A 56,833-nucleotide genomic window follows, 5' to 3' on the forward strand; every position below is an offset into this window, starting at 1 on the left:
ATCGGTGGGAAAACGGCAGGATTGCCGCTGGGCGGCCCTTGCAGTCTGCTTGAGCCGGATGCGATGAAAGTCGCCCGTCCGGTTCTGAGGGGGCCGGGGCGCAGCAATGCGCTCCGGCTACCCGACAATGTCCCGTGCCATGGTGCGGGCACACCAAGCGGGCCAACCGGCCCGGCCGGGACACCTTCTGTTGTCGCCGGTGTGGGTTCGCTGGCCCCGCCGACGTCATCGCCGCCACCAACATCCGCAAACGCGCGTGCGTGGCGTGGGCATTCGTCAGCATGCCCGTCCCCAACCCCGACAGGGGGAAGGGAGATGCGACCCCGGCACGACAGCCGGCCGCGACGGGGAGCGCAACAAGGCGTGAACACCCGAGCCGCAAGCTCGACCGTTCACGGCCGAGAAGCTGACGTCGTTCATCTGCAAGGTCGCCTCGCGGTGCAACCTCGGCTGCGACTACTGCTACGTCTACCACCACGCCGACCAGAGCTGGCGGAGCCAGCCGAAGCGCATGTCACTGTCGACTGCCGCCCAGCTGGGTCGCCGGATCAACGAGCACGCCGTCGTGCACGGGCTGCCGGAGGTCGACTTCATCCTGCACGGCGGCGAGCCTCTTCTGCTCGGCGTCGACTACCTGCGCCGTCTGTGCGAGACGGTGACCCGCGGCGGGTCCGGGAGCGGCTGGCGGCGGAGGCACCCGGCCGTTTGGAGGAATCCGGGTTCACCGCGGCGTACGAGGCGGTCTGCTCCGCCCCCGGCGACACGCAGCAGCGGGTGCTCGGCCACCCGAGCGCCGCCTTCTGGACGGAGGGGGCCTGGGATCTGCTCCGGCGCCACGCGCATGAACGGTTCCCCGAGGTGCACCTGATCCCGCACCTGCGGGAGTCGGGCGGTTCGCCGTCTCGGTCCTGCGCCTGGCGGGCCGGAACGGTCTCGTGGCGACCGTGCGCAGCGATCCGTACGGGCGCGTGGCCCTGCCGGGCGCCGGCGTCAGCCTTCGCGGCGGACTGAGGAGGCCCGGCGCCGCACCCGAATGGTCGCCGCGGTGGCCTGAGGCGGCCCGGGGCCGCACCGGAATGGTCGTCGACGCGGTGGCCTGAGGCGGGGCGGCGCCTCACCGGAACGGTCGTCGTGGTTCCGCGCGCGGTGCGGAAGGGCCGCCCGGCGCCGCTCCACGGCGACCGTGGCCCTCAGGCCGGCGCCGCGCCGGTGCCGCCGGCCGGCGCGTCCTGCTCGTCACCGGCCGGCGCCGTCCGATCGCCGCCGTCGAGGAGAACCCGCTCCAGCTTGGCCAGGGCCAGCACCAGGACCAGCGCAGCGATTGGGATCAGCACAGGTGCCACCAATGCCGCGATGAGCATCCGGCACGCCCCCTCGGCGCCGATAAGTACGCACCAAAGGCCTTGCCCGCCCAGAAGGAGAAGTTTTTCCGTTTTGGGTAGATATCGCGTCAGATGGGCAAAACTTGCGGGTCGGCGGTCGGCTGGGCACTCGCCGGGATCCGGTCCACGGTGACATCGGCCGGTGGGGGGATCAGGCGGCCGCCGGGGGGCGGGGCAGGCGCGCGGTCCGGGTGAAGAAGCCGTTGATCTGCTGGACGGCGCTGGTGAAGGCGTCGAAGTCGACGGGTTTCGTGACGTACGCGTTGGCGTGCCGCAGGTAGGTCCCGGTGACGTCGTCGGTACTGGCGGAGGTGGTGAAGATGACCACCGGGATGGCACGCAGATCCCCGTCGCTCTTGATCTGCTCCAGCACCGCCCGCCCGTCGTACTTGGGCAGGTTCAGATCCAGCAGCACCAGATCCGGCCGTGACGCGCCGGTGTGCGCTCCCCGGCGGTGGAGGAAGTCGAGGGCCTCCTGCCCGTCCTCGACGATGGCGAGCCGGGGCGCCGGACCGCCCTCGGGGTCGGTGAAGGCCTCCTGGATCAGCATCTGATCGCCCGGGTCGTCCTCGACCACGAGGATGCTCATGGGCCGCCGCTGGTACGTCATTCCGCGGCTCCCCGCTCGTCGGGGCCCGGTGGCCGGTCGTCGTCATGGCGGGTGAACACGGTGAGGAGTCCTTCGATGCGATGGTCGGCGTCGGCGGGGTGGCGGAAGGGACGGGTCGGGTCGACGCTGTACTGGTTGCGGCGCCCGACCCGGGTACGCGTGATGTATCCCGCCTCTTCCAGGTCGGTCACGATCGTCTGGGCGGCGCGCTCGGTGATGCCGATGACGGCGGCGATGTCACGCAGCCGCGTGCTCGGGTCGCGGGTGATCTCGACCAGCACGCGGGCATGGTTGGTCAGGAACGTCCAGGTCTTGCTGTGAGGTGTGCTGCCGGCCTGACCCACAGGTGCCTTCTCCTCGCATGCAGGCGCCGCTCAGCCGACGACCTCCGATGTGGTTTTACAGAATATTCTTTCCTGAACCTTGACGGGGGGCTGACGGCGGGGGCACATGCTCGGGGCCTGCGCATCGCCCTGTTCGGTCACATCGACCGGGGCGGAACCACGGTGGTCATCGACATCACCGCGTTGACCTTCATCGACCGCGCCGGGCTCGCCGCGCCGCCGCACGCGTGGGTGCCGGGGGAGGGTCCCTGCGGTTGTGCGGCGCGGCGCGTCCTTCCGTTCACCGGATTCTGGAGCCGACCGGCGCCTCGGCCCTGGGCGGCCAGTGGTCACCCGGCCGAGGTGGATCAGAGAATCAGGGCGTGTCCGCGACGACACCGCGGTCGAGGGGAGCCGCCGCCATGGCCGCCGAGCCCGCGTAGTCGGCCTCGACGGCGGAGCGCTCGGAGGCGTTCGGCGTGGCGTTCGTGCAGGAGACGCCGCCGGTCGAGCCTGACATCAGAGACGAGCACGGGCCGGGCTTGTTGTCGGGCAGGCCGAGGATGTGACCGAGTTCGTGCGCGGCGATACGGGTGGTGTTGTATCCCTCATTCACCGCCTCGCGGCCGAACCACACCGTCCCGTGCCCGCCGGTGCGGACCGGGCCGAGCGTCGACTGGGGCCATCCGTCGAAGGCGACGATCCGGATCTGGGCGCTCGCGCCCGACGCGGCCTCGACCAGGCGGACGTTCTGTACGCTCGAGTTCCAGACCTGAGCGCTGGCGACCACCGCGCTCTTGAACTCCGCGGCCTGGCTGTCGTCGTAGTAGAGGGTGGTCGTGGCGAGCACGGTGCGCTGGTGGGCGCTCGGAGCCGACGCGCCGGCGGCGGGGGCGACGGCGAGGGAGAGTGCGAGCGCGCCGGCACCGATGAGGATGTTCGTGGCTGTGCGGTACGACATGGCGGGGGGCCTTCCTCTGCGGAACAAACGTTGCCGCGTAGTCCCGGTTCAGGTCGGCATGATCCTATTTGCGGAGACCGATCGCAACAAGACTTGTCATGGGCGGAAAATTTATCAGTCGCGCGATTTCCCCCGCCGCCGACGCTCCGTGATCCGGCCGCCGCGGGGCGGCCCCTCCGGCCTCGTCTCCTGGGGGTCGTCCGAACGCCGCTGCCGCGGCGCGTCTCGCGCGTCGCGGCAGCGGTCTCGTGCCCGGTCCGGTGGCGGGCCGGCCGGCCCGCCACCGGACCGCCGGTCAGCAGCCCGCGCCGTATATCCAGACGTACGGCGACCATCCGTGGATCCGGATCGTCTGGCCGTAGCGGTACCGCTTGCCCTGGTAGGTGAGGTCACAGCCGTACGGCACGTCGAGTTCGTCGACGTCCTTCATCTCCGGATGTGCCTTGTCGGACCAGGTGTGCGGCGGAACCCAGCGCTGGCCGACGTTGCCGCGCATCCAGATGCCCTTGCTGGTGCCGTTGTAGACCGACACGCAGAAACCGGTGCAGTGGTCGGCCATCGTCGTGGCCCCCGTGACGGCGGTCCGCGCGTTCATCGGCCGCGCGGACGCGGTTCCCGCCGTGAGCAGGAAACCGCCGATGATCGCCGCGATCACGACGGCGAAAGCCGGCATGCGTCTCATCCATTCCTCCTGATGCCCCGTCGAGGCGGCCTCCTGCCGCCCCGTGAGCGCTCTCCCCGGAGCGCGATCAAAGTGTGGGCACGGCCGGATCACGGGTTCAACGGTTCGCGGACGCCGGGACGGCCCACCCGTCATGACCTGCGTCGACCCGTCGAGGTTGGGACGTCGCGGGTGATTCCGGAACGGGCAGGCGACCCCTTGTCGGCGCCGGGCCTTCCTTCGATGAGGATCGGACGCGGGCCCGTCCGTACCGTCGCACCGGGGCGGGTCACGGCGTCCGTGCCGTCGAGCCCGCGCACCGTGGCGGCCCAGGCCGGCGCGACGGTGACCGCCCACCCCGTGACCTTCAGGAGAGGGAGGAAGTCAAGGCAGGATGGAGTCGACGTAGCCGCCGTCGGCGCGGACGGCGCCGCCGGTCGTGACCGAGGCGAACTCCGAGCTGAGGTAGACGACCATGGCGCCGACCTCGGCCGGCTCGATCAGCCGCTGGATGAGGGAGTTCGGGCGATGCTCGCGCATGAACCGCCGCTGCGCCTCGTCCCAGGGCAGGTCGTCGCCGACGAGCTCCCCGACGAACGTTTCGACGCCCGGCGTGTGCGTGGGTCCGACGATGACGGAGTTGACGGTGACGCCGGTTCCGGTGGCGGCCTTGGCGAATCCCCGCGTGACCGCCAGCAGCGCCGTCTTGGTCATGCCGTAGTGAACCATCTCCACCGGGATGACCACCGCCGAGTCGCTGGCGATGTTGAGCACCCTGCCCCAGCCACGATCCATCATCCCGGGCAGGTAGATACGCGTCAGGCGGACGGCGGACAGGACGTTGACCTCGAAGTAACGGCGCCACTCGTCGTCGTCGATCTCCAGGACCGGACGGGCACCGAAGATGCCGAGATTGTTGACGAGGATGTCCACGTCGGGCACCCGGTCGCGGAGCTCCGCCGCGCCGTCTGCCGTCGCCAGGTCGGCGGCCACGGCGGTCACGTTCGCGTCCGGCAACTGCTCGGTGATCTCGGCGGCGGCACGCTCGGTCCTGTCCTCGCCGCGCCCGTTCACGACGACGGCGGCGCCGGCACGCGCGAGCTCCGTGGCGATGGCCAGGCCGATGCCCTGGCTGGATCCGGAGACCAGCGCGCGGCGGCCAGACAGATCGATGTTCATCGCCCATCCCCTTCCCCCGAGCGCTGGAGGCCACACCGCCGGTGAGACTCCGGGTGAGGCGGACGCTGATGCCACTGGCGTCCGGGTAGCTGGAGGTCCAGCCACTGGTCCGGTGGGCGCAGGACGGTGGAGGAGACCGGCTCCCGGCTGATGACCGCGGTGCGGTGCCGGTCTTCCGGCGGATTCACTCGATGACGCACTCGATCCAGTAGCGGCCGTCGTCGTCGCGGTGGGCCCCGTGGATGTCCGTCGCCATGGACGGGAAGGCGCGGTCGAAGTCCTCCAGGGCGCGGAGGTAGTCCATCAGCGGTCCGTCGTCGGGGCCGGTGGACTCGCCGGGCATCAACATCGGGATGCCGGGCGGGGTGACGACGACGATCGTGGCGGAGATCCGGCCGGCCAGCTCGCTCAGCGGAACGCGCTCGGTCCTCGAACGGATCAGGGCCTGGTAGCAGTCGGCCGGGGTCACGACGGGCGCGGGCAGGTCGGTGAAGACCTCGTCGAGCAGAACGCCGAGCTTGGAATCGCGGAGCCTGCCATGGGACTGTGCGCAGAGCGTGCGCAGGCTCACCCCCGCCGGACCGAAGCCCGGCAGGACCTCCGCCAAGGGCACGTCGTCGTCGTAGGCGTTCTTGAAGTCGATGAGCGCGTCGATCAGGGTGCCCCACTTGCCCTTGGTGATGCCGATCGAGAACAACACCAGCAGGGTGTGGTCGCCGGTCTTCTCCACCACGATGCCGCGCCGTTCGAGGTAGGCGGCCACGATCCGGGCGGGTATCCCCCACTCCGTCGTGCCGCCGGTGGCGTCGGCGCCGGGACAGGTGATCGTCACCTTGATCGGGTCGAGCATGCAGTGGCCGTCGTCCAGACCGTCGAATCCGTGCCAGGCGGCGCCGGGCTCCAGCGACCAGCAGGCGGGCTCGGTGGACAGCAGCTCCGGGTGGGCGTCCTCGAAAGCGACGGTGTCACCGGTGTGGGGATCGGTGACCCGCGGGGGCTGCCAGACGCCGAAGAACCAGTCCGGGCGGGTGCCGTCCTCCCGGATACGGGAGGCGAGCCGCACCATCGCCTGCCGGAAGCGAACCGCCTCGATGATCGCCTCTCCGGTCAGGAAGGGCCCGGACGGGCCGTCCATCATCGCCGCCGCTACGTCCAGTGAGGCGATCATCGGGTAGAGCGGCGAGGTGCTGGCGTGCATCAGGTACGTCTCGTTGAACCGGTCGTGGTCCACCGGCGCCCGGGGCGACGGGCGTAGGTGCAGCATCGACGACTGCGATATCGCCGCCAGCAGCTTGTGCGTGGACTGGGTCGCGAACACGGTGGGGCGTGCCGGGCCGGGCAGCGTTCGTTCGTCGACGGCCATGCCGTACCGGTGCTCGTACAGCGGGTTGAACCGGGCATAGGCGAACCACGCCTCGTCGAAGTGCACACGGGGGACCGACGCGCCCAGCAGCTCCGCGACCCGGACCGCGTCGTAACACAGGCCGTCGTAGGTCGAGTTGGTGATCACCGCGTACGTGGGGTCGGGCGCGGCCGCCCCGGCGGTGAACCGATGGCCCGCCAGCCGGTCGCGTACGGACGCCGCCGACAGGGTCCCGGCCGGGATGGGCCCCGCCAGGCCCAGCCCGTTGCGTTCGGGCACCAGGTAGACCGGGCGCGCGCCGCTGATGGCGAGGGCGTGCTGGATGGACTTGTGGCAGTTGCGGTCGACCAGCGCCAACTCGTCGCGGGCGACCGCGTGATGGCCGACGATGCGGTTGGCGGTCGAGTTGCCGTTCACGACGAAGAACGTCCGCTCGGCGCCGAAGATCCGGGCGGCGTTTCGTTCGGCGTCGCCGATCGGGCCGGTGTGCTCCAGGGGCGAACCCAGCTCGGGAACCGAGATGGACAGGTCGGTGCGCAGCAGCCGCTCGCCGTAGTAGTCGAAGAACGCCCGGCCCACCGGGGACTTCAGGAAGGCCACGCCACCGGCATGGGCGGGAGTGTGCCAGGAGTAACGATGGCGGTCGTCCAGGCGCCGCAGCGCTTCGAAGAACGGGGGCAGTATCCGCTCGGCGTACTCCTCGGCCGCGTGCGCGATGCGTCCGGCGATGAAGTCGGGGGTGTCCTCCAGCGGGAAGACGTAGCCCTGGATCACCTCGTACACCCACAGGGGAATGTCGCGTGGCTCGTGCTCGATGGTCAGCAGGAAGACCGGCAGACGGCGGAACCGCCCGGTGATCGCCTTCATGATCTCGTCGGCGCCGGGGGCGCCCCAATCGGCCAGCACCGCCGTCAGTTTGGCGTCCGAGCGGATCACCGCGAGCGCGTCGGCGCGGCGATGCGTCCAGCGGACCTGCGCTCCGTGCTGCTCTATCGCCGTGCGGAGGCGGCGTAGCTGCTCGGCGATCGCCGAGTCCGCGTCGGGCCGCTCATCGACGGCGAGGAGAATCAGTCGTTCCATGGCAGGACCTCCACGTCGCTGGGGATGCCGGCCGGTGCCACCACCCTCGCCAACGCCCACTTTCCGTAGCCGGGCTAACGCGAAGGGTAACAGGGACGAAGATCAACGTATAGTGGCGACCAAGTCGCTCAAAGTCACCGTCGCGTCGGGATCGCCGCATGCGCCCGGGATGCGCCTCAGGGGCGCCCGTCGACCCGTTCGGAGGCCTCGCCGAAGGCCGTCGGGCCGATGCTCGCCGGCTTGCCGGGGTTGAGAGGGAGGCGTCCACCGTGGGGTTCGAGGAGATCAGGGCTTCGCCCGATGGTTGGATCACTGAGGACGGCCCTGCGGGGCGGTGACGCGAAGGAGGTCCAATGACGTTCGGACTGCGCGATCGGGCGGTCGTGGTGACGGGTGGCAGCAAGGGGTTCGGGCGGATCGTGGCGCGGCGGCTCGCCGCGGAGGGGTGTTCGATCGCGGTGTGCGCCCGGAACGCCGAGACGCTCGCCGCGACGGCGGGCGAGATCGAGGCCGACTATGGCGTCCCGGTGTTCGCGCGGTCATGTGATGTCACCGTCCCGAGTGAGCTGGGGGCGTTCATCGACGCGGCGGCGGAGGCGCTGGGCGGGATCGACGGGCTGGTGGCCAACGCGGGGGACGCGTTCGGCGGCGGGCTGATGGACTCGACGCCGGAGGAGTGGAGCCGGACCTTCGCCCTGAACGTCGGACATTCGGCGCATGCGATCCGTGCGTGTGTGCCGCACATGCGGACGCGCGGACGGGGCGACGTGGTCATCGTGTCGTCGATCTCGGGGTGGAAGCCGTCCCGTAACACCCAGTACGGCGCGGCCAAGGCCGCGGAGATCTACATGGCGGGCACACTCGCCCGCGAACTGGCCGCGGATCGGATCCGGGTCAACGCGGTCAGTCCGGGGTCGATGTTGATTCCCGATGGCGGGTGGGACGAGTTCCGGCGCCGCGATCCCGAGCGTTACGAGCGGTTCCTGGGCGAGTTCCCGTACGGGGAACTGCCCAGTGGTGAGGACGTGGCCGAGGTGGTGGCGTTCCTGCTGTCGGCGCACGCCAGGGCCATCAACGGCGCGAACATCCCGGTCGATGCCGCCCAGAACGCCCCCGCCGCGAGCGGGTACTGACCCGCGTCTTCGGGAAGCGGTGGAGCGGTGAGTCCGCCGACCGGCCGTGTCACCGCATGACGGGGAAGCCAGGACCCATTCTGCCCGGTTCCTGACAACTGTCTCATCCGCCCCATTGACTCCATCTGACTCGATCTCTAACCTACAGGAAACTTTCCTAAGGTTTGCGGTCCCCGCCGCAGCGATCCGAAAGGAGAGAACGTGCAGGCGTTGAAGCGTTTCCGGATGCCGATAGGTGCCCTGGCCGGGGCGGCCATCCTCACGATCCTCGGGAGCGGGACGGCATTCGCCGACATCCCCTTCGGTCAGCCGATCAATGGCAAGGCGACCTGGTACAACGACGCGGGGTACGGGGCGTGTGGCACGCTCATCGACGCGTCGTCGCAGATGCTCGCCGCGGTCTCCTACGCGTACTGGACCACGGCCAATCCCAACAACGACCCGCTGTGCAGTGGCGTCTCGGTCAAGGTGACCTACAACGGCACGACCATCACCGTGCCGGTCAAGGACAAGTGCCCCTCCTGCGACTCCACCCACGTCGACCTGAGCGCGCCGGCGTTCCAACGGCTCGCCGGGCTCGACGTCGGGGTCATCAACCTCACCTGGCAGTTCGTGAGAAGCGGCGCGCCAGAGCGCGCGGCGGCCGTCCACCGGGCGGTCGTGCACGCCGCGCCAGGCCGGACACGGTGAACCGCGCGGCCGGACGGCGAGCGTCGTTGCCTCGCCGTCCGGCCGACGGGCAGGTCCCGCGCCGGGCGGGGCCGGCGGGCACCGGTCGGCCAGGGAGGCGGCGTCCTCCGGTGAGCGACCACGCGTTCCTGATGCGGCCCTGGGTCGCCACGTCCTCGCTCCCGCTCAGGGCTGCGTGCAGGGCGGCGGGTCGGCGGGCGGCTGGAAGTCCGGCGGGAACGCGGGAAGCTCGGCGTGCTCGACCGTGTATCCCCTGCCGGAGGCGTACGTCGTGAACGGTGCGGGGGCCAGGCCCATACGGAGGCACCGGCCGTCGACGGCACCCCAGGAAAAGCCCATCCTGTCGTACCGGTGACCGCGGGGATCGGCATAGACGCTGAACGCCATCCGTGTACCGTCCGGCTCGCCGATGACGCCCTTGCTGGTCCCCGACACGACGGCGACGGGGCCGGCGGTCATCAGGTAGTCGACCTTCACGGTGGCCCAGTGGTGCCGCACGACGCCGTCCGGATCGGACTCGGGATGATCGAACCGTACGGTGCCGCGAGCGTCCCCGACGATCATTTTCCCGCCGGTGAACCTGAACGCGTTGCCGTGGGCGTCGAAGATGAACCGCCGAAGGGGATTCTGAGGGTCGAGAGGGAACCTCACCCAGGCGTCACCGGTGACGTGCCCTTCCTTGGGGGATACGGGGGCGGCCTGCGCCGTGGCGCCGGTCAGCAGGACGATGCTGCCGACCGCGGCCGCCGCGAACCGGGCATGGGGAATCGCCATCGTGAGCTCCTGTCCGAGATACGGGCCGTGGTGCCCGCACCTCGAACCTCGCAGAGGGCGCGATCCCCGACCTCCCTCGGATGACCGAACTCCCTGGCCCGCCGACGGACTCCTCATTCACCCGTCCGGGGGACTCGGGCCGGAGGGTCCGCGGCGGTTCGCCACCAGGGCTCGGTCGGTGCCCGGGGGTTTTCGGCGTCCGGAAACGGGTACTTCGGATGACTGGTACCTGTCCGTCGCGGAGAACCGGGGGATTCTGCGCGACGTTCGACGGCTACCCGCCCAGGGACTGTGGCCGTGTGCACCTGTCCAGCCGGGTCTTTGGAAGGTGGACGCCCGCGTGCAGGCTCTTTGGGGAAGGGGCCGGAGGCCGCGGGCGTCCGCGCGTTCGGCGCTTCACGTCACCGTAGGGGGATACGCGTCGTGGCGACCACGGGCGGGGTGCGGGGGCGCACCCCGCCCGTGGGCGGGGGAAGGCTACGGGCGGGGGGCCCGTGGTGGGGGAGGGGGTCCCGGAGAGGCTCAGCCTGTCGGGGCGCAGGAACCTTCCCGGGTGGGGGGGCTTCGCGCGTCGTGCACGGCTCGGCACCGACGCCGCAGGCCAAGGGGGGTCTCCCCGCGCGGCCTACGGCGACGTTAGGCGGCCTGTAGGGCCAGGTCAACGGCGTGCTGCCGACTATGTCGAACACGGGAAGGCGAGGCGGCGCCCGCTCGAGCAACGATCGCCGGCCGGAGCCGTGACCTCGGGTCCCTGATCCAGGCGGATACCGGAGGCTTCCGGGCCGGCGGACCCACGTGAAAGTTTCAGCTGCGTTCCGAGTCTTCTCCCAGGTGGGCGGATTGCCCGCTTCCGTGCGCCGGGGCGCTCTTGCGACGCGATCAGAGGGCGAGTGATCGTTGCGAGCGTCCCCACACGCCGGAGCAGGGCCGGGTCGGGTGCTGCCTGGTCGCTTCTTTCGATCGGTTTCGCCAGGGAGAACCTCATGCTGATCCACCGGGGCTCATGGTGCAGAGCCTTGATGACCGCGGTCGCCGTACTGCTCGCCGCGTTCGGGCTCGCGGGCGTCCGGACCGCCGCCGACGCCGCCGTGTCGTGTTCGGCCACCTATGCCAAGAGCTGGGACAACGGCAGCGGGTTCGGCGCCACCATCACGGTGACCAACACCGGTGACCCGTTGACCGGCTGGACGCTGAGCTTCGACTTCCCCGACAACCAGGTCATCACCCAGATGTGGGGCGGCGTGCCGACCCCCGCGACTCCCACCCCGGCCGGTGCGGCCATCAGCGTCGGCCCGGTCTCCTACAACGCCTCCCAGGGCACCGGGGCGACCTGGACCGTCGGCTTCAACGGCACTTACACCGGGGGCGTCGACAACAGTCCTCCCAGTGTCTCGTGCACCGGCCCCGGCGGGACGACGCAGCAGGCCCTGGTGGTCTCCGCCACCAGCGTGAGCGTGCCCGAGGGCGGGACCGCCGGCTACACGGTCCGCCTGCAGTCCGCGCCGCCGGCCACCGTGACGGTCACCAGCACCGCGGGCAGCGGCGACGGCGACATCACCGTGGCCGGCGGCGCGTCCCTGACCTTCACCCCGTCCAACTGGAACACTCCGCAGACCGTGACGCTCCGCGCGGCGGAGGACGCCGACGCCGCCAACGGCACCCGGCCGATCACCGTCGCGTCCAGCGGCCTGACGTCCGTCACGGTCAGCGCCACGGAGGCCGACAACGACGGCGGCACCGGGGGAGCGGCACCCGCTCTGCACGTCTCCGGGAACCGGCTGGTCACCGCCGGTGGCGCCACCTACCGCCTGCTGGGCGTCAACCGGTCCAGCGGCGAGTTCGCCTGCGTACAGGGCAAGGGGATGTGGGACAGCGGCCCCGTGGACCAGGCCTCGGTCGACGCGATGAAGGCCTGGAACATCCACGCGGTCCGGATCCCGTTGAACGAGGAGTGCTGGAACGGCACCGACGGCTCGCCGAGCGGCGCGACGTACCAGCAGAACGTCAAGGAGTACGTGAACCTGCTGGTCGCGAACGGCATCACGCCGATCGTGGAGATGCACTGGAACCACGGTCAGTACACCGGTCAGGGCGCCGGCTGCTCGGACACGACGGCGACGTGCCAGAAGCCGATGCCCGACGCGCAGTACGCTCCGACGTTCTGGACCGGCGTCGCGAGTGCTTTCAAGGGCGACGACGCGGTCGTCTTCGACCTGTTCAACGAGCCCTACCCGGACGCCGCCGCGAACTGGGACGCGACCGCCGGCTGGACCTGCTGGCGCGACGGCGGCACCTGCACCGGGATCGGCTACCAGGTGGCCGGCATGCAGTCACTCGTCACCACGGTGCGCGCCACCGGCGCCACGAATGTGATCATGCTCGGGGGCCTGGCCTGGTCCAATGACCTGAGCCAGTGGCTGACCTACAAGCCGACGGATCCGACCGGCAACCTGATGGCCGCGTGGCACACGTACAACTTCAACACCTGCTCCAATACCTCCTGCTGGGACAGCCAGGTGGGTGCCGTCGCCGCGAAGGTGCCGGTGCAGGCCGGAGAGATCGGCCAGAACTCCTGCGCTCACGACTACATCGACCAGGTGATGGCGTGGGCCGACGCGCACGGCGTCGGGTACACGGCCTGGACGTGGAACCCATGGGGCTGCAGCCAGGGCAACGTGCTGATCAGCGACTACAGCGGCACCCCCACCAGCACCTACGGCGAGGGCTTCAAGGCGCACCTGCTCACCCAGAATCCGCTCTCGTAGGACTCGAGCACGTCGCGCGGCGAGCCCGCACGACGGACGCCTGAGCGGCGTCGGCGCTACCAGGCGGGGGGTGCGCCGGAGCCGGCGACGTGCAGGGGGACCCCGCGCGTACGCAGTGCGGCCACCTGGTCCTGGGGGGTTCCGGAGTCGACGACGACCAGGTCGAAGGCGGTGAGCGGGGCGAGCTGGTGCAGGCCGTTCTTGGCGAACTTGCTGTGGTCGACCAGCAGCACGCGACGGTCGACGGAGTCCATCAGCGCCCGCTTCACCGCCACCGTCTCCTGCGACTGGTGGTAGCAGTGGCCGTTGGTGATCGCCGTCGTCGACATGAACAGCACGTCGGCGTGCAGCGATCGGATGGTCTCGCTGGTGCGCAGGCCGAGGAAGGCGTCATAGGCCGGGTAGTAGGCGCCACCGAGCGCGATGAGGTCGATGCCGGGCTTGCCGGCGAGCAGGTTCACCGCGGCCAGGAAGTTCGTGATCACGGTGAGCGGTTCCAGCGCCGGCAGCAGTTCGGCGATGGCGAGGCCGGTGGTGCTCTCGTCGATCATGATGGACGCACCGGGGGAGACGAGGCCGGCCGCGGTGTGGGCGAGCTGCCGTTTGGCCTCGGCCATCGCCTGCAGGCGGTGCCGCACGTCGCCGTGGTACATCGCGGACGGCTGCGCGGTGGCGCCTCCGCGGATCTTGCGCAGCCAGCCCTCACTCTGGAGCGCGTCCAGGTCGCGGTGGATGGTCATCACGCTCACGTCGTACGCCTCGGCGAGGCTCTTGACGTGCACGAACCCCTCGTCGACGACGCGCCGGCGGATCTTCTCACGGCGGTCCCGCGCGCCTGCGGCGTCGCTTGTGGCCGGTTCCGGCGCGTCCTCTGCCACCTGCGCTCCTTCCACCGTGGACCCCTCGTGTGATGTCGATGTGGAACGTAACATACACCCGTTAGCCCGAGCGGACGCCGGAAAACGTGGCTGTGGCGCACCGGATCGGCACCGGTGATCGGTCTTCGTAACATTGATTAACACTCATGGCCGTTAAAAACCCTCGGAATCTTGACATGGTTCGGGCTTTGGGTGTTTCGTTCGTCCCACCTCCACTGGCGGTGTCCCTGGCCGCCGTGCCTCCTCGACCCCCGAACCATCGGAGGAGAACGTGAAGATGCTGCCCTTCAGAACGGCCGCCGCGGCCACGGCCGCCCTGACCGTGCTCGCCGCCGGCGCGGCCTGCTCGTCCAAGGCCTCCGGAGGCGCCGGCGGATCCGGCGACGCCAAGAACGCCAAGGTCGCCTTCCTCATGCCGGACATCGCCTCGACCCGGTACGAGCTGTACGACGCGCCGCTGTTCAAGGCCAAAATGAAGCAGCTGTGCCCGGGATGCACGGTGCTGTACCAGAACGCCGGCGCCGACGCTTCCAAGCAACAGCAGCAGGCCAACTCCGTGCTCGCCCAGGGCGTCAAGGCCATCGTCATCGACCCGGTGGACTCCGCGGCGGCCGCATCGATCGTGCGGACCGCGCAGTCGCAGAAGGTCGCGGTTATCGCGTACGACCGGCCGATCCCGGCGACCAAGGCCGACTACTACGTGTCGTTCGACAACGAGAAGATCGGCGCGCTGATCGCCCAGTCCCTGGTCGACCACCTCAAGCAGACCAAGGCCAAGGGCGGGATCCTCGAGGTCAACGGGTCGCCGACGGACGCCGCGGCCGGTCTGATCAAGAAGGGCATTCACAGCGCCGTCGACAGCAGCGGGCTGAAGCGGCTCGCCGAGTACGACACACCCGGCTGGGAGCCGGCCAAGGCGCAGGACTGGGTGAGCGGGCAGATCAGCAAGTTCGGCGGCGGGCAGATCGCCGGCGTCGTCGCGGCCAACGACGGCACCGGTGGCGGTGCCATCGCCGCGTTCAAGGCGGCCGACTCGCCCGTGCCCCCGGTGACCGGGAACGACGCCGAGCTCGCCGCGGCCCAGCGGATCGTCGCCGGCGACCAGTACAACACGATCTCCAAGCCGATCAAGATCGTGGCGGAGGCCGCGGCGAACGTGGCGAACCAGTTCCTGCAGGGCAAGCCGCCCGCGGGTCAGACCACGCTGTTCAACACGCCCTCCCAGCTGTTCACCCCGACCGTGGTGACCCAGCAGAACATCGGCACGGTGCTGCTCGGGCCCGGCGGTGCCCTCAAGGTCTCCGACGTCTGTACCCAGACGTACGCGGCGGCCTGCGCGAAGCTCGGCGTCAAGTAGCGGTCCGCCGGCCCCGGCCCACCGAACCGGGAGCCGGCGGCTTCGGCCGTCCCAACGAAGGATCATCATGTCCCCATCGCCTTCCCGACCGAGCCCACTGCTGTCACTGCGGGGTATCAGCAAGACGTTCGGTGCCGTCGCCGCCCTCACCGACGTCGACCTCGACGTCGCGGCCGGTGAGGTCGTCGCCGTCGTCGGCGACAACGGTGCAGGAAAGTCCACCCTGGTCAAGGTGTTGTCGGGCGTCCACCAGCCCGACGCGGGAACCATCACGTTCGATTCGCACGCGGTCACCATCCCCAGCCCGGCCGCGGCGCAGCAGCTCGGCATCGCCACCGTCTTCCAGGACCTGGCGCTCTGCGAGAACCTCAACGTGATCGAGAACCTCTTCCTCGGCCGGGAACTGCGCGCGCTGCGCCTGGACGACGTCGCCATGGAGGTCCGCTCGCGGGAGCTGCTCCGACGGCTGTCGGCGAAGATCCCGAAGCTGTCGGTCCCCGTCGCCGCGCTGTCGGGCGGCCAGCGGCAGACCGTCGCGATCGCGCGTTCCCTGCTGGGCGACCCGAAGATCGTCATCCTCGACGAGCCCACCGCGGCGCTCGGCGTCGCCCAGACCGCCGAGGTCCTCAACCTGATCGACCGGCTGCGCGAAGGCGGCCACGGAGTGATCATGATCAGCCACAACATGGACGACGTGCTCTCGGTCGCCGACACGGTGGCCGTGCTGCGCCTCGGCCGCAACAACGGGGTCTTCGACGCGGTCGAGACCTCGACCGAGCAGATCGTCACCGCGATCACCGGGGCCGCCGACAACGCGGTCACCCGGCGCGTACGACGTGCGCGCCGCGCCGTGTCGGCGGGCGTCGAGGAAGGGGCCGACCATGAGTGACGTGGGCACCGCGCCGCCGCTCGCCGAGCCCGAGCAGCACGAGCCGGAGGAACCCGGCGGGCTGCGCGCGCTGGCCGCGCGCTTCCGCGGCGGCGACCTCGGCGTCCTTCCGGTGGTGGCCGGCCTGGTGGTGATCTGGACGGTGATGCAGATCCTCAACCCGGTCTTCCTGTCCAGCACCAACCTGGTCAACCTCACCCTCGAGTGCGCGCCGGTCGGCGTCATCGCGCTCGGCGTCGGGCTGATGCTGCTGGTCGGGCAGATCGACCTTTCGGTCGGTTCGCTGAGCGGGCTGTCAGCGTCCGTCACCGCCATCCTGTTCGTCGGCCACGGCATGTCGCCCTGGCTGGCCGTGCCGCTCGCGGTGGCGACCGCCGCGGTCATCGGCTGGCTCTACGCGCAGGTGTTCAACCGGCTCGGCGTGCCCAGCTTCGTCATCACCCTCGCCGGCCTGCTCGGCTTCCTCGGCGTGCAACTCTGGGTGCTCGGAAAGAAGGGCGCGATCAACCTGCCGTTCGACTCCGGGCTGGTCACCTTCGCCCAGCTCGACTTCCTGCCCGCCTGGCTGTCGTACGCGCTGGCGGTCGTCGCGGCGGGCTCGCTGTTCGCCACGGGATACCTGCGGGCCGGCGCTCGACGGCGCGCCGGGCTGCCCGCCACGTCGCTGCGCGGTCTGCTGCTGCGCAGCGTCGTGCTGCTGGCCGGCCTCGGGCTGGCGGTGTGGTACCTGGGCCGGACCCGCGGCGTGGGCTGGATGTTCGTCCTGTTCCTCGCGCTGGTGCTGGCCACGCACTACGTGCTGTCGCGCACCCGGTTCGGCAAGTCGGTCTACGCGGTGGGCGGCAATGTGGAGGCGGCCCGCCGGGCCGGCATCAACGTCAACGCGGTGTACACCTCGGCGTTCGTGCTGTGCACGACGCTCGCGGCGATTGGCGGCGTGCTGGCCGCGGCCCGCCTCGCCGCGGCGAACCAGAGCACCGGCGGTGGCGACGTCAACCTCAACGCCATCGCCGCCGCGGTGATCGGCGGCACCAGCCTGTTCGGCGGGCGCGGCAACGCGTTCGCGGCGCTGCTGGGCATCGTGGTCATCCAGTCCATCTCCAGCGGGCTCACCCTGCTCAACCTCGACTCCTCCTTCCGCTACATGGTCACCGGAGCCGTATTGCTGCTCGCGGTGGCGCTGGACGCGGTGGCCCGGCGCTCGCGCGCCTCCCACGGCCGCGCGTGAGGACATGAAGAGATCAGGAAGGAAGTAGCCATGGCGGTCGTCTGCGTCGACGCGGGCACCACGATGATCAAGGCGGTCGGCTACGGCGACGACGGCGCCGAACTCGCGGTGGAACGCCAGAACACCACCGTGCGCCACCCGGCACCCGGCCACGCCGAGCAGGACCCGGCCGAGGTCTGGCAGGCCGTCGTACGCGGCGTCCGGCGGGTCATCGAGCGCCTGGACACGCCGGTGAGTCACCTGGCCCTGACCGCCCAGGGTGACGGTGCCTGGCTGGTCGACGCGGCCGGGGCGCCGACCGGCCCGGCGATCCTGTGGAACGACGGCCGGGCCGCCGCGATCGTCGAACGCTGGGCACGCGACGGCGTCCTCGAACGGGCGTTCCGCCGCAACGGGTCACTGACCTTCGCCGGCCTGCCCAACGCGATCCTCAGCTGGCTGCGTGAGCACGACCCGGACCGCCTGGCGCGCTCGGCCGCCTCCTTGACCTGCGGAGGCTGGATCTTCCTGCGGCTCACCGGGGAACCCGCCGCGGACGTGTCGGACGGCTCGGCGCCGTTCATGGACATCCACGAGCGCCGCTACTCCGACGAACTCCTCACCCTGTACGGGATGGAGTGGGCCCGGCCGCTGCTGCCCGAGCTGCGTGGCGACGGCCGGCGCGTCGCCCCCCTGACCGCGGACGCCGCGCGGGAGCTCGGCCTGCCCGAGGGCACGCCCGTGGTCCTCGCCCCGTACGACGTGGCGGCCACCGCGATCGGCGTCGGCGCGATCGACGTCGGTCAGGCGTGCACCATCCTGGGCACCACGCTGTGCACCGAGATCGTGCTGGACGCGCCCCGTCTCGACACCGACCCGTCCGGCCTCACCGTGGCGCTCGACGAGCGTTACCTGCGGGCCTTCCCGACGCTCGCCGGCGGCCAGGTGGTCGACTGGGCCTGCCGCATGCTGGGCCTCGGCGACGACCCGGCAGCACTGTCGCGGCTGGCCGAGGGGTGCCCGCCGGGCGCCGGCGGCCTGATCTTCCTGCCCTACCTGTCACCGGCGGGGGAGCGGGCCCCGTTCCTCGACCCGCGCGCCCGTGGATCGTTCCTCGGGCTGTCCATCGACCACGACCGTGAGCACCTGGCCCGCGCCGTCCTGGAAGGGCTGTGCCTGGTGATCCGTGACTGCCTGACCGCCTCCGGGGCACGGCCCGTGGAGCTGCGGGTCAGCGGCGGAGGATCGGCCAGCACCGCCTGGCTGCGGATGCTCGCCGACGTCACCGGCGTCCCCGTGGTGCGCACCGCGGACGCCGAGGCGGGCGCGCGCGGCGCGTTCATCGTCGGGGCCGTGGCCACCGGCCGGGCCGTCGGCGAACGCGAGGCCGCCGACGCCTACATCCGGCCCGGCGAGGTCTTCCCGCCGGACCCCGGCGACGCCGAGCGCTACACCCGCCTGTACGAGGCGTTCCTCGAGGCGCGCGCCGCGACCGCGGCGGCCTGGCCGACGCTCGCGACTCTGCGCGGTGGAGCGGCGTGACCGGCCACGCCGGGGTGTGGCTCGGCATCGACCTGGGGACCCAGAGCGTACGCGTCGTCGCCGTGACGGCCTCCGGCCGGATCGTCGGCGCCGGCGCGCGGCCGCTGACCGGCCGGCGCGAGGCGGGCCGCCACGAGCAGGACCCGGAGCAGTGGTGGCGGGCCACCGCCGCCGCCTGCGCCGAGGCGCTGCGGGACGTGGCGCCCGGCACGGTGCGCGCCGTCGCCGTCGACGGCACGTCCGGGACGGTCGTTCTCACCGACGACGCCGGGACGCCGCTGACCCCCGGCCTGATGTACGACGACACGCGCGCCACCGAGGAGGCCCGCCGGGCCGACGAGGCGGGCGCGGCGGTGTGGGAGGAGCTGGGATACCGGCGGATGCAGCCGGCGTGGGCCCTGCCGAAGCTGCTGTGGCTGCTGGACCGGCACGAGGGACCCGCCCGCCTCGCCCACCAGGTCGACTTCGTCAACCGGCGGCTGGCCGGCCACGCCGTGCCCACCGACCTCGGCAACGCGCTGAAGACGGGCGCGCACCTGATCGAGGAGGCCTGGCCGGCGGACGTCATGGACGCGCTGGGCGTGCCCGCCGGCACACTTCCGGAACTGGTCCGTCCGGGCACGCCGATCGGCACGGTGTGCGCGGCCGCGGCCGAGGCCACCGGCATCCCCGAGGGCACCGCGATCATCGCCGGGACGACAGACGGCTGCGCCGCGCAGCTCGGCGCCGGACGGTTGACCGTCGGGTCATGGAACTGCGTGCTCGGAACCACGCTCGTGCTGAAAGGCGTCTCCACGGAGCTCGTGCACGACCCGTACGGCGCGGTGTACTCGCACCGGGCGCCGGACGGCGAATGGCTGCCCGGCGGCGCGTCGAGCACCGGCGCCGGCGTGCTCGCCCGGGACTTCGCCGGCCGTGACCTGCGCGCGCTGGACGGCCTGGCCGCGCGGCACGAGCCCGCGCGCGCCCTGGCGTACCCGCTGGTCTCCGAGGGAGAGCGGTTCCCGTTCACGGCACCGGAGGCCCGGGGCTTCCTGCTCGGGAGCACCGGCGACGAGGCTGACGACTACGCCGCGATCCTGCAGGGCGTCGCCTACATCGAACGCCTGTGCTTCGACCACCTCGACCTGCTGGGCGCGCCCACGGGCGGCGACATCGCCCTCACCGGTGGCGGGGCCCGCAGCGCGTACTGGTGCCGGCTCCGCGCCGACGTGCTCGGCCGGCCCGTGGTCGTGCCGGCCAACCCCGAACCTGCGCTCGGCGCCGCCGTACTGGCCGCGTCGCCCGGCCGCCGCGTCGCCGAAGTCGCCGCCGAGATGGTCGCGGTCCGCGACACGATCGACCCGGGCCCGCACGCCGGCCGGTTCGACGACGGGTACCTGCGCCTGGTGGGCGAGCTGGAGCGGCGCGGCTGGCTGCCCGCTCCGACGGCCGCACACGCCCGCGCCCGCACGGCGTCCGAACGGGCGGCGCCGACTCAGGAAGGAACGCCCCGATGACCCAGTTCGTCCTCGTCCGCCATGGAGAGACCGAGTGGCACGCGGAGAACCGCTACGCGGGCATCAGCGACATCTCCCTGACCGCCCGCGGCCTGGAACAGGCACAGCAGCTCGCCGCCTGGGCCGAGACCGCCGGGCTCGCCGCCGTGTGGACCTCCACCCTGACCCGGGCTCAGCTGACCGCGACCGCCTGCGCCGATGCCATCGGCGTACGACTTCACGTCGACGAGCGGTTGCGCGAGCTGGACTTCGGGCAGGCCGAGGGGCTGACCCGCGCCGAGATGCACGAGCAGTTCCCCGAGGCGCTGCAGGCGTTCCGCGCCGACCCGGTCACCGACCACCTCCCCGGCGGCGAGGACCCCACCGAGGCGGTACGCCGGTTCACCGGCTGCCTGTACGACCTCGTGGACCAATACCCCGACGACCGGGTCCTGGTGGTCGCGCACACCACCGCGATACGGCTCGCACTGTGCGAGCTGATCGGTGTGCCGCTCCGCGACTACCGGCGGATCTTCCCGTCGGTCGGCAACTGCGCGCTGACCGAGATACGCCTGACGCGCGAGGACGCCGCCCTGCTGGAGTTCAACACGCCTATCGAGACGATCAACCCCGTCCAGGAGACCGCATGACGACCCGCCTGCTCGCGGCCGGAGACCACTTCGTCCTCAACCGGCTCCTCATCGACGCCGTACGCTCGCAGGCCCCCGGCGAAGTGGAGTTCGCCGAGATCACCCTGGACTGGCCGCTGGTGCCGTTCGGCCGGGTCGCCGAGGTCGACGAGGCGTCCGGCACCGAGGACCAGCTGATCGAGGCGCTGGGCGACGCCGAGATCTGTCTCACCCAGATGGCGCCGCTGACCCGCCGGGTCATCGAGGCCTGCCCGCGGCTGAAGCTGATCGGCATCGGCCGCGGCGGACCGGTCAACGCGAACCTCGAGGCGGCGGCCGAGCACGGAGTGACCGTCTGCTACGCGCCCGGCCGCAACGCCGGAGCCACCGCCGAACACACCCTCGGCATGATCCTGGCCGCCGCGCGCCGCATCCCGCAGACCCATGCCGACCTGACCGCCGGCCGGTGGCGCAGCGACTACTACCGCTACGACGAGGTCGGCATCGAACTGGACGGCAGCACGGTGGGACTGGTGGGCGGGGGAGCGGTCGGCCACCGTGTCGCCCAGATGCTCGCCGCCCTCGGCGCCAAGGTGCTCATCCACGACCCGTACCTGACCGAGACCACGGTCGGTGAGCTGGTCTCGTTGGACGAGCTGATGTCCCGCGCGCAGGTCGTCACGCTGCACGCCCGCGTCACGCCGGAGACCACGGGGATGATCGGCGCCCCGCAGATCGCCGCCATGCCGCCCGGTGCCATCATCGTGAACTGCGCACGCGGCGCGCTGCTGGACTACGAGGCCGTCTGCGACTCGATCGACAAGGGGCAGCTGTTCGGCGCCGCGTTCGACGTCTTCCCCGAGGAGCCGATCCCGGCCGGGTCGCGGCTGCTGTCCACGCCGGGCATCGTGCTGACCCCGCACCTGGCCGGCGCGAGCCGGCAGACCGCCGCGAACGCCGCCCGCATCCTCGCCGAGGACGTCGGCCGGTACCTGCGCGGCGAGCCTCTGGCCCACACCGCGAAGGCCTGAGGACTGGCCGCTGGTGCCGTTCGGCCGCGTCGCCGAGGTCGACGAGGCGTCCGGCACCGAGGACCTGCCCGTGGAACATGGGCCCGCGCGCCGCCTTGATCGGTGGCGCGACGGGTGGGCTAAATGTTCGGCAAAGCAAGGCGGATATGCGGCGAATCGCGACATGGCGCAGCTGACGGGCCGCTTTCACCGAGTATTCGGCGCACCCACGTCGAAGGCCGAGAGGGCTCGGTCTAGCGGTCGGCCCCACCCGCACACAAAGTCGCGGTGTCGATCAGCGGTCCCTGGGGAAACGCAAGATCCGCGACCAGTTTGTGTGCAGACGGGACCGCACCCTGCCGCGACCGCATGCGGGCGGTTCTGATGTGGTCCCGTCAGGTTGGCGCTGAATCGCCTGTCACGGTGGAACGTGCACGCTCCTCATATCGATGAGCGGATGTCGGGTTACAGCTGTAGATGGTGATCTTCATGCTTGGTCGGGGCGCTGGTCAGGCACGGACCCCGTAGCGGAGGTGAACGACACCGCTTCGGAAGCGGTGCTCGTCCAAGAGCTCAAGCCGGCCGCGAACGTCATCCGGCAGTGCGCGCTTTCCGCCACCGACGATGATCGGGCCGAGGAACAGGTGGCATTCGTCGACCAAGCCTGCGGCCGGCTCCCGCCGCGCGCAAGCGAGTGTCATGCGCGTGCGCCTGGTCGCGGACCGCCGCGTCGGTGCGGTCGTAACCTTCCTGGTCGCCATACCCGATGGTCACAAATCTCGCCATAGCAGGTCCTCCTTTGGTCCGTCCGGACTGCTCGCCAGTACTGACCTTCATCGCGCCCCGAACTCATCGGTGCGTCCGACGTTTCGCACACCGGGGTCAGCCGCGCCGAGGCGTCCTAACGCATGGGCCGGGCGGGCTTTCGGGGAGGCGCCAGCGGATGTGCGGGACGCGTCCGCCGGGTCCGTGGCACTGACGGTCAAGGCGGCACCGTCGGGTGTGTATGGTCTCGGCGTGCTCAAGACGCGCCTTGATCTTGACCGGATCCACGCGGCCCGCCGCGTGATCGACCCCATATTTCTGAGTACCCCGATGTACCAGTGCGATGCACTGGGACGCCGGCTTGGCTGCACAGTGAGTATCAAACTGGAAACGGCGAACCCGGTCCGCAGCTTCAAGGCCCGGGGTACCGAGCTTGTAGCGAGCCTGCTGACCGAGCAGGGCCGGACGGCCGTGGTGTGCGCCAGCGCCGGCAACTTCGGCCAGGCGCTCAGTTGGTCAGGCCGCCGCCGTGGCCTCAACGTGACGGTCGTGGCATCGCGGCGGGCACCTGTTGCCAAGCTCGATCGGATCCGCGCGCTGGGTGCTGAGTTGGAATTGGTGGACGGCGACTTCGAAATGGCCCGCGAGCGGGCTGCGAGTATCGCGCAATGGCGCGGCGTTCGGCTGGTCGAGGACAGTCTGGACGTTGAGACCTGCGAGGGCGCCGCGACGATCGGCCTTGAGTTGGCGGGCGAGGAATCCGCGTTCGACGCTGTTCTGATCGCCCTGGGTGGCGGCGCGATGGCTAGCGGCGTGGGATACGTCCTGAAGACCCTGGTACCCGGAGTCGAGGTGATCTGCGTGCAGCCCATGGGTGCACCAGCGATGACTCGCTCCTGGCACGAGCGCCGCGTCATCACCACCGAATCGACCGACACCATCGCCGACGGCGTCGCCGGCCGGCACCCCATCCCAGCGGTCCTGGACGACCTCCTCACGGTGGCTGACGACGCCGTCCTTGTCCACGAGTCGTCGATCATCGCGGGCATTCAGATGCTCCTAGAGCACACGGGCCTGGTCGTCGAGCCATCAGCCGCCCTTGGCGTCGCTGCCGTCCTGGAAGACCGTGACCGTTTCGTCGGCCGTCACGTCGTCACTGTCATCTGCGGCAGCAACGTCGACCTGGATGCTTATCGCCGCTGGGTTTATCGGTGATCTGCGCCGATGCACTCTCATGCCGCGGAGGGGCATACCCGGCTGCCGTTGAAAGCTCGAGCGCCGTGCGAGTCCACATACGCTTTTGAGGTGATCGAAATCGGCTTGAAGGCACGCAAACTGCCGGCGCCCCCGTCAGTGGTCTGGGAGTCGCTTGTGGAGCCTCGTCGGCAGGGAGCCCGGCTATGGCTGAACCTGCTCCCCGATGAAGTAGAGCCGAGGGTCTTGGAGGCCGAAAAGCCCAACCGGGTCGTATGGTCATCGCTTTGGCCAAGTAGACCCAACGACCAGGTTCACTTCGAGCTGACGGCCGTGGGCGGCGAGACCTCGCTGAAGTTCACGTTGCTCACTCCCGACGAAGCTCCCGACCAGAACAAGACCGGACACCTTCGGCGGCGACTCAACCACCTGCTCTTCGCCGACCTTCGGTTCTCTTACGGTCAGTGACTGCACGCCACAGACGCCCGGATCTGCCGCGATGAGGACCCGGCAGGAACCATCGGTGCAGGACATCAAGAATCGCCTGCTGGCCCTTATGGCAGCGATACCTCTGGAATGATCTTCTTCCGGAGAAGGTGGATGACCGAGCGTGCCGTGTGCTGGAACTCGGCGCCGACGGCGTCGGGCGCGGCCAGGTTGTCAAAGTCGGCCGGTATGCCCTCTCGGCCCAGCGGATTGCCCGGCCCGGCCCGTGGCGTGGCCGGATTCGACGATGGTGATGTGCTGCGGTGGCGCATTTACAAATCGCGTCCGATGGCGGCTGCGGCTGCCGGGATGTTGACGTAGTCGCGCAGGCGTGCAACCTGCCCGTTGCGTACGGTGAGCACAACGATGTTGGGAAGCGCGAACTCGCCGGTGGAAGCGCTGGTTCCGAGGGCTTCCTGCTCGACGATGATCGTTTCTGGATCGTTGGTGTCATAGATGGCAAGAGTGCGGTAACGCTCGTACTTCAGCGGGTTGGCCTTCCAGCCTGCGGCTATCCAGTTCACGATTTTTTCCCGGCCCTCAAGCCGGGACGGCACGCCTGGGGCGGTGAACGGGAATTCATGGACCGCGTCGACTGCGTACAGACGGCTCATGCCATCGGCGGACTGGCTGACAGCGGCTTGGCGGAGACGCTCCAGGACCTCACGCGCATCAGCTTCTCGCTCGCCGAGTGCCGCTCGCTTGCCGGTCACCTTGAGAAGGTCAGGTCGTTGATGTCGATCCGGTCTTGTTCCGGCAGCGCCATTGGACAGCCCTCCATGTCTTGTACGTCATGCCAGTAAGGTGAGACATAGTCCGGTTATGCGGGCACGGTAGCGGACTGTGTCCCCGGTTAGCAAGGGTGTGGTGATTGCGCTGGCAGGACATGATTCGCGGTCGCATGCCGGGCGTCCGAGGCGTGCCGACGCCCGACGTAACTACGGGCAGTTGGTCGAGCAGGCGCGAATCGCGTTCGCCGAGTTCGGCGTGGACGCCTCCTTGGACGAGATCGCTCGGCGGGCAGGGGTGGCCAGCGGAACGCTGTATCGGCACTTCCCCACTCGGCTGGATCTCATCGAGGCGGTGCTGGCCGAGCAGATAGCCGAGCTGGTCGGCCTTGGTCGCGAGCTGCTGACGGTAGAGGACGAATTCGACGCGTTGTCCACTTGGTTGCGTGCTGCGCTCATGCATGCCTTGACCTATCGAGGCCTGGCGGCCGCGGTGATGAACTCGGCGCTAGACCGCGAGAACGGCCGGGTATCCACCTGGCATGCGGAGATGTTCGAGGTAGGGGCTGCGTTGCTGGCGCGGGCGCGGCGATCAGGGGTAGTGGTCGCGGATGCTGACGAAGCGGATGTGCTGAAGATGGTCGGCGCTATCGCCTGGGCCGCCCAGGACACCCCGGACAGCTCAGCTCAAGCCAACCGCCTGCTCACCCTCCTCATGAACGGACTACGTCACGGCGGCATCCGGCGATGACCAGGCTGTGCGTCAATCCATTCGACCCCGCCTGGTACGGATTCGTCGAACGCGCCACTATCGGTTCGGCGTTTCGGTTGTGGTTGCGGCTGAGATCGGCTGTTCCTTGAGGAACATCGACAGCACCGCCGGAATGATCATGACGTAGGCGGCGATCGCGAACACCATATGGGTCGAGGAGGTGATCGCCTGCAGTGCGGCGTGCCGCTGGTCCGGGGCCAGTGTGGGCAAGGCCGCTGTGTTCAACTGACCGTTCGCGTTGGCGGCGCCCGCTGCGCTGTTGAGCTTCGCGGCGAGCTCGCGGTTGAGTATGGTGCCGAACATCGCGAGGCCTGCGGAGGCGCCGAGTTGCTGGGCGAACCGTACCGAGGTGGTGGCTACACCGAGATCGTCGGCATCGACGGCGCTTTGAGTGATCATCAGGCCGATGCCCAGGTTTAGACCCAGGCCCAGGCCGAGCAGGAACAGCCCGAAGCTCAGGAACCACAGCGAGGTGTGGGTTCCGAGCGTGCTGAAGATCAGCATCGCGGCGGCGACCAGCAGGTGACCGGCGAGCAGTTGGTATCGGTACCGGCCGGCCATCTTGACCATGGCCTTTCCGGAGAGCGCGCCTACGATGATCATGCCGACGGCCATGGGGAAGAGCAGGAGGCCGGCGCTGGTCGGGGTCATCCCCCGGGCCTCCTGGAGGTAGCCGGACATGTACGCCACCGAGCCCGCGAGACCGATACCGCCGAAGAAGCCGAGGGGCACCATGATGCGGAAGATCGGGTTGCGCAGCAGTGCCAGCGTGAAGATCGGTTCCGCCGCGGTCGTCTGGCGCCACAGGAACGCGGCCAGCAGGACCACTGCGGTGATACCCAGCCCCTCGATGGTCGGCGACGTCCAGGCGTAGTCCTTGCCGCCCCACTGGGAGATCATCAGCAGCGCGCTCGCGGCCGCGGCGATGAGGCCGGCACCCAGGAAGTCGATGCGACGCCTGATCGGCGTGACCGGGAGCCGGACCAGCAGCAGGGATGTGACGAAGGCGCCGATCCCCAGCGGGATGTTGATGTAGAAGACCCAGCGCCAGCTCAGGTGGCTGGCGACCAGTCCACCGGCGGCCGGGCCCAACACGATGCCCAGGCCCACCATGATGCCGCCCATACCGGCCTTGCCAGAGTCCTCGGGCGTCTCGGCCTGGCCCGGCCGGACCAGGAGCCCGAGGACCACCATGGTCACGGACATCAGTCCGCCACCGCCTATGCCTTGCAGGGCCCGGAAGGCGATCAGCTCGACCATGTTCTGTGCGATGCCGCACAGGGCCGATCCTGTCAGGAAGATCCCGAGCGAGAGCAGGTAGATGCGCTTGGCGCCGTAGACGTCGGCCAGTTTCCCGTACAGCGGGAGCACGATGCAGTCGGCCAAGGTATAGGCGGTCAGCAGCCAGGGCAGATGGCCTACGCCGTGCACGGGATCGAGGTCCTTGACCATCGTCCACGACACCGCGCTGACGATGTTCTGGTCGAGCAGTCCCAACAGCAGGGTGGCAAAGCAGCCTGTCACCGCGATGACCATCTGCTTCCGGCTCATGGGCGCGCGGGCTGCGCCCGCTTTCCCCGGCGGTCCCACCACGGCTGTCTCATTCATCCGATCCCACCTCCGATGCGGTCCACGCGGGCTCCGGGCATCCGGAACCCGCGTAGACCATCCTCGGCGGATTCTTGTACTTAGTCAATCTTAAGTCTTGGTACAAACTTATCTACGGTCAAACGTCGTGCTATGATGCATCTATGAGGGACGGGACAGGCCTGCGTGAGCGGAAGAAGCAGCAGACGCGGCGCGTCATTTCCGAAGCGGCGATCGCAATGTTCCTGGAGCGTGGCTTCGACCAGGTCTCCGTCACCGACGTGGCGGCTGCAGCGGACGTCTCGAAGATGACGGTGTTCAACTACTTCCCGACCAAGGAAGACCTGGTCCTGCACCGGTTCGAGGACCACTTCGACGATGTCGTCGCGATCGTCCTCAACCGGAAACCCGGAGAGTCCGCGTTGGGTGCGCTGCGCCGCCATTTCCTCGCTGGCCTCGACCGGCACGACGTCACCAGCGGACTCAACGACGACGAGCAGGTCCTCGCCTTCCAGCGCATGGTCATGTCCGCGCCGAGCCTGCGGTTCCGTGTCATGGAGCAGGCGGCCCGCACAGTGGATGCGCTCGCCGCCGTGCTGGCCGAACAGACCGGCGCCGAGCTCGGCGACATCACGCCACGCGTGGCGGCGAGCCAACTGTGCTCGATTCGGATCGAACTGGTCCGGGAGAACGTCCGCCGGTTGGTCGCCGGCGAGAAGGCCGACTACGTCCACGCGGACGCCGTGACCGCGGCACAACGGGCCTTCGCTCTGCTGGAAGACGGTCTCGGCGACTACTGCGTCTGACGGCCCGCCACCTCAGACTGCACGCCCCACTCGGGCCGCCGCTCGCCGATATCGTCTCGCCCCGGCGCCACCTCCTCGCCCTGCTTCTGCTCGGCTTCGGCGGACCGATGGACATGCTCACGGAGCGGTTCGAGCAGGATCCCTACCTCGGTGGCGCATTGACCGATCTCCCGGGCTCCCGCTTCATCCTGCTCGCGAGCGCCGATCCGCCGAACCAGGACTTCGCCTTCGGCGTGCTCGAACTCGGAGGCGGCGGGGCGACGCCGCGCAGGCGGCCGGGTCGGGCCTCGGCCGGCGCGGCTCAGCCCAAGTAGAAGTCCCTGCGAGCGGTCACGAACGCCTCGATCGTTTGCGCGGGTAGGCCCGTGAGGCGTTCGACGTCGTCGGCGGTGCGGTCGTAGCGGTTCTCGCGGTGCAGGCGGGCCATGGTGGTGATGTGCTGTTCGGTGTGCGGCGGAAGGCCCACGTTTGCGAGTACGTCGGTCAGCCATTGGTCCAGCGGCACGTCCACATAGGACACCGGACGCTCCAACGCCCGTGAGAACTCCTCGGCCAGCTCCGTCATGTCGACCGTTCGTGGCCCGGTCAGCTCGTAGACGTGTCCGACGTGCGGAGCCGGGTCGCGGAGTACGGTGGCGACCACCCGGGCGACGTCATCGGCGGCGACCGGCGAGGTACGCCCGGTACCGAACGGCAGCGCGATGGTGCCGTTCTCCCGAATTGACCGCGCCGCCAGCGTGGTGAACAGTGGATTGTCCAGGAATGACGTCGGCCGGATGTGGATCACCGGCAGGCCCGACCAGTCCAGTACCTGCTCCGCCAGCCAGTGCAGCCGCTGCTGGTTCGACTCCGTGGTGCTGGTCGTGGTCATCTGCGACACCGTCATCTGTGACATGTCGACCAGGCCCGCCAGCTGCCCGTACTCCCGCGCCACGGTGGCCACCACGGTCGCCGCCAGCAGATGGTCCGGCGATACGGGCATCGCGAAGTACATCCGCCCGACGCCCTCCAGCGCGGCCGCGACACTGTCGGGCCGGGTCAGATCGCCGAGGACCACCTCCGCGCCGAGCGCGCGCAACTCGGCGGCACGCTCATCGTCGCGGCGGACCATCGCGCGCACCGGCACGTCCTGCGCGCGCAGGAGTTCGAGGACCGTACGGCCCACGTCACCGACACCGGCGATGAGAACAAGGTTGCTGGCAACCATCGGTCGATCTCCTTCTGAGTATCCGAGTGGAGGAGTGTGGCGGAACCGGACGCGTGAGCGCGATCCAGACCGCGGTCCTGGCGCCGAACAGCGTGTCGGCACCGGCCTGGCCGGCCGAAGCGCCGACTCGCCCAGCGCCTCGGTCGCCTGCGCGATGAGCTGCTCCGTGGCGGCGTTGGTGCGCAGCTCGATGCGGCGGTCCGTTTTCGCGGTCATGAGCATCACTCCCACCTCCGCTCAGCTAGGGTGGTTTGAATGCCAAACCAGACGAAGCGTACCGCTGATAGTTTGAAAACCAAACCAAGTCGCGACTCGCTGGCGGTCGCCCTGGACGCGATCAACGACCGGTGGTCCTTGCACATCGTGCGAGCCGTTGCCTTCGGTGCCTCGCGCTACACCGACATCCTGCGAGCTGTCGGAGCCCCCAGAGACGTCCTGTCCGCGAGGCTTCGGAAGCTCACCGAATCCGGGATCCTGCAACCTCACTCGCCGGAAAAAGGGCGATTGGCCGGGTATGAACTCACCCAGAAGGGCCGAGACCTCGGACGGGTCATCCTGGTGCTCAAACGCTGGGGCGATGCCTACCGCGAGGACGCCGTGCCCCAGGTCGACTTCATCCACGACGTCTGCGGCGAAGTGTTCGTCGCCGAGGTCTGCTGCCAGGCGTGCGGCGAACCGATAAAATCGGGGGAGTTCTCCGTCGATCGCACATCCCCGGGATGCTGACGAACCGCGACGCAGCTGCTCCACGTGCCCTGAGTTCTTGTGATACGAAGCAGGACGAGACGGGACGATCGAGACAGCAGACCGCCGCGAACGCCGCCCGCATCCTCGCCGAGGACGTCGGCCGGTACCTGCGGGGCGAGCTCCTGGTCCACGCTGCGCAGGCGTAGCGGTTGCGTGATTTTTGCCTTGGGCGCGGGCGGGTTGGAGGCGATGGTGCGGCGGAAGGTGACGCTGGCCGGCCGGTACCGGCTGGAGGAGCCGCTGGGCCGGGGCGGGATGGGTGAGGTGTGGCGGGGGGTCGATCTGCGGCTGCGCCGTCCGGTCGCTGTCAAGATCCTTCCGTTGACGATCGGAGCGGAACCGGCCGGGATGGCCCGATTTCGGCGGGAGGCCGAGGTCGCCGCGACGTTGAATCATCCGGGTATCACCACGGTGTTCGACATCGACGAACACCCGCATGAGGACGAGCGCTGGCTGTTCTTGGTGATGGAGCTGATGGTCGGCACCGGGCGGACCCCAAGCCGCGAGGTCGGGTACGGCAACTGGCGCCGCGCCGTGGAGGGCACTTTCGACTGGATCCGGCCAACGGACGACTGAACCCTTTCCCACCTTCCTTACGTACGGTCAAATGTCCATGATGTGCCGCACCGCAATGAGTGGTGCGCGACCGTGTCAGGGAGCGCCATGCCGGATCCGCGCCCACTCCGCGAGGACGAGCCTAAACGGGTGGGCTCGTACCGGCTCACGGGCTACCTCGGTGGGGGTGGCCAGGGAGCCGTCTATCGCGGCACGAACCCGTCCGGGCAGACCGTCGCGGTGAAGGTCCTGCATCGCTGGCTGGTCGGGGACAACGCGGCGCGGCGGCGGTTCGTCGAGGAGATGAGCATCGCCCGCCGGGTGGCCGAGTTCGGCATCGCTCGCGTCGTCGACGTGGGATTCGACCTTGACGTCCCCTACATCGTGAGCGAGTACGTACCCGGGGAGTCGTTGCACGCGGTGGTCGCCCGGCACGGTCCCAGGGACATCGGCGCGATCATCCGTCTCGCGTTCGGCACCGCGGCCGGGCTGGCCGCGATCCACCGGGCGGACGTCGTGCACCGTGATTTCAAGCCGCACAATGTGCTGCTCGGCAGCGATGGTCCCCGCATGATCGATTTCGGCCTTGCCCGCGCCCTCGGGGTCTCGGTAACGGGCTCCGGCGTCGTCGGCACGCCCGCCTACGTGGCGCCGGAGCAGCTCGCCGGCCAGGACGCCGTGCCCGCCTCCGACGTGTTCGCCTGGGCGGGGACCATGGTGTTCGCCGCCACCGGGCGACCGGCGTTCGGGGACGACCACGTGCCCGCGGTGCTCTGGCGCATCGCCAATGACGAGCCGGCTCTGTCCGGCGTGCCCGACCAGCTCGTGCCGCTGCTCTCCGCCTGCCTGGACAAGTGTCCCGACCAGCGGCCGAGCGCCGGTGAACTGGTATCCGCGCTGATGGGACAGGACACCCCCGCCCGCATTGGGGCGGCCGACGATCGGCCGGCACGTGACGGCGTCGTGCCGGCGACCGGGGCCGTACGGCCCCAGCGGCCCGTGGAGGCGGCACCCGCCCGTACCGGGCCCGCCGGCGAGGTCGCCGCGACCGCGACGGATCGCCCCGCGCCCGCTGCCCTGCCCGACCTCGGCAAACCCGTACCGGGCGAGGAGGCGTGGATCCGGCGACCGCGGCGCCGGGCACTTCCCATGGGTATCGCGGCGTCCGGCGCCGTCCTGGCGATCGTGGCCGCGCTCCTCTTCGTCCTGTGGCCGTCCGAGCCGGCAATGCACACGGCTCAGCGCACGCGGACCGCGCCGAGTCCCAGACAGCCGATGGACGTTCCCGCCGTCGGCGCTCCGATGGGGCGGCCGCTGACCGTCGGCGCGGCCGGATCCGTTTCCGCCGTCGCACAGTCGACCCTGTACGGCAAGCCGGTTCTCGTCGCCGGCGGACAGGACGGAGACCTGCGTGTGTTCGACCGGTCGACCGGCCGGCAGATCGGCGCGCCGCTCACCGGTCACAAGGGCAAGGTCACCGCGCTCGCCGTCGGCACGCTGAACGCCGGATCGGTCGTCGTTTCGGGCGGCGCCGACCACACGATCAGGGTGTGGGACATCGCCGCGGGCCGTGCGGTCGGCGCCCCCTTCACCGGCGACACGGACACGATCACATCGCTGGCCACCGCGACCGTCGACGGTCGCTCCGTGGCAGTCTCCGGAAGCGCGGACTGGTCCGTGCGCCGCTGGGATATGGCCACCGGCCACCAGATCGGGCCGCCGATCATCGGCCACAAGAGCCCGATCACGTCGGTCACCACCACCACGCTGAACGGTGAGCCCGTCGTCGTGGCGGGCTGCGCGGGCAAGATGGTCCGCGCCTGGGACATCGCCTCAGGCGCGGAGATCGGCATGGGCTTCATGGGCCACACCGCGGCGCTCACCTCGGTGGCCGCCGCGACGCTGAACCGCGAGCTCGTCGTCGTCTCGGCCGACGCCGACCGGACCATGCAGGTGTCGGACCTTGCCACCTGGCATGCGAAGGGCCCCGCGTTCCCGCACCGGCCCAGCGCGGTCACCACGATGGCCACGGCCGACCTGAACGGACGTGCCGTGGTGCTCACCGGAGAGGGCCACACCGTGCACGTGTGGGACCTGGCGACCCGGCGAGAGATCGTCCCCCCGCTCACCGGGCCGACGCGTTCGGTGATCTGGGTGACGACCGACACCGTCGACGGCGTCCCGGCCGCGGTGGCGGGAAGCGCCGACGGCACGGTGCGCATGTGGAGACTTCGGTAGCGATTCCATCCCGCTGGAGCCGGATCACGATGCGGTCCGCGAAACGACTCGCTGAGTTCTTCGACGATCTTGAGCTGGCGACGCCGGGTGCCGTGCCGTTTGCGCTTCACCAGTTCGTGCAGGTAAACCTGAAGGCCGTGATGCCCGAAAATCGGGCATCCGCTGAATCCGCGCGACCGCGGAGCCGGGGACCCATCGCATTACTGGGGTGTATCGGCACATCCCCTGTGCCGTAGGGCGGCTTCCATGCCCGAACCCGTCAGCTAACCCGGTAAGCGGCATGGAAGCCGAGGAGTAGTCCGTGTCCCCTGTTTCTCGATACCCGGTGATCCCGTTCCGGGGACGAGCCGTCAGCGCCCCCGCCGCCGTCATGACAGGCGGCGCAGCAGCGATCATTTTGATCGCGGCGGTCCTCTTGGGGCTGGGCCGGCACAAGCCGCCCACCGCCGCCGACGCGCTGAAAGTCGCCCTCTCCCAGGTCGGCGCCACCGAGAACGCCGCCGGTGGCACCAAGTTCAACCGGTGGTTCATGTCCTCGCCGTACGCTCGGATCGGCGTCGAGCGGGACGGCGGATCGATCAGCGACTACGCCAACGCCAACTGGTGCGACATGTTCGTCTCCTGGGTCGGCGTCCAGGCAGGCGTCAAGGGGATCGGCGGCGACGCCTTCACCCCGACACACGCCGAGTGGTTCCGGCGGCAAGGCCGCTGGGGCAGCGTTCCCAGACCCGGTGCGGTCGTGTTCTTCTCCTGGAACGGCGGCGGCATCGATCACGTCGGTCTGGTCGTCAAGGACAACCACAACGGCACCGTTGAAACCGTCGAAGGCAACACCGACAACGCCGTGCGGATCCGCACCCGCAGCACCGACTACGTCGTCGGCTACGGCTACCCGAAGTACCGCCGATAGCCGCGGTCGACCGCCATTGCCGGGGCGCGTACCGCCGCCCCGGCCGCGCCCCGCTGCGCCGTCTCGTCCGGTCGCCGGCTCGGCAGCTGTCCGGCCTGCCTGTTCAGCCGCCCGAAATTTTCGGTCTACCGCAATTTCCGCCTCTTGACGGTCGATTTACGCGAACGTACCTTGATCGTCCACGGTAGGCCTCCTGCACTACCGACGCACCCACCTCACGGACCACTTCACAACCTCGCCAAGGATGTGCGTCGAATCATGATCAGATCACGTGCCCACGGGCGTAAGCCCAGACGCCTGTGGGCGGCGGTCGCCGGCGTGGCGATCGTCTCCGGAGGGCTGCTCCTCCCCGCACAGGCCGCGTCGGCCGATGCCGGACAGCCATGGATGAACGCGAAGCAGAGCCCGTCGACCCGGGCGAACGAACTGCTCAAGGCGATGACGCTCGCCGACAAGGTGAACATGCTGCACGGGGTCGACACCTCGCAGTCGCCGGTTCCCACGGTCGGGTACATCCCGCCGATCCCGCGATTGCACGTTCCCGGCATCACCATGACCGACGGTCCGGCCGGTGTGCGCGACCGCGTCGACAAGAGCACCGCGCTGCCGTCTCCGTCGGCCGAGGCGGCGAGCTTCGACGCCGGGATCGCCGAGGAGTACGGGTCGGTGCTCGGCGGCGACGCCCGTGCGCTCGGGCAGAACGTGGTGTTCGGCCCGGGGCAGAACATCCAGCGCGTGCCCGCCAACGGCCGTAACTTCGAGTACTACAGCGAGGATCCGTATCTGTCCGGCACGATGGCCGGCGCCGACGTTCGCGGCATCCAGCGCCACGGCGTGATCGCCACGGTGAAGCACTACGTGGGCAACAACCAGGAGACCGACCGCAAGACCGTGTCGGCCAACATGGACGACCGTACGCTGCACGAGATCTACGAGAAGAACTTCGGCGTGGCCGTGGCCGACGGCAGGCCCGGCGCGGTGATGTGCTCCTACAACAGGATCAACGACGTTTACGCCTGCGACAACAGCGAGACTCTCGGGTCGCTGCGCTCGCAACTGGGCTTCAAGGGCTTCGTGGTGTCCGACTACCCGGCCACGCACGCCACCACCTCGATCAAGGACGGGTTGAACGTCGAGCTGCCGACCGGGGTGTTCAACACCCTGGCCAACGTGCAGGCCGCGTTGGACAAAGGCTCGATCACGACGGCCGACATCGACGGTCGGGTTCGGGAGACGCTCACCGTGCTGTTCGCGTTCGGGCTCTTCGACCGCGACACCACCGCCCGCGGCACGATCGACCAGGACTCCGACAACGCGGCCGCCCAGCGGATCGAAGCCCAGAGCGCGGTGCTGCTGAAGAACCAGGGGGACGTCCTGCCCCTGGGCTCCTCGACGCATGACATCGCCGTCATCGGAGCCCCGGCGAAGACCTCCGCGCAGGGCGGGGGCAGCAGCAAGGTCAACCCGCTGTCGGCGGACAACGCCTACGACGCCATCGTCTCCCGTGCCGGTTCGTCGGCCACCGTCTCCTACGCGGACGGCTCCAACCTCGACCAGGCCGCGGCGGCCGCGCGGTCGGCCCAGGTCGCCCTGGTGTTCGTCAAGGACAGCGAGGCCGAGGGCTCCGACCGGACCAACCTCAGCCTGCCGGGCAACCAGGACGCCCTGGTCGGCGCGGTGGCAACGGCCAATCCGCACACCGTGGTCGTCCTCCAGACCGGTTCGGCGGTGCTGATGCCCTGGCTGCAGCAGGTCGGCGGCGTGCTGCAGACCTGGTACCCGGGCGCCCGGGGCGGCGCGGCCACCGCGCAACTGCTGTGGGGCGACGTCAACCCCTCCGGCAAGCTGCCGCAGACCTGGCCCGCGAGCAGCACGCAGACGCCGGTCGGCACGAAGGCGCAGTACCCCGGCATCAACGGCGAGAGCTCCTACTCCGAGGGCGTCTACGTCGGCTACCGGTGGTACGACGAGCACGCCGAGACCCCGCTGTTCCCGTTCGGCCACGGCCTGTCCTACACCGGCTTCCGCTACAGCGACCTTCGGCTGCGGCACTCCTCGGGCGGCTCGGGCGACCCTGTGACCGCGTCGTTCAAGATCACCAACACCGGCGACCGCGCCGGCGCCGAGGCGCCGCAGCTGTACGTCGGCAAGCCGGACACGCTTGCGCCGACCGCGCCCAGGGAACTGGGTGCCTTCGGCAAGGTCCAGCTCGCCGCCCATGAGACCAAGACGGTCAGCCTGACGGTGAACCCGCGCGAGTTGTCCTACTGGGACAGCGGCGCGCAGGCCTTCACCGTCCAGGACGGCTCCTACACGATCGCGGTCGGCGGCTCATCGGCCTCGCTGCCGCTGCACACCACGTACCGGGTCAAGAAGACCGACGGTCCGGTCCGCATCGAGGTCCGCGGGCTGCCCGACGTCGTCGACCCCGGGACGACCTACACGGTGACGGCCGAGGTCGGCAACCTGTCCGACTTCGCGCTCACCTCGGCCGCAATCAAGGTCTCCGCGCCGGCCGGCTGGTCGGTCACCCCACGGAACGGCGGCATCAAGACGGTCCCGGCCGGCGGGCGAGCGACGCGGACCTTCCACGTCACGGTGCCGGCCGACGCCAAGCAGGGGGCGACCGGCCTCTCCGTCACCCTCCGCGGACGCGTGGACCAGCGAAGGATGTCGGCCGTACGAACGCGGCGGGTGAACGTGCCGTACGCCTCGATGGCGGCCGTCGCCGACACCGTCGGCGTCACCGACAACAGCAACGCCAGCGCCGGCAATTTCGACGGCACCGGTTACAGCTACTCGGCACAGAGCCTCGCGGCCGACGGCGTGACCCCCGGCGGCACGGTGAAGGTGGGCACCGCCACGACCGTCTTCCCCGCACAGGCCCCCGGCACTCCGGACGCGGTCAGCGCGTCCGGGCAGGTCGTCAGGGTCAGCGGGACCGGCAAGGCCCTGGTGATCCTCGGCGCGGCCCACAACGGAGCGGGACGCGGCACGCTCAAGGCGACGTTCACCGACGGCACGTCGGCCGATGTGCCGGTCGGTTTCTCCGACTGGTACGGCAACGCGCCGACGGACCTGAGCTCCATCGTGTCGACCGGCCAGTGGAACCAGCCGGCCACCGGCGGCAAGGGCCCGCACGATGTCAGCCTCTACGGCGAGGTCTATCCGCTGCCGGCGGGCAAGACGCTCGCCTACGTCACCCTGCCGGCCGTGGGCAACATGAACCTGTTCGCCGTCGGCATCGACGACTCGGGGCCGCTGCCGACGACCCCTTGATCAGTAGGCGACAGGAGAACCACGCCGGTACCCGCAGCTCGTCCGGGTGCCGGCGTGCCTCGCTGTGCGCCCGCCGCCGCATCGACGAGCAGACTGCTTTCGCGGTGGACGGCCGACGGTTAACCTCTGGGGAGGAAGCGAATCTTGAGGAGCTGAGGTGCCCGGTCGGCCGAGCGCGCGTTGACGTTGTGGGTCACGTTCGACCCGTCATCGCGTGCTGCCCCTGACCTGCGGCACAGCGAACCTTCCTCCGCCTGAATCGCCGGTGCGCCTCTCGTGCGCCGGGTGGCGGGCATCGTTCTCGGCGACTCAAGGAATCCCTGTGCCTTCTCCTGTCATCCCCGCGCGCCATCGCGTCAGTCTTTGGCGGGACGGCGACTTCCGCCGACTCTGGGTGGGGCAGACCGCGTCCCAGTTCGGGGCGCAAGCCGGTCAGGTGACCCTGCCGCTCATCGCCGTGGTGGCACTCAACGCCGGCGCTGCTCAGCTCGGCGTCCTGCGTGCGGTACAGCAGGCACCGATCCTGCTGTTCTCGCTCTTCGTCGGCGTGTGGGTGGACCGCCGGCGATCCCGCACCGTGATGGTGCTGGCGGATCTCGGCCGGGCCGCGGCACTGGCCGCCATCCCCATCACCTATCTCCTGGGCATGCTCGGCACTCCGGCGCTGCTCGTCGTCGCCTTCCTCGTCGGCGTTCTCACGGTGGCCTTCGACGTGGCCTACCAGGCCTCTCTCGTACGACTGGTGGAACGCGACCAGCTCGCGCAGGGCAACAGCGCGCTCGAGGGCAGCAGATCCGCGGCGCAGGTCGGCGGCCCCGCGCTCGGTGGCGCGATGGTGTCGCTCCTTTCGGCACCGATCGCCATCGTGGTGAGCGCGTTCTTCTTCACGTTGTCCTTCCTGACGATCCGGCGAATCCGCCGACCCGAGCCGATACCTCAGCACGCAGAACCGCCCACTCGAGTCCTGCGGCAGATCCACGAAGGTCTCCGACTCGTCGTCGGCGACACCTCGTTGCGCGCCGTGGGCCTCGCCTCGGGCATCTTCCAGTTCTCCTTCGCGGCCCTGATGACCGTCTACCTGCTCTTCCTGCCGCGCACACTGCACCTGTCGGGGGCCGCCGTCGGCCTGGCGCTCGCGGCGATGGGGCCGGGCGCACTGGCGGGTTCACTGCTGTCCGCCGGCCTTCCAGGGCGGTTCGGCCACGGCGTGGTGCTGGTGTCCTCGGCGGCGCTCGCCGACGGGGTGATGCTCTGCGTACCCGCCCTGCACGGCTCCACTGCCGTCACGATCTCGTTGCTCATGACGATCAACTTCGTGTTCGGTGTTTTCAGCCAGATCGTCGACGTCACCGTCATGGCCGTTCGGCAGGCCATCACCCCGATGCGGATTCAGGGCCGGGTCGTTGCGACGATCAATTTCGTCGGCATGGGGCTGACCCCGCTCGGTTCGCTCCTCGGTGGCTATCTGGCCGGCGAGTGGGGTTTGCGCACCAGTCTGCTGTTGACCGCCGTCGGTGTGTCACTGTCGCCGTTGTTCATGGCCCTCTCCCCACTCGCGCGCCTCGGAAGAACCCTGCCACCGGCACACCAGGCCACCGGCCTCGAAGAACCAGGAGCGCCGGGGCTCAGAGGGAGTCGCGGGCGAAGGCGGCCAGCCGGGACTCCCGGGAGCGGCCCAGGTGGGCCGCGAGTGCGTCGCGGGCCGCTTCGGAGTCGCGGTCGGCGATTGCGGTGAGGACGCGTTCGTGTTCGTCGCGGGTGATCTCGAGGTCCTCCGCGCTCTCGTGACTTCCCCGGTCGTAGATCCGCAACTGCGCGGTGAGCCGGGTCAGGAGGGTCTGGATCGTGGTGTTGTGGCCGGCCTGCCACAGCGTGGCGTGCCACTGCGCGTTCAGTTCGCGGATCTCGGCGGGATCGGTCCGCTCGCCGGCGGTGGCGTGGAGGTGGCGTAGCCGCGCCAGGTCGAGATCCGTCCTGCGTAGGGCGGCACTCGCCGCGGCTTGGGCCTCCAGGGCGATGCGGGCCTCGTAGATCTCCAGGACGTCTTCGGAGGTGCCGGCGCGGACCTGGTAGCCGCGGGCGGCCCGCTTGAGCAGGCCGTCCTGCTCGAGTCGGCCGAGCGCTTCTCGCACCGGCGTCCTGGACACGCCGTACCGCGCGGCGAGCGTCGTCTCCAGAAGGACGCTGCCCGCGGGGAAGCGCCCGGCGAGGACGTCGTCGCGCAGCCGCTCGTACTGTGCGGCCCCCGCCTCGGAGCGGCCGTTGCCCGCTGCTGTCACGACCACACCGTAGCAGCGTGCATGCGCTGTACGGGATATCTCGCAGCTGTGTATACGCATGTATCCAAAGATTTCCTACCTGTCTTGTGTTGTATGCATCTCCTCGCGTACGCTGCGACGACCATCGCAGGAGGTCCAGTGCCAGGTCATCACCCATGTCGGGACGCCACGGGGTGTCCGGCTCGGCGGTCGGCGGTCGGCACCGCCGTCGCCGGCGGCTGTAGCCCGCGCCGGTGACATTCGCGCGTATCGCGCGCCGGCACCTCCTCCACGAACCCCCGATGACCGCGATCCATGACGCCTCCGTTGCTCCCTCCGGGAACCCTCACCAAGTAGGACGAACGATGAATCGACTCTCGCGCTCCCTGTCGCGCGGTACCCGGATGGTGGCCGTGGCCGCCGGTGCCCTTCTCGCGGTGACGGCCTGTGGCTCCACGAAAGGCCACGACGCGGCGGGCACGGCCGGTTCGCCGGCCCAGGTGTCCATCGCGCTGGGATGGACGCCGAACACCGACTACACGGGGATCTACGTCGCCGACTCGCTGGGCTACTTCAAGAAGCAGGGCATCTCGCTGAAGGTGATCCCGTACGCCTCGACCGCGCCGGAGACGCTCGTCGCCCACGGAACCGCGGACTTCGGCTTCTCCTACCAGGCGGGCGTGGCGTACGCGAAGGCGGCCGGGCATGACGTGATCGGCGTCTTCGCGCCCGACCAGAAGGGCACCTACGTCATCGGCGTGCGGTCCGACCGGGCGGACATCGCCTCGCCGAAGGATCTGGACGGCAAGACCTACGCCGGCTTCGGCACCCCCGACGAGCTGCCCGAACTGCAGAGCGTCATCAGGCACGATGGCGGCAGGGGCACGTTCAACCACGTCACCCTCAACACCTCCGCGTACGACGCGGTCTACAACGGCAAGGCGGACTTCACCATCTCGGTCGCCACCTGGGAGGTGCTCCAGTCCAAGCTGGTCGGCAAGCCGATGAAGAGCTTCAAGCTGACCGACTACGGCTTCCCCGACCAGTACTCCAACCTGATCGTTTCGAGCAGCAAGTACCTGACCGCCCACGCCGACCTCGCCCGGAGGTTCCTGGCCGCCACCCAACAGGGGTACGCGTACGCGGCGGACCACCCCCAGGAGGCGGCCAAGATCCTCATCGCCGCGAACCCGTCCGTCTTCCCCAAGCCGGATCTCGTCTACCAGAGCCAGGCGGCGCTCGCCGCGGGCGGATACCTGCGCAACGCCAAGGGGCAGGTCGGCACTCAGAGCGCGAGTCTCTGGAGCTCCTACGGCGACTTCCTCTACGGCAACGGCCTGCTGGTCGACGGCGACGGCAAGAAGCTGGCCGCCAAGCCCGACTGGTCGACCTACTACACCAACGACTACCTCCCGGCGGGCAGCCGATGAGCCACGTGCGCGTGATGCTGGAGTACCTGCATCCCTGGACGAACTCGGCCGGGTTCTTCGTCGCGGCCGGTGAGGGCTGGTACCGCGACGCCGGCCTCGACGTCGAACTGTCGGTCGTCGACCCCTCCCGCGGCGACCCGCTGGATTACCTGTCCCGGCACGAGGCGACGTTCGCGGTCTTCCCGACGAACCGCCTCCTCGTCCGCCGGGAGCGCGGGCAGCGGCTGATCGGGATCGCCTCGATCAATCATCGGGCCATGGAGACCGTCCAGACCGCCGTCACGACGGGGATCCGGCGGCCCCGCGACCTCGAGGGCCGGCGGATCGCGTTCAACCCGACGCCGCGCGGCGTCGCGATGGTCCGTCACCTCGTCGCGGCCGACGGGGGTGATCCCGACCGTGTGATCACCGTGGACAGCGGGCTGCGCGAACTGGGCATCGACGACATCCTGGCGGGGACGGCCGACGCCACCTTCGGCAACTACTGGGCCTGGGACGTGCTGTTCGGGTCCGCGCCGGCCGAGGAGCGGCTCTACTGGCCGGTCGACGAGATCGGGGCGCCGCGCTTCCACAGCTACCTGCTCGGCACCCAGGAGTCGACGCTCGACCGGAACCCCCGGCTGGTCCGCGCGTTCCTGGACGCGACCGCGCGCGGCTACCTGGCGGCGGTCGAGAGCCCCGACACGGCGCTGACCGCGTTCGAACGTCACATCCCGTACTTCCCGCGTGGCGTGCTCCGACGCTCCCTGTCGCTGATCTCGGGCACCTGGACGCACGAGGGTCGCTGGGGTGACCAGCGGGCCGAGTTGCTCGGGCCCTACGCCGAGTGGCTCTGCGCCAACGACGTGCTGGCGGACGCGGACGTCTGGCGCGAGGCCACGACCAATGAGTTCCTGCCGGAGAGGAGCCGGGTGTGACGAGCGGTGTCGCCCTGCCCGCCGCCGCGCGGCGGCTCATCGACACGCCGGAGTTCGCGGTGCTGGCGACCGCCGATCCCGGCGGCGGCCTGCACCAGTGCGTCATGTGGGTCGGCCGGACGGGTGATGAGCTGTACATGGTGACCAAGAGCTTCCGGCGGCAGTGCCGCAACCTCCTGGCCGACCCCCGGGTCGGCGTCCTGGTGTACTCCCGGGACCGGCCGCGGCACTACGTCCGCGTCGAGGGCACCGCCACGGTGAGCGAGGACGGCGCGACCGCGCTCGCGCACCGGCTGGCCAGGGCGTACACCGGCAGAGACCACGAGGTGACCGACCCGGCCGAGGAGGCGCAGCGGGTGGTCGTCCGGATCAGGCCCGAGCGGGTGCACGTCTACGGGGAGGCCGCATGACCTTCGCGACCGGTGACGCGCGGCCCGGCCTCGCGGCGGTACGAGACCTCGGCGCGCTGCTGCGGGCGGCGCCGCCGGGCGCCGGGCGCACCCGCGTCCTCGCGGTCGACGGGCGGTCCGGCTCGGGCAAGTCGACCGTGGCCGCCCTGCTCGGCGACGAACTGGACGCCCCGGTGGTCAGCCTCGAGTACCTCTACGGTGGCTGGGACGGCCTGGAGAACGGCGTCGACCTGCTGGTCTCGGAGGTGCTCGTTCCGCTCGCCGCCGGGCGCACGGCACGCGTCCCGCACTACGACTGGGTCAACACGGTCTGGGACGACCCGATCGAACTGCCGCCTCCGGACCTGCTCGTCGTGGAGGGCGTCGGCGCCGGAGCGCGCCGCGCCGCACGCCACACGAGCGTTCTGGTCTGGCTGGAGGCGGCGGACCGGACCCGCAGGCGGCGGGCGCTCGGTCGCGACGGCGACACGTACCTGCCGCACTGGGAACGCTGGGCGGCGCAGGAGGCCGAGATGCTCGAACGTGAGGCGACCCGCGACCGCGCCGACGCGATCCTGCGCACCGACGCGGCACCGGAGCCGTCCGGGCCGATGGCCCTCGGTCCGCTGCGGTTCGAACGACGGCCGGGAGCGGCCCGATGACGGCGCAGAAGGTGGTCGGTGACCAGGCGCTCCCGGACAGCGGCGTCGCTCTTCCCCGCCGCCCCAGAGCCGTACGCCGTCTCGCCCGGGGCGTGCCCTCCCTGGTGATCGTCGCCGCGCTCCTGGCCGGGTGGCAGATCTACGCGGTCACGGGGAATCTCGGTACGGACGTGCTGCCGAGCCCGGCGAAGGTCGCCTCCGAGGGATGGGCGCACCGCGCCGAACTGTGGGACAACACCCTGCCGACGCTGCGGGCCACGTTCGCCGGGTTCGCGCTCTCGCTCGTCGTCGGCTTCGCGCTGTCCGTGCTCATCGACGCGTCGGCGGTGGCGCGACGGGCGCTGCTGCCGCTTCTCGTGGTGACCCAGACGCTCCCGTTGATCGCCATCGCCCCGCTGGTCGTCCTGTGGTTCGGGTTCGCCCTCCTGCCGAAGGTGCTGATCGTCGCGCTCGTGACCTTCTTCCCGATCACCGTCGGGCTGGTCGAGGGCTACGCGGCCACCGACCGCGACAGCGAGGTCCTGCTGCGCACGATGGGAGCCGGACGGTGGCGGATCTTCCGCACTCTGCGGGTGCCCACCGCGCTGCCCTTCTTCTTCGCCGGCCTGCGCATCGCGATCACCTACGCCGTGGTGGCTGCGATCTTCGCGGAGTACGCCGGCGCGACGTCCGGACTCGGGATCTACATGCAGAACGCCAAGAACTCCTTCCGTACCGACCTGGTGCTCGCGACGGTCGCGGTCAGCTCCGCCCTGACCCTGGTGCTGTTCGGCCTCACCTACGTGGTCGAACGCCTGGTGACGCCGTGGGTCCATCTCGCCCGCCGACAGGGGAGGGCATCGTGAGCACCGACGGTGCGGCGCCGGCCGCCAAGGTGGAGATCCGCTCGCTGAGCCGGTCGTTCGACGGCCTCGATGTCATCCGCGACCTGTCGCTGGAGGTCCGCGAGCACGAGTTCGTCTCCATCCTCGGCCCGAGCGGCAGCGGGAAGTCGACGACCTTCTCCGTCCTGACCGGCGCGCTCGCCCCGTCGGCCGGCGAGGTGCTCGTCGACGGGCGGCCGCTGGGGCGGCGACGCGACCAGTTCGCCTACATGCCGCAGAAGGACGCGCTGCTGCCCTGGCGGCGCATCATCGACAACCTCACCCTCGGGCTGGAGGTGATGGGCGTACGGCGGCCGGAGGCCCGCCGCCGGGTGCGCCCGCTGCTGGAGACGTTCGGCCTGGCCGGGTTCGAGCGCGCCTATCCGTTCCAGCTCTCCGGCGGCATGCGTCAGCGGGCGGCGCTGCTGCGCACCGTCGTACAGGATCGGGGAGTGCTCCTGCTCGACGAGCCGTTCGGGGCGCTCGACGCCCTGACCCGCGCCCAGATGCAGCAGTGGATCGAGGAGGTCCGCGGTCGCCACCAGTGGACGGTGCTGCTGATCACCCACGACGTGCGAGAGGCGATCTTCCTCTCTGACCGGATCTACGTCTTCTCACCGCGACCGGCGAGTGTCCTGGCCTGCGTCGATGTTCCGCTTCCCCGGCCGAGGACGATCGAGACCCTCACCGACCCCGCCTTCACCCGCATCGAGGCCGAGCTCCTCGGCACCCTCCTGCAGAGAGGATGACCCGATGTCGCTGCTGCCACCGCTCCTCGACGCCGGGACGTTGGCCGACGCGCTGGGGGATCCGTCCCTGCGGGTCCTCGACGCGACGGTACGGCTGAACCGCCCGCCCGGAGGCGGTCCGTACACGCCGGAGAGCGGCCGGGACGCGTACGAGACGGAGCACGTCCCGACCGCGGGCTTCGCCGACCTCATCGTCGACCTGGCCGACCCGGACGCCCCGTGGCCCTTCGCCCTGCCGCCGGCCGCGCGGTTCGCGGCCGCGGCCGGTCGCCTGGGCATCGGGCCCGGGACGCACGTCGTCGTCTACGCCCAGGACTCCCCGATGTGGGCCACGCGGCTGTGGTGGCTGCTGCGGTACTTCGGGTTCGACGCGGTCAGCGTGCTCGACGGCGGCCTGCCCGCGTGGCGCGCGGCCGGCCTGCCGCTCACCGGCGAACCGGCTCGTCACCCGGCCGCGCGGTTCGACGCCCGGCCGCGGGCCGGGCTTCTGGCCACCCGCGCCGACGTCGAGGCGATCGTGGCCGGCCGGTCCGCCTGCCTCGTGAACGCGCTGTCCGACGCCGTGTTCCGGGGCGAAGGGCCCACGTCCTACAGCCGGCCGGGTCGCATCCCCGGCAGCGTCGGCGTGCCGGCGGCCGGCCTGCTCGATCCGGCCACGAACCGTTTCCGCCCAACCGCGGAACTGACGGAGCGCCTCGACCCGGTCCTGCGCGAGCCCGCGGTCGTCCTCTACTGTGGCGGCGGCATCTCGGCGACGATCGACGTCTTCGCCCTCTCCCTCCTCGGCCGCGACGACATCCGACTGTACGACGGCTCTCTCGCCGAGTGGTCGGCCGACCCGTCACTGCCGCTGGACACCGGAAGCCGGGCATGAGCTCTTGACTGAGCTCCCTTACCCCTTTCCGGCGATCGATCACACCGAACACGGCGTCGGCCGACTTACTTCGCGGGTGCCTCGATTCTGGTGAAGAAGTCGACTATTTCCCGCGGAGATTCAGCGCTGAAGCACATCTCAAGGCCTTGGGCGGACATTTCGGCCGCCGCCGCGGCCCGGGGGAACATGGCCGTCTCGTACCGGGCCGGCGCGGTCTCGACGTCGTCTCCGTGTTCGATGATGGCCAGCGCCAGTTCGGCCGCGTCGAGCATGGCGAGGTTCGCTCCCTCGCCGGCGTACGGCGACATCACGTGCGCGGCGTCGCCCACCAGTGTCACGCCCGGGATCCGCGTCCAGGAGTGCCCGGTCGGCAGGGCGTAGATCCGGCGGGGGACGATCGTGTCGTCACAGCGGCGGATGAGATCGGTCAACTCGGTGCCCCAGTCCGCGAACTCCTCGAGCAGGCCGTCGCGGGCGGCCGGAGCATCGGACCAGTCGATGCCACAGCTGACCGCCCAGTCCTCCGGGACACGCAGCGAGACGGCGAGATCGATGTGTTCGCCGCCGTGGCCCATCATGGCCTTGCCGTCGGAGAGGGCGAAGAAAATGCCGGGGCCGGCGAGTGCGGCCGAGTCCGGGTAGCGCTCCTTGACGTGGGAGAGGCGGAGTTCGAGGTGCGTGATCCCGCAGTACTGCGGCGTGGCGGCCGAGAGCAGCGGGCGTACCCGCGACCATGTGCCGTCCGCTCCGACCAGGAGATCGGCGACGGTGCTGCTGCCATCGGCGAACGTCAGCTCGTGCCGGCCGTCGTCGAGTCGCCTGGTGGTGGTGACCTTGTGGCCCCAGGCGATCCTGCCGGGGTCGAGTGAGGCGACGAGCAGATCGCGCAGCACCGACCGGCCGATCTCAGGGCGGTCCCCCTCTCCACCTTCGGGTCCGGTGTCGACGTGGACCCTGCCGGTCTTGTCGAGGACACGCTGGTGCTCGCCCTGCGGGTGTGTGAGGCGACGGAAGTCCTCGTAGAGGCCCGCTTCGCGAAGGGCGCGTTGCCCGGATTCCTCGTGCATGTCGAGGGACCCGCCCTGGCGGCGTGCGTCGGCGGAGGCGTCGCCTTCGTAGACGGTGGAGGGGATGCCGTGGTTCTGGAGGACGCGCGCGAGGACGAGGCCGGACAGGCCCGCTCCGACGATCGCGATGGCGGGATGAGAGACGGAGTGTGAGGACATGATGCTCTCTTATTCGTTGGGCGCATGAGAGCCGGCGGCGAGGATGCCGTCGAGCAGGACGTCGAAGGCCCAGTCGGAGCGGGCCGCCCCGTCTCCGGAGATGAGTTCGACACCGAGCCGGACGATGTGGGGGTATCGCACCGCGTCGGCGGTGGCGATCAGCGCGGCCAGGGCGGAGAGATCGTCAGACGGCCTCGGGGTGCTGTGTTCGACGGCGACGGCGGTGGGCTGGAGCAAGAGCAGGTCCACGCCCCAGGCCGCCGCCCGATCCGACACGCCGCCCTCGTTGAGCAGGGCGAGGAGCGCCTCCACCAATGCCATGTAGTTCGGGCCGGCCGGCTGCGTGGACAACGCCATCCGTGCGATCTCCGGGTAGCGGAAGAGGACGCTCTGATAGCTCCGCAGTAGGGCCTTCAACCGATCCCGCCACGTCCCGGTTCCGCCGGCGGACGGGCTGACCTCGCCCAGTAGCGCGTCGAGGATCTGCGCGTGCAGGTCCTCGGTGTTCCGGACGTAGACGTAGAGCGACGCATGCCCGGTGTCCAGAGCAGTGGCGACACGGCGCATCGTCACCTTGTCCAGGCCCTCCTCCCGCAAGATCGCCAGTGCGGCGTCGACGATGCTCTGCCTGGTCAAGGCCGGTTTCGCCGGGCGCTCTCGTCGACTGCGGGGACTCTTGGGCCGATCGGTCGGGCTCATGCGACGAAGATAGCACGACCATGGTCGTAACGACCATGGTCGTCAGGTGTATTACCCCGACTCGGCGGGGCCCTCGCCGAGTTGCGACGATGAGGTGGAAGGCCATCGACCGAGCAGTAGCGGGCCGATCCCCTTCAATCCCCCAGACGTGGTGTCCGTCCGCACATCCCCATCTGAGGAGGCGCAGTGGCCGAGCTTCTGGCGGTCAACGTGGGAATGCCGAAAGAGGTCCCCTGGCAGGGCCGGACGGTGCACACCGGCGTGTGGAAGCGGCCCGTCACCGGCCCGCGGATGGTGCGCCGGCTCAACATCGACGGGGACGGCCAGGGTGACCTGGCCGGGCACGGCGGCGAGTACCGCGCGGTGCTGGTCTATCAGCTCGCCTCCTATCGCCACTGGCAGGAGCAGCTCGGACGCGAAGACCTGACCTTCGGGCATTTCGGGGAGAACTTCACCGTCGACGGTCTGCCGGACGACGAGGTGTGCATCGGAGACCGGTACCGCATCGGGCAGGCCGTCTTCGAGGTCACCCAGCCCCGTGTCACGTGCTACCGGGTGGGCCTGCGCCTGGGCGAGCCGCGGATGGCCGCCCTCCTGGTGTCGCATCGGCGCCCCGGCTTCTACCTTCGCGTTCTCACTGAAGGGCACGTGGAAGCGGGAGACGAGATCACGAAGGTCGCCGACGGCCCGGAGAGAATGACCGTCGCGGAGATCGACGCCCTGCTCTATCTGCCCGGACACCCACGCGACCAGGTGGCACGGGCGTTGCGGATCCCCGCGCTCAGCCCGGGCTGGAAGGCGTCTTTCAAGGCGCTGCTCGACCAGGCCGACCGTGCGCCGGGCGAACCGGCCGGCAACGCGGGACTGACCACGGCCGCCGGCCCGCCTCCTGCCTGGGAGGGGTTCCGGCCGCTACGGGTCACCCGTATCGACGCTGAGAGCAAGAGCGTCTTCTCCCTGACGCTCGCCGCCGAAGACGACACCCCGCTGCCGGCCGCACCGGCCGGCCAGTTCATCACCCTCCGGCTGCGCCCGGATGACGCCGGCGCACCGCTGATCCGCAGCTATTCGATGTCCGGCCCCCCGGGAGCGGCGCGCTACCGCATCAGCGTGAAACAGGAACTCCACGGTGCCGCCGGCACCTATCTCCGCGCCAATGTACGCGTCGGTGACCACCTGGACGTCGCGGCGCCACGGGGCGGCTTCACCTTGCGCGACGGACAGAACCCGATCCTGCTGGTGTCGGCCGGCATCGGTGCCACCCCCGTCCTGGCCATACTGCACGCGCTCGCCGCCGCGGACTCCACGCGCGAGGTGTGGTGGCTGTACGGTGCCCGCGACGGCTCCGAACACCCCTTCGCGCGCGAGGCCCGCGCCCTGTTGGCCGGACTCGCCCACGCGTACGAGCGGATCTGTTACAGCCGCCCGGCACCCGGCGATCGTCAGGGCGTCGACTACGGCACCGCAGGACGGCTCTCGGTCGACCTGCTCGGCCGCTTCGGCGTGCCTCGAGGCGCGGACGTCTACCTGTGCGGGCCGCCTGATTTCATGCGGGAGTTCCCCGCCGCGCTCGCCGCCTCCGACCTGGCCCCCGGCAGTGTCCACACGGAGGTCTTCGGGGCCGGGCCCGCACTGACCCCCGGCCTCGCCGAGGCCCGCGCGCGTCCGGTGCACCCGCCCGCGGGTCCGCCCGGCTCCGGACCTGCGATCTCGTTCGCGCGCAGTGGCCTGACCGTCCCCTGGAACACCGCCTACTCCAGCCTGCTGGAGTTCGCGGAGGCATGCGACGTTCCCGTCCGCTGGTCGTGCCGAACCGGCGTCTGCCACAACTGTGAGAGCGGTCTGCTGGCCCGCTCCGTCGCCTACTCACCCGACCCGGTCGAGCCACCGGCCGAAGGCAACATCCTGATCTGCTGTTCCCGGCCCCGCGACGATCTCATCGTCGACCTTTGAGCATCGGCGCTCCACTGCCGAGGTCAGCCGGCCACCTCCGGCTTGCGTCGCGGCAGCCTCCACCCAGGGCGGATGAAATGACACGTGTAACCGTCCGGGTAGTTCTGCAGGTAGTCCTGGTGCTCCGGCTCGGCCTCCCAGAACGGGCCGACGGGGTCGACCGTGGTGACGACGCGGCCCGGCCACAGCCCCGAGGCGTCGACGTCCGCGATCGTGTCGAGCGCGATCCGCTTCTGTTCCTCATCGGTGTAGAAGATCGCTGACCGGTAGCTCAGGCCGACGTCATTGCCCTGCCGGTTGAGCGTGGTCGGATCGTGGATCTGAAAGAAGAGCTCCAGCACGTCCCGGTACGAAACGACCGCGGGGTTGTAGAGGATCTCGATCGCCTCAGCGTGGGTACCGTGGTTGCGATAGGTGGCGTGCGGCACGTCGCCGCCCGTGTAGCCGACCCGAGTGGAGATCACCCCGGGCTGCTTGCGGATCAACTCCTGCATGCCCCAGAAGCATCCGCCCGCGAGGACCGCTCTTTCTTCCGTCACTTCGGGTTCCCTTCCTCATCGCCCAAGCCGGGCTCGCGAGCCCAGGGCCAGGGCGGGAGTAACACGGTCGACGGTAGTGGCCGACCATCTCCGCCGATTCGCCGGCCCGTTCCATGGCACGGGCTCCATCGCGCCTCCCGCAACGCGCGTGGACGTGTTCATATTCCGGAGCGGTCGAATCAAGAGGATGATGATCTTTCCGAACGCCTGCCCGGCACAGCGCAGTGCGGGTGCGCGCGGGTTGGCCCCATCCCCACTTCGGAAGCAGGAACGACCTTTGCGGCGTATCACCACACTCTCCGCCCTGGCCCTCGCTCTCATCGGCTCCGTCGGCGGTGCCGTCCTCACCACCGCGCAGAACAGTTCCGCCGCGCCGAGCGGCACCCGCTCCCTGCTGGACACGGTGCCCCGGCGCGGTTTGCTGCGGGTGTGCACCACAGGTGACTACCGGCCGTTCAGCTACCTGGACCCGAAGACGAGCACCTACACCGGCATCGACATCGACATGGCGAAGAACCTGGCGAGCAGCCTGGGCGTGAAGATCAACTTCGTGTCCACCACCTGGGCGAAGCTCGTCGACGACCTCACCGCACGCAAGTGTGACGTCAGCATGGGCGGCGTTTCGGTGACCCTGGCCAGGGCCCAGAAGGCGTACTTCAGCGCGCCGTACCTCACCGACGGCAAGGCCGCGATCGCCCGCTGCACCGACAAGGACAAATACCAGACCCTGGACGGGATCGACCAGCCCGGGGTCCGGGTGATCGTCAACCCGGGCGGCACCAACGAGAAGTTCGTCACGGCGAACATCAAAAAGGCCACGGTCATCACCCACGCCGACAACAACACCATCTTCGACGAGATCGTGGCCGGGCGAGCCGACGTCATGATCACGGACGGGAGCGAAACGAGATATCAGGCGAAGCTCCACCCTGAGCTGTGCGCGACCAATCCCGACAAGCCGTTCACCTTTGCCGAGAAGGCATATCTGCTGCCCCGGGGTGACGAGGAGTTCAAGGAGTACGTCGACCAGTGGGTCCACCTCACGACCCACGACGGCACCTACGCGGGCTACTCCGCCGCCTGGCAGAACTGACGCGCCGCAGGCGGGAGGGCACCCGACCTCCCGCCTGCGGGTGACGAGCGCGAGCAGAGCTGTAGCTCGATCAGACGAACAGGGGCTCGGCCTGGGATCGCTGGACCAGCGCGCTCATCGCATCCTCATCGGGTGCCTGGGCGAAGCGGGAGGCGGCGTCGAGGACCAGGGGGAGCAGGTCGACGTCGCCGACGCTGTTGACGAAGATGCCGGGCCGGCTCAGCGCCCACCAGACGGCGAGATCGATGTCGTCCTGCCGTTCGAGCGGCTCGTACCAGGTCGATCGGGTGTGCGGCCGGCCCATCCATGGGCGCAGCGCGATCGACTTGATCGTCTGCATTGCCACCCGCCGTTCCCGACACGTCTGCTGCAGCGCCTCGAAGTTGCCCGCATAGTAGGGATTGCGCATGGTGATGTAGTTGTACGGGAGCAGGACCGAGTCGAAGTCGAACCTTTCCAAGCTGCGCCGGTGGGTCGCGGCGATCTGCGTGCCATGGCCGGTCACGCCGATCCAGCGCACGAGTCCTTCCTCACGGGCCGCGAGTGCCGCCTCGATCGCCCCGCCGGGGCTGAGGGCGACGTCCCACTCGATCGGGTCGGCCAGGGAGTGCAGCTGCCACAGGTCGATGTGGTCGACGCCGAGGCGGTCCAACGATCGGTGAAGCTCCTCGCGCGCACCGTGCTCCGTACGCTCGCCGGTCTTGGTCGCCAGGAAGAAGCGGTTCGGCTCCCGTCGCAGCAGGGGGCGCAGGCGCACCTCGGCCTCGCCGTAGGAGGCGGCCACGTCGATGTGGTTGATCCCGTACTGGACAAGGACGTCGAGGGTCTGGTCCGCGACACGCTGGGGCACCGCGCCCAGTGCCGCGGCTCCGAAGATGACACGGGTGCTGGTGTGGCCGGTGCGCCCGAATTCCGCCGTCTCGATCGGCATCTGCGGCCCTCTCAGAGAAGCGGGCGTCCTGCGCCGACGCCTCGTCGGGGAACGGCCCGCGCGGTGAGGTCCACGCTACGCCACCAGCGGCTCTGATCAGCTGAGTGATCCTGAGGAATCCCCAGCCATGGCCCATCGCGCTCGCCCACTACACCGGCCGATCGCCCGCACTCGTCGCGAGCCACGTCACCGCCCGCCACCCCACCGACGCCGAAGCCGCCGCCCTGCATCTCACACACCACGACGCCGTACTCGTCCGCGACGACACCCACACCGACGCCCACGGCAACCCAATCGACCACACCCGCTCCGTATGGCCCGGCGACACAACCCGACTCACCGCTCACTACCCACTAGGTGATTCCTGAGAATGGCCACCGCAGCGCAAATCGCACAAACGGTGGATAGTGGGCGCGCTCCGCGATCCGGTACGGATTGCCGAATCTCCGTGGCCAACAGGGAGCGCGCCCACGCCTACCTACCCTGATCAAGGCTTAGAGGAGTCAGACGCAGGGAGGTGGTGTTGATGCGAAGCCCCCGTTCAATAGCTTCTCCACGTTGTCACCGAAACCGAAGAGCTTCGGGCTTCCCTTGACTGGGATGTTTTAGGACAGCTTGACGTCTGGCTCCTCGCTTAGATGGAGGGAACCGAGATCAGGTGAGCGGTGTTGATGCGAGGCGAAAGGTTTAATTCCTCTCCGCTCTACCTTGGAGTCTGACCTTCAGCTCCTCGGTGCCCTCCGCCGTACTCTGAAGGACTCGCAACACCTCAGAGTACGGAGCTTAAGCCCATGAAACGCCTTTCGCCGGCGCGCCTCCCCTCTCTTGTACAGCGGGTTGTCCTTGTTCCCTACTTCCCACAGGAGGTCGAGAGTCCATCTGTCGGGGGAATCAACCTCGGGCTGCAGGCCCAAGACTTCCAACGCCCGAGCATGTAGAAGGTTTACGTCTGTTGCTAGGCTTCTGAAGGGAGTGACTTTGGTCCTCGCGCCGAGCGAGAACTGTGCCGAATAGCGGTTTCCTACTTCAGGAGCGTCCATACAATCTTTCCTCCTCCCATTTCTAGCTTCGGAAGCCAGTAGCCCCACTTCAAACAGAGGTCCTCAACCATGTGAAGTCCTCTTCCGGACTCCTCTAACTCGTAATTGCGTTTTTGGGGCGTCTGAAGGGACCAATCCCACACTTCGATGAGCGGAATTCCGTCCTGATTCGTGATGTCGATCCAGAATTTAGGGCGGTTGGAAAAGATTTTGATGCCCTCGTCGAGCTTGTAGCCGTAAACGTGCCTAAGAACGTTGGTCACCAGCTCGCAGCCAATGAGTTGTCCCACGAAGGCGAGATCGGGACGGCCCATGCACGTCAGTCGATGCTTAATCATGTCCCTGGCGAAGCCAGCCGCCTGAGGGATGGGCGACAGGATGATCTTGGAGGCTCCGGGAGGAGCTATCTCTCGTGCTACGACGTTCGGCATGGCTGGCCACCTCGTCTGTTTCCAGGCTGTTCGATCCCGTTCTGAGTCGTTCCGTGGCATCCGCATTCGTCCGGACGTATTCGGAAGCGTTGACTTGGAGTATGGACCTGTGGTGGAAGCCGAGGTACCATTCCCGGAACTAATGGAAAGGTTCGGAGGGTAGATGGTGAGTGGTCAGCGCTTCGATCCGGACTCTGACCCGTGGGACTGGCTATTAGATGACCTGCGGTTTCACGTCCAGAAGTCCGGGATGTCCTATGCAGCCCTGGCGAGGCTGCTGGAACGTAGCTCTTCCAATGTTTCCAACATCATGGCCGGTAGGAGGCGCATCAAGGAGAGGGACGCAGAGCAGCTAGACCGCTGCTGGGAGCTGGGGAACCACTTCGTCCGACTGGTCCGGAACGCCAGTCGGGAGGGGAACAAGGAGCGAGAGTGGTTCAAGGCTTACCTTGATCACGAGGCGGCAGCCAACACGATCAAGACCTATGAAGCCCTGGCCGTGCCAGGACTCTTCCAACTCCCTGAGTACGCTGCTGCTCTGATCAGAGCGCTAGGTGCCCCGGACGAAGAGGATCAAGTTGAGAGGAGGATGGCCCGACAGTCCATCCTTAGCAAGAAACCTGCCCCTGCCATCTGGGTGCTGATCTCGCAGAACGCTTTGGATTGGCCCGTTGGAGGGTCGGAGGTCATGCTCAAGCAGCTTTCTCACCTGCTTGAGCTGGCTGAGCTGCCTCACGTCAGCGTCAGAGTCCTCTCGCGATCCTCTGGGGCGCACGCTGGCTTCGATGGAAGCTTCACCCTGATCTACGGAGAGTCAGGAGACGTTGCATACACTGAGTCTCCTGGCCGTGGACGTCTAGTAGAGTCTGCCTCCGAGGTCAGAGAGTATTGGAACAGGTACGACCGAATCGGAGAGATGGCCCTGCCTGTCGCCCCCTCCCTTCAGCTGATCAGAGAGGCCATGGAGGCTCTGTGATGGAAACTCAAGATGGGTGGCGGAAATCCCGCCACAGCGGAAATTCTGGGAACTGCGTAGAGGTCAAAGTGGTGGACTCCGAGTCCGCCTGATTGGTCAAACTAAGAGACCCCACGGTTTGAGGGATATCCCGCCCTTGCAGAGCAATAGCCGCTGAGACGTCCGTCGGGTGGTCAGTCGGCTCTGTGAGGATTTTCCCTACAGGGTCAAGGCGCGCCACAGGCGCGCAGCCTGCGGGGACGGCGACGCCGGCAGACTCCGCTTCGCCCGCCCCTACGGGGTGGCCTACGGCGATCAACCGCCCTCACCTCCCGTAGTCAGGAAACGGCCGGGCGGGAAAGGGCAGGCCCGCCGGAATCCGGGCTGCGGGCGGCGCTCCACGCCGTCCTCGCCCGTCCCGGCGGCCTGCCACCCCGCCCTCCGCCCCTGCCACGAGTCGTGCCCGCGTGGCCATGCGCACCCTCCCGGAGTTAGCCGCGCGCTTGCCGTCTGGTGCGGTGACCACGAACGTATGCCGGGTGTGGTCATGCGCCAGTCGGCATACGCGGTGTCGGCACCAGAGCATCCGCGAAAAACGGGAGGGGTCGCCCCCTCCCGCCGTACTTTCTGAGCGCCTAGGACGGCGCGCTTCACCCCCCGGCCCGCTCGGTCATGGCCGTCAGTGCCCCCAAGACCGCTTCGGTTTGCGGGAGGGGAGGTACCTTTTCAGGGTCACGTGCATTGGCGACCCACCGTGCGTGAGCAGCGATTTCCAGGGCCCCTGCCCTATGCTCGCGGCTCGCCATAGCGAGCGCTTCCGCCTTCGCCGCCACTGCCTCGAAGTGCTGCTTGAGCGACATCGTGGCCGCCTCTCGGTTGACGTGAACGTTAGCGGCTGTTGCCGTCACCACTGTTACTGTCCGCAGGGTCTTGTTTTGCGCCAGCAGCGTGCCAACCGACTGACGTCGCCCTGAGTAGCGCTGAAGCCGACATCCCCCGCCGTGGTGGACGCCCACCGCCGAAGCCCTCTCACCGGGGAATTTCGTGATCATCGAGAGTGACTAATAAAAGAAGTGAGCCTTCCCGGCCCGGTGGGGCGGCCTGGGGGAGAACGGCGGGGAGCCGCCCCCGTGGACCGGGGGCGGCTCCGCTCAGGTCGCCGGCGGCTATGCCCAGGGCTGTTCGACGGCCCAGCTCACGTCGTCGGCCCAGGACGTGGAGCTGTCGAAGTCGTGCGAGCCGCCGTTGCCGGCGATGTAGACGGTGTTGTTGTAGTGGCGGATGTACCGGTCCGGGTAGTTGTAGGAGGCGAGCGAGGTGCCCTGGCCGCTCTTGCCGGCCTGCGGGCAGAAGGTGGCGTCCGCGGCGAACAGGGAGCTGCCGTCGTTGTGCTGCCGGTACACCTGGTAGTTCTGGTGCCGCAGGTAGTCGCCGGGGTAGTTCTTCGACTCGAAGGACACGCAGGAGCTGTTGGCCAGGCCGCCGTGCACGATCCACGTGGCGTCGTCCTTGTCGAGAGACGAGCTCGACGAGGTGATCACCGACGTGATGGCTTGGTCGTTCTGGTGACGGATGTAGCGGTCGGTGCAGCAGGACGTCGTCGCGCGCAGCGAGACCGACGAGCCGGGGGTGAGCGTTCCGCCCGTGCCGCCACCGCTCGACGTCGAGTATCCGGCGGCGACGACGCCGGCCTGTACCGCGTTCTCGGTGGCGTCCGACGGATAGCCGGAGGTCATCACGCCTTCGTAGAAGGTACCGGCGGAACTCTTGCTGTTGTCGCCGCCGATTCCGAGGATGATGGCCCCCTCCTTGTGCATCGGGTTGTAGCCCGAGACGTTGGGGCGTACGCCGTTGTAGAAGGTCGACAGGCTGCCGGACTGCGCGTTGCCGCCGCGGATGGCCCAGTGGTTCGGCTCGCCCTTGACGATGGCGGTCAGGTACCGGTAGTTGACCGTCGGGTCGTTCGCGTTGTAACCCGCGTTCACGCCGGAGAACAGGCCGTTCTCGAGGTCGGCCATGACCCAGGGGCCGTTGCCCGATCCGTAACCCCAGACCTTGATGTTTCCGAAGTAAATGGCTTCCATGTGGCCGTTGCCGGTGTCGTTGCTGCTCGTCTCGGCGTTGCCGTAGTCGAAGCAGCAGCCGCCGTTGTAGTGCGTGCCGTCGAAGACCGCGTACATCCCTTCTGGTTGGTCTCCGGTCGCGATGCCCGAGGTGTGGTTGTTGCGGTAGCCGGTGCCGGGAGCCACGTAGACGCCGTAGGCCTTGTGGCCGTTGATCGTGGTAGGCGCCGCGGTCGCATTCGCGAGGTTGTCAGGACCGCCGGCCGCCCCGCCCCCGGGTGCCTGGGTGAGGTGGTTACCGCGACCGGACTGGTCGTAAATGATGGTGATGAGGCAGGTCGTGCCGGAACAGAACGAATCCTGCGTGGCGGCGTTGGCGTATCCGCCGGCGCTCAGCACGCCGATGTCCCGGGTGGCGTTGTCCGAGGAGCGGCGCACCTGGTAAAGCGCCCCGTTGTAGGAGGCGTACAGGGCGCGGGTCGTGCTGTGCGCCGCCACGCACGGCGTGCCGCCGGCCGCGTAGATGTCACACGGCTGCGACGTCGCGGCACGTGACGGCGTGGAGACGCCGGCCAG

The 56,833-nt window shown here is 69.3% G+C and carries 54 protein-coding genes, 1 pseudogene and 1 riboswitch (1 of these 56 cut by a window edge); of the genes and pseudogenes, 36 read left to right on the forward strand and 19 right to left on the reverse strand.

Annotation, left to right across the window (positions count from 1 at the left end; all coding sequences use genetic code 11):
• Positions 1–131: 131 nt before the first annotated feature.
• Together NE236_RS17810 and NE236_RS17815 are read left to right on the forward strand one after the other, a co-directional pair.
• Positions 132–410: pseudogene (locus NE236_RS17810) on the forward strand (hypothetical protein); the annotation flags it as partial.
• A 235-nt stretch (positions 411–645) separates the two neighbouring features.
• A complete protein-coding gene (locus NE236_RS17815; RefSeq protein ID WP_252843134.1) occupies positions 646–1,011 on the forward strand; it encodes a hypothetical protein in 366 nt (121 codons plus the stop codon).
• 179 nt (positions 1,012–1,190) lie between these two features.
• Here the strand turns inward: NE236_RS17815 and NE236_RS17820 are convergent, their stop codons facing one another.
• From NE236_RS17820 to NE236_RS17850, 7 genes are all read right to left on the reverse strand, one after another.
• Entirely contained in the window at positions 1,191–1,334 is a 144-nt protein-coding gene (locus NE236_RS17820; RefSeq protein WP_252843135.1) for a hypothetical protein, read from the reverse strand.
• A gap of 199 nt (positions 1,335–1,533) precedes the next feature.
• Positions 1,534–1,992: a response regulator gene (locus tag NE236_RS17825; RefSeq protein ID WP_252843136.1), complete on the reverse strand. Its 459-nt coding sequence runs from the start codon at positions 1,990–1,992 to the stop codon at positions 1,534–1,536.
• On the reverse strand, positions 1,989–2,336 hold the full coding sequence (locus NE236_RS17830; protein WP_252843137.1) for a helix-turn-helix transcriptional regulator: 348 nt from the start codon (positions 2,334–2,336) through the stop codon (positions 1,989–1,991). The genes NE236_RS17825 and NE236_RS17830 overlap by 4 nt, the downstream gene beginning before the upstream one ends.
• A gap of 355 nt (positions 2,337–2,691) precedes the next feature.
• A complete protein-coding gene (locus NE236_RS17835; protein ID WP_252843138.1) occupies positions 2,692–3,276 on the reverse strand; it encodes a snapalysin family zinc-dependent metalloprotease in 585 nt (194 codons plus the stop codon).
• Between the two features lie 295 nt (positions 3,277–3,571).
• Positions 3,572–3,958: a hypothetical protein gene (locus tag NE236_RS17840; protein ID WP_252843139.1), complete on the reverse strand. Its 387-nt coding sequence runs from the start codon at positions 3,956–3,958 to the stop codon at positions 3,572–3,574.
• A 363-nt stretch (positions 3,959–4,321) separates the two neighbouring features.
• Positions 4,322–5,116 (reverse strand): SDR family NAD(P)-dependent oxidoreductase, encoded by a 795-nt coding sequence (locus tag NE236_RS17845; RefSeq protein ID WP_252843140.1) that lies wholly within the window; start codon positions 5,114–5,116, stop codon positions 4,322–4,324.
• A 184-nt stretch (positions 5,117–5,300) separates the two neighbouring features.
• Positions 5,301–7,559, reverse strand: a complete 2,259-nt coding sequence (locus NE236_RS17850) for an Orn/Lys/Arg family decarboxylase (RefSeq protein WP_252843141.1) — start codon at positions 7,557–7,559, stop codon at positions 5,301–5,303.
• Between the two features lie 353 nt (positions 7,560–7,912).
• Here NE236_RS17850 and NE236_RS17855 point away from each other — a divergent pair, with 353 nt between their 5' ends.
• On the forward strand, positions 7,913–8,692 hold the full coding sequence (locus tag NE236_RS17855) for an SDR family NAD(P)-dependent oxidoreductase (protein ID WP_252843142.1): 780 nt from the start codon (positions 7,913–7,915) through the stop codon (positions 8,690–8,692).
• A 201-nt stretch (positions 8,693–8,893) separates the two neighbouring features.
• Positions 8,894–9,382 (forward strand): cysteine/serine endopeptidase inhibitor, encoded by a 489-nt coding sequence (locus NE236_RS17860; RefSeq protein WP_252843143.1) that lies wholly within the window; start codon positions 8,894–8,896, stop codon positions 9,380–9,382.
• Between the two features lie 165 nt (positions 9,383–9,547).
• Here the strand turns inward: NE236_RS17860 and NE236_RS17865 are convergent, their stop codons facing one another.
• The gene (locus tag NE236_RS17865) at positions 9,548–10,156 is read right to left on the reverse strand and encodes a hypothetical protein (protein WP_252843144.1); all 609 of its coding nucleotides are present in this window, start codon (positions 10,154–10,156) and stop codon (positions 9,548–9,550) included.
• Positions 10,157–11,175: 1,019 nt separating this feature from the next.
• Here NE236_RS17865 and NE236_RS17870 point away from each other — a divergent pair.
• Positions 11,176–12,921 carry a cellulase family glycosylhydrolase gene (locus NE236_RS17870; RefSeq protein WP_252843145.1) on the forward strand — a complete coding sequence of 582 codons (1,746 nt, stop codon included), beginning with the start codon at positions 11,176–11,178 and terminating at the stop codon, positions 12,919–12,921.
• A 56-nt stretch (positions 12,922–12,977) separates the two neighbouring features.
• On the opposite strand, the gene NE236_RS17875 is transcribed toward NE236_RS17870, so the two are convergent.
• Positions 12,978–13,799, reverse strand: coding sequence for a DeoR/GlpR family DNA-binding transcription regulator (locus NE236_RS17875; protein ID WP_252843146.1), 822 nt, complete (start codon positions 13,797–13,799; stop codon positions 12,978–12,980).
• Positions 13,800–14,076: 277 nt separating this feature from the next.
• Between NE236_RS17875 and NE236_RS17880 the strand changes: the two genes are divergently transcribed.
• The 9 genes from NE236_RS17880 to NE236_RS17920 all read left to right on the forward strand — a co-directional run bounded on the left by NE236_RS17880 (position 14,077) and on the right by NE236_RS17920 (position 24,338).
• The gene (locus tag NE236_RS17880; protein ID WP_252843147.1) at positions 14,077–15,156 is read left to right on the forward strand and encodes a substrate-binding domain-containing protein; all 1,080 of its coding nucleotides are present in this window, start codon (positions 14,077–14,079) and stop codon (positions 15,154–15,156) included.
• Positions 15,157–15,223: 67 nt separating this feature from the next.
• Positions 15,224–16,045: an ATP-binding cassette domain-containing protein gene (locus NE236_RS17885; protein WP_252843148.1), complete on the forward strand. Its 822-nt coding sequence runs from the start codon at positions 15,224–15,226 to the stop codon at positions 16,043–16,045.
• The gene (locus NE236_RS17890) at positions 16,038–17,273 is read left to right on the forward strand and encodes a sugar ABC transporter permease (protein WP_252843149.1); all 1,236 of its coding nucleotides are present in this window, start codon (positions 16,038–16,040) and stop codon (positions 17,271–17,273) included. The genes NE236_RS17885 and NE236_RS17890 overlap by 8 nt, the downstream gene beginning before the upstream one ends.
• 30 nt (positions 17,274–17,303) lie before the next feature.
• Entirely contained in the window at positions 17,304–18,794 is a 1,491-nt protein-coding gene (locus NE236_RS17895) for an FGGY-family carbohydrate kinase (RefSeq protein WP_252843150.1), read from the forward strand.
• Positions 18,791–20,293, forward strand: coding sequence for an FGGY-family carbohydrate kinase (locus NE236_RS17900; RefSeq protein WP_252843151.1), 1,503 nt, complete (start codon positions 18,791–18,793; stop codon positions 20,291–20,293). The genes NE236_RS17895 and NE236_RS17900 overlap by 4 nt, the downstream gene beginning before the upstream one ends.
• Complete coding sequence (locus tag NE236_RS17905; RefSeq protein ID WP_252843152.1) at positions 20,290–20,922, forward strand: histidine phosphatase family protein; 633 nt, start codon at positions 20,290–20,292, stop codon at positions 20,920–20,922. The genes NE236_RS17900 and NE236_RS17905 overlap by 4 nt, the downstream gene beginning before the upstream one ends.
• Entirely contained in the window at positions 20,919–21,932 is a 1,014-nt protein-coding gene (locus NE236_RS17910) for a 2-hydroxyacid dehydrogenase (protein ID WP_252843153.1), read from the forward strand. The genes NE236_RS17905 and NE236_RS17910 overlap by 4 nt, the downstream gene beginning before the upstream one ends.
• 996 nt (positions 21,933–22,928) lie before the next feature.
• Positions 22,929–23,891: a threonine ammonia-lyase gene (locus NE236_RS17915; RefSeq protein ID WP_252843154.1), complete on the forward strand. Its 963-nt coding sequence runs from the start codon at positions 22,929–22,931 to the stop codon at positions 23,889–23,891.
• Positions 23,892–23,981: 90 nt separating this feature from the next.
• Positions 23,982–24,338, forward strand: coding sequence for an SRPBCC family protein (locus NE236_RS17920; protein ID WP_252843155.1), 357 nt, complete (start codon positions 23,982–23,984; stop codon positions 24,336–24,338).
• 290 nt (positions 24,339–24,628) lie between these two features.
• On the opposite strand, the gene NE236_RS17925 is transcribed toward NE236_RS17920, so the two are convergent.
• The gene (locus NE236_RS17925; RefSeq protein WP_252843156.1) at positions 24,629–25,069 is read right to left on the reverse strand and encodes a nuclear transport factor 2 family protein; all 441 of its coding nucleotides are present in this window, start codon (positions 25,067–25,069) and stop codon (positions 24,629–24,631) included.
• Positions 25,070–25,304: 235 nt separating this feature from the next.
• Between NE236_RS17925 and NE236_RS17930 the strand changes: the two genes are divergently transcribed.
• A complete protein-coding gene (locus tag NE236_RS17930; protein ID WP_252843157.1) occupies positions 25,305–25,835 on the forward strand; it encodes a TetR/AcrR family transcriptional regulator in 531 nt (176 codons plus the stop codon).
• 57 nt (positions 25,836–25,892) lie between these two features.
• Here the strand turns inward: NE236_RS17930 and NE236_RS17935 are convergent, their stop codons facing one another.
• Positions 25,893–27,449, reverse strand: coding sequence for an MFS transporter (locus NE236_RS17935; protein WP_252843158.1), 1,557 nt, complete (start codon positions 27,447–27,449; stop codon positions 25,893–25,895).
• A 158-nt stretch (positions 27,450–27,607) separates the two neighbouring features.
• Between NE236_RS17935 and NE236_RS17940 the strand changes: the two genes are divergently transcribed.
• Positions 27,608–28,249: a TetR/AcrR family transcriptional regulator gene (locus NE236_RS17940; RefSeq protein WP_252843159.1), complete on the forward strand. Its 642-nt coding sequence runs from the start codon at positions 27,608–27,610 to the stop codon at positions 28,247–28,249.
• Positions 28,250–28,356: 107 nt separating this feature from the next.
• Complete coding sequence (locus NE236_RS17945) at positions 28,357–28,563, forward strand: hypothetical protein (protein ID WP_252843160.1); 207 nt, start codon at positions 28,357–28,359, stop codon at positions 28,561–28,563.
• Here the strand turns inward: NE236_RS17945 and NE236_RS17950 are convergent.
• Complete coding sequence (locus NE236_RS17950; RefSeq protein WP_252843161.1) at positions 28,551–29,456, reverse strand: NmrA family NAD(P)-binding protein; 906 nt, start codon at positions 29,454–29,456, stop codon at positions 28,551–28,553. The two genes, NE236_RS17945 and NE236_RS17950, sit on opposite strands and share 13 nt — an antisense overlap.
• 255 nt (positions 29,457–29,711) lie before the next feature.
• Here NE236_RS17950 and NE236_RS17955 point away from each other — a divergent pair, with 255 nt between their 5' ends.
• The 7 genes from NE236_RS17955 to NE236_RS17985 all read left to right on the forward strand — a co-directional run bounded on the left by NE236_RS17955 (position 29,712) and on the right by NE236_RS17985 (position 38,920).
• Entirely contained in the window at positions 29,712–30,182 is a 471-nt protein-coding gene (locus tag NE236_RS17955) for a winged helix-turn-helix transcriptional regulator (protein WP_252843162.1), read from the forward strand.
• Entirely contained in the window at positions 30,176–30,349 is a 174-nt protein-coding gene (locus NE236_RS17960; protein WP_252843163.1) for a hypothetical protein, read from the forward strand. The genes NE236_RS17955 and NE236_RS17960 overlap by 7 nt, the downstream gene beginning before the upstream one ends.
• 43 nt (positions 30,350–30,392) lie before the next feature.
• Positions 30,393–30,779 (forward strand): protein kinase domain-containing protein, encoded by a 387-nt coding sequence (locus tag NE236_RS17965; RefSeq protein ID WP_252843164.1) that lies wholly within the window; start codon positions 30,393–30,395, stop codon positions 30,777–30,779.
• An 87-nt stretch (positions 30,780–30,866) separates the two neighbouring features.
• On the forward strand, positions 30,867–32,996 hold the full coding sequence (locus NE236_RS17970; RefSeq protein ID WP_252843165.1) for a serine/threonine-protein kinase: 2,130 nt from the start codon (positions 30,867–30,869) through the stop codon (positions 32,994–32,996).
• 150 nt (positions 32,997–33,146) lie between these two features.
• A riboswitch (cyclic di-AMP (ydaO/yuaA leader) is annotated at positions 33,147–33,290 on the forward strand.
• A 7-nt stretch (positions 33,291–33,297) separates the two neighbouring features.
• Positions 33,298–33,906, forward strand: coding sequence for a CHAP domain-containing protein (locus NE236_RS44530; protein WP_252843166.1), 609 nt, complete (start codon positions 33,298–33,300; stop codon positions 33,904–33,906).
• 258 nt (positions 33,907–34,164) lie between these two features.
• On the forward strand, positions 34,165–37,185 hold the full coding sequence (locus NE236_RS17980; RefSeq protein ID WP_252843167.1) for a glycoside hydrolase family 3 protein: 3,021 nt from the start codon (positions 34,165–34,167) through the stop codon (positions 37,183–37,185).
• A 322-nt stretch (positions 37,186–37,507) separates the two neighbouring features.
• Entirely contained in the window at positions 37,508–38,920 is a 1,413-nt protein-coding gene (locus tag NE236_RS17985) for an MFS transporter (RefSeq protein WP_252843168.1), read from the forward strand.
• Here NE236_RS17985 and NE236_RS17990 read toward each other — a convergent pair.
• Positions 38,811–39,464 (reverse strand): GntR family transcriptional regulator, encoded by a 654-nt coding sequence (locus NE236_RS17990; RefSeq protein WP_252843169.1) that lies wholly within the window; start codon positions 39,462–39,464, stop codon positions 38,811–38,813. The two genes, NE236_RS17985 and NE236_RS17990, sit on opposite strands and share 110 nt — an antisense overlap.
• Positions 39,465–39,808: 344 nt before the next feature.
• On the opposite strand from NE236_RS17990, the gene NE236_RS17995 reads away from it, so the two are divergent.
• The 7 genes from NE236_RS17995 to NE236_RS18025 are packed head-to-tail and all read left to right on the forward strand — an operon-like array spanning position 39,809 to position 45,327.
• The gene (locus NE236_RS17995; RefSeq protein ID WP_252843170.1) at positions 39,809–40,873 is read left to right on the forward strand and encodes an ABC transporter substrate-binding protein; all 1,065 of its coding nucleotides are present in this window, start codon (positions 39,809–39,811) and stop codon (positions 40,871–40,873) included.
• Positions 40,870–41,790, forward strand: a complete 921-nt coding sequence (locus NE236_RS18000; protein ID WP_252843171.1) for an ABC transporter substrate-binding protein — start codon at positions 40,870–40,872, stop codon at positions 41,788–41,790. Before NE236_RS17995 ends, NE236_RS18000 begins: the two co-directional genes overlap by 4 nt.
• Positions 41,787–42,200, forward strand: a complete 414-nt coding sequence (locus NE236_RS18005) for a pyridoxamine 5'-phosphate oxidase family protein (protein WP_252843172.1) — start codon at positions 41,787–41,789, stop codon at positions 42,198–42,200. The genes NE236_RS18000 and NE236_RS18005 overlap by 4 nt, the downstream gene beginning before the upstream one ends.
• Positions 42,197–42,841, forward strand: a complete 645-nt coding sequence (locus tag NE236_RS18010) for a nucleoside/nucleotide kinase family protein (protein WP_252843173.1) — start codon at positions 42,197–42,199, stop codon at positions 42,839–42,841. Before NE236_RS18005 ends, NE236_RS18010 begins: the two co-directional genes overlap by 4 nt.
• Positions 42,838–43,686, forward strand: a complete 849-nt coding sequence (locus tag NE236_RS18015) for an ABC transporter permease (protein ID WP_252843174.1) — start codon at positions 42,838–42,840, stop codon at positions 43,684–43,686. Before NE236_RS18010 ends, NE236_RS18015 begins: the two co-directional genes overlap by 4 nt.
• Positions 43,683–44,453 carry an ABC transporter ATP-binding protein gene (locus NE236_RS18020; RefSeq protein WP_252843175.1) on the forward strand — a complete coding sequence of 257 codons (771 nt, stop codon included), beginning with the start codon at positions 43,683–43,685 and terminating at the stop codon, positions 44,451–44,453. Before NE236_RS18015 ends, NE236_RS18020 begins: the two co-directional genes overlap by 4 nt.
• A 4-nt stretch (positions 44,454–44,457) precedes the next feature.
• A complete protein-coding gene (locus tag NE236_RS18025; protein WP_252843176.1) occupies positions 44,458–45,327 on the forward strand; it encodes a sulfurtransferase in 870 nt (289 codons plus the stop codon).
• A 65-nt stretch (positions 45,328–45,392) separates the two neighbouring features.
• Here the strand turns inward: NE236_RS18025 and NE236_RS18030 are convergent, their stop codons facing one another.
• Together NE236_RS18030 and NE236_RS18035 are read right to left on the reverse strand one after the other, a co-directional pair.
• On the reverse strand, positions 45,393–46,553 hold the full coding sequence (locus NE236_RS18030; protein ID WP_252843177.1) for an FAD-dependent oxidoreductase: 1,161 nt from the start codon (positions 46,551–46,553) through the stop codon (positions 45,393–45,395).
• A gap of 9 nt (positions 46,554–46,562) precedes the next feature.
• A complete protein-coding gene (locus NE236_RS18035; protein WP_252843178.1) occupies positions 46,563–47,189 on the reverse strand; it encodes a TetR/AcrR family transcriptional regulator in 627 nt (208 codons plus the stop codon).
• A 249-nt stretch (positions 47,190–47,438) separates the two neighbouring features.
• Here NE236_RS18035 and NE236_RS18040 point away from each other — a divergent pair, with 249 nt between their 5' ends.
• Complete coding sequence (locus tag NE236_RS18040; protein WP_252843179.1) at positions 47,439–49,205, forward strand: MOSC domain-containing protein; 1,767 nt, start codon at positions 47,439–47,441, stop codon at positions 49,203–49,205.
• A 23-nt stretch (positions 49,206–49,228) separates the two neighbouring features.
• Here NE236_RS18040 and msrA read toward each other — a convergent pair whose 3' ends face one another.
• Positions 49,229–49,744, reverse strand: coding sequence for a peptide-methionine (S)-S-oxide reductase MsrA (gene msrA, locus NE236_RS18045; RefSeq protein WP_252843180.1), 516 nt, complete (start codon positions 49,742–49,744; stop codon positions 49,229–49,231).
• Positions 49,745–50,021: 277 nt separating this feature from the next.
• Between msrA and NE236_RS18050 the strand changes: the two genes are divergently transcribed.
• Positions 50,022–50,837: a transporter substrate-binding domain-containing protein gene (locus NE236_RS18050; RefSeq protein ID WP_252843181.1), complete on the forward strand. Its 816-nt coding sequence runs from the start codon at positions 50,022–50,024 to the stop codon at positions 50,835–50,837.
• Between the two features lie 70 nt (positions 50,838–50,907).
• Here the strand turns inward: NE236_RS18050 and NE236_RS18055 are convergent, their stop codons facing one another.
• Positions 50,908–51,768, reverse strand: coding sequence for an aldo/keto reductase (locus NE236_RS18055; protein WP_252843182.1), 861 nt, complete (start codon positions 51,766–51,768; stop codon positions 50,908–50,910).
• Between the two features lie 104 nt (positions 51,769–51,872).
• Here NE236_RS18055 and NE236_RS18060 point away from each other — a divergent pair, with 104 nt between their 5' ends.
• Positions 51,873–52,136 (forward strand): UTRA domain-containing protein, encoded by a 264-nt coding sequence (locus NE236_RS18060; protein WP_252843183.1) that lies wholly within the window; start codon positions 51,873–51,875, stop codon positions 52,134–52,136.
• A gap of 653 nt (positions 52,137–52,789) precedes the next feature.
• Here the strand turns inward: NE236_RS18060 and NE236_RS18065 are convergent.
• Positions 52,790–53,239: an ATP-binding protein gene (locus NE236_RS18065; RefSeq protein ID WP_252843184.1), complete on the reverse strand. Its 450-nt coding sequence runs from the start codon at positions 53,237–53,239 to the stop codon at positions 52,790–52,792.
• Positions 53,240–53,402: 163 nt separating this feature from the next.
• Here NE236_RS18065 and NE236_RS18070 point away from each other — a divergent pair, with 163 nt between their 5' ends.
• Both NE236_RS18070 and NE236_RS18075 read left to right on the forward strand, forming a co-directional pair.
• On the forward strand, positions 53,403–54,215 hold the full coding sequence (locus NE236_RS18070; protein ID WP_252843185.1) for a helix-turn-helix domain-containing protein: 813 nt from the start codon (positions 53,403–53,405) through the stop codon (positions 54,213–54,215).
• Positions 54,215–54,307, forward strand: a complete 93-nt coding sequence (locus tag NE236_RS18075) for a DUF397 domain-containing protein (protein ID WP_252843186.1) — start codon at positions 54,215–54,217, stop codon at positions 54,305–54,307. Before NE236_RS18070 ends, NE236_RS18075 begins: the two co-directional genes overlap by 1 nt.
• 1,053 nt (positions 54,308–55,360) lie before the next feature.
• On the opposite strand, the gene NE236_RS18080 is transcribed toward NE236_RS18075, so the two are convergent.
• On the reverse strand, positions 55,361–56,833 hold the 3' portion of the coding sequence (locus NE236_RS18080; RefSeq protein WP_252843187.1) for an alpha-L-arabinofuranosidase B. 39 nt of this gene lie beyond the right edge of the window; the window shows 1,473 of its 1,512 coding nt (coding positions 40–1,512); its start codon lies beyond the right edge, outside the window; it ends in the stop codon at positions 55,361–55,363.

Origin of the sequence: Actinoallomurus purpureus (genome assembly GCF_024055795.1) — a bacterium.
Taxonomy (GTDB): domain Bacteria; phylum Actinomycetota; class Actinomycetes; order Streptosporangiales; family Streptosporangiaceae; genus Actinoallomurus; species Actinoallomurus purpureus.

Coding starts and splice junctions, on each gene's coding strand:
- NE236_RS17825 (WP_252843136.1), bottom strand. CDS start 1,992: ATGACGTACCAGCGGCGGCCCATGAGCATCCTCGTGGTCGAGGACGAC.
- NE236_RS17835 (WP_252843138.1), bottom strand. CDS start 3,276: ATGTCGTACCGCACAGCCACGAACATCCTCATCGGTGCCGGCGCGCTC.
- NE236_RS17840 (WP_252843139.1), bottom strand. CDS start 3,958: ATGAGACGCATGCCGGCTTTCGCCGTCGTGATCGCGGCGATCATCGGC.
- NE236_RS17845 (WP_252843140.1), bottom strand. CDS start 5,116: ATGAACATCGATCTGTCTGGCCGCCGCGCGCTGGTCTCCGGATCCAGC.
- NE236_RS17850 (WP_252843141.1), bottom strand. CDS start 7,559: ATGGAACGACTGATTCTCCTCGCCGTCGATGAGCGGCCCGACGCGGAC.
- NE236_RS17855 (WP_252843142.1), top strand. CDS start 7,913: ATGACGTTCGGACTGCGCGATCGGGCGGTCGTGGTGACGGGTGGCAGC.
- NE236_RS17865 (WP_252843144.1), bottom strand. CDS start 10,156: ATGGCGATTCCCCATGCCCGGTTCGCGGCGGCCGCGGTCGGCAGCATC.
- NE236_RS17870 (WP_252843145.1), top strand. CDS start 11,176: ATGACCGCGGTCGCCGTACTGCTCGCCGCGTTCGGGCTCGCGGGCGTC.
- NE236_RS17880 (WP_252843147.1), top strand. CDS start 14,077: ATGCTGCCCTTCAGAACGGCCGCCGCGGCCACGGCCGCCCTGACCGTG.
- NE236_RS17885 (WP_252843148.1), top strand. CDS start 15,224: ATGTCCCCATCGCCTTCCCGACCGAGCCCACTGCTGTCACTGCGGGGT.
- NE236_RS17890 (WP_252843149.1), top strand. CDS start 16,038: ATGAGTGACGTGGGCACCGCGCCGCCGCTCGCCGAGCCCGAGCAGCAC.
- NE236_RS17895 (WP_252843150.1), top strand. CDS start 17,304: ATGGCGGTCGTCTGCGTCGACGCGGGCACCACGATGATCAAGGCGGTC.
- NE236_RS17905 (WP_252843152.1), top strand. CDS start 20,290: ATGACCCAGTTCGTCCTCGTCCGCCATGGAGAGACCGAGTGGCACGCG.
- NE236_RS17910 (WP_252843153.1), top strand. CDS start 20,919: ATGACGACCCGCCTGCTCGCGGCCGGAGACCACTTCGTCCTCAACCGG.
- NE236_RS17940 (WP_252843159.1), top strand. CDS start 27,608: ATGAGGGACGGGACAGGCCTGCGTGAGCGGAAGAAGCAGCAGACGCGG.
- NE236_RS17945 (WP_252843160.1), top strand. CDS start 28,357: ATGGACATGCTCACGGAGCGGTTCGAGCAGGATCCCTACCTCGGTGGC.
- NE236_RS17950 (WP_252843161.1), bottom strand. CDS start 29,456: ATGGTTGCCAGCAACCTTGTTCTCATCGCCGGTGTCGGTGACGTGGGC.
- NE236_RS17955 (WP_252843162.1), top strand. CDS start 29,712: ATGCCAAACCAGACGAAGCGTACCGCTGATAGTTTGAAAACCAAACCA.
- NE236_RS17960 (WP_252843163.1), top strand. CDS start 30,176: ATGCTGACGAACCGCGACGCAGCTGCTCCACGTGCCCTGAGTTCTTGT.
- NE236_RS17965 (WP_252843164.1), top strand. CDS start 30,393: ATGGTGCGGCGGAAGGTGACGCTGGCCGGCCGGTACCGGCTGGAGGAG.
- NE236_RS17970 (WP_252843165.1), top strand. CDS start 30,867: ATGCCGGATCCGCGCCCACTCCGCGAGGACGAGCCTAAACGGGTGGGC.
- NE236_RS17980 (WP_252843167.1), top strand. CDS start 34,165: ATGATCAGATCACGTGCCCACGGGCGTAAGCCCAGACGCCTGTGGGCG.
- NE236_RS17995 (WP_252843170.1), top strand. CDS start 39,809: ATGAATCGACTCTCGCGCTCCCTGTCGCGCGGTACCCGGATGGTGGCC.
- NE236_RS18000 (WP_252843171.1), top strand. CDS start 40,870: ATGAGCCACGTGCGCGTGATGCTGGAGTACCTGCATCCCTGGACGAAC.
- NE236_RS18010 (WP_252843173.1), top strand. CDS start 42,197: ATGACCTTCGCGACCGGTGACGCGCGGCCCGGCCTCGCGGCGGTACGA.
- NE236_RS18015 (WP_252843174.1), top strand. CDS start 42,838: ATGACGGCGCAGAAGGTGGTCGGTGACCAGGCGCTCCCGGACAGCGGC.
- NE236_RS18025 (WP_252843176.1), top strand. CDS start 44,458: ATGTCGCTGCTGCCACCGCTCCTCGACGCCGGGACGTTGGCCGACGCG.
- NE236_RS18030 (WP_252843177.1), bottom strand. CDS start 46,553: ATGTCCTCACACTCCGTCTCTCATCCCGCCATCGCGATCGTCGGAGCG.
- NE236_RS18055 (WP_252843182.1), bottom strand. CDS start 51,768: ATGCCGATCGAGACGGCGGAATTCGGGCGCACCGGCCACACCAGCACC.
- NE236_RS18065 (WP_252843184.1), bottom strand. CDS start 53,239: ATGCCGAACGTCGTAGCACGAGAGATAGCTCCTCCCGGAGCCTCCAAG.
- NE236_RS18070 (WP_252843185.1), top strand. CDS start 53,403: ATGGTGAGTGGTCAGCGCTTCGATCCGGACTCTGACCCGTGGGACTGG.
- NE236_RS18075 (WP_252843186.1), top strand. CDS start 54,215: ATGGAAACTCAAGATGGGTGGCGGAAATCCCGCCACAGCGGAAATTCT.